At 71.4% G+C, this 57,156-nt stretch carries 53 protein-coding genes and 1 tRNA gene (2 of these 54 running past the window's edge); 15 read left to right on the top strand and 39 right to left on the bottom strand.

Annotated elements, in window-relative coordinates:
- Positions 1-408 carry the 3' portion of an aminoglycoside phosphotransferase family protein gene (locus GH740_RS08265; RefSeq protein ID WP_367641145.1) on the top strand. It extends 489 nt beyond the left edge of the window, so only the last 408 of its 897 coding nucleotides appear in the window; its start codon lies beyond the left edge, outside the window; the stop codon is at positions 406-408.
- 19 nt (positions 409-427) lie between these two features.
- On the opposite strand, the gene GH740_RS08270 is transcribed toward GH740_RS08265, so the two are convergent.
- Entirely contained in the window at positions 428-1,270 is an 843-nt protein-coding gene (locus GH740_RS08270; RefSeq protein ID WP_153745650.1) for a hypothetical protein, read from the bottom strand.
- A gap of 92 nt (positions 1,271-1,362) precedes the next feature.
- Here GH740_RS08270 and GH740_RS08275 point away from each other — a divergent pair, with 92 nt between their 5' ends.
- On the top strand, positions 1,363-1,788 hold the full coding sequence (locus tag GH740_RS08275; protein WP_153745651.1) for a VOC family protein: 426 nt from the start codon (positions 1,363-1,365) through the stop codon (positions 1,786-1,788).
- Here GH740_RS08275 and ispG read toward each other — a convergent pair whose 3' ends face one another.
- Complete coding sequence (gene ispG, locus GH740_RS08280) at positions 1,789-2,922, bottom strand: flavodoxin-dependent (E)-4-hydroxy-3-methylbut-2-enyl-diphosphate synthase (protein ID WP_153745785.1); 1,134 nt, start codon at positions 2,920-2,922, stop codon at positions 1,789-1,791.
- A 229-nt stretch (positions 2,923-3,151) separates the two neighbouring features.
- Between ispG and GH740_RS08285 the strand changes: the two genes are divergently transcribed.
- Entirely contained in the window at positions 3,152-5,062 is a 1,911-nt protein-coding gene (locus GH740_RS08285; RefSeq protein ID WP_153745652.1) for an anthranilate synthase family protein, read from the top strand.
- Here GH740_RS08285 and GH740_RS08290 read toward each other — a convergent pair.
- Complete coding sequence (locus tag GH740_RS08290; protein ID WP_367641148.1) at positions 5,043-6,317, bottom strand: RIP metalloprotease; 1,275 nt, start codon at positions 6,315-6,317, stop codon at positions 5,043-5,045. The genes GH740_RS08285 and GH740_RS08290 overlap by 20 nt on opposite strands.
- 125 nt (positions 6,318-6,442) lie before the next feature.
- Between GH740_RS08290 and GH740_RS08295 the strand changes: the two genes are divergently transcribed.
- The 3 genes from GH740_RS08295 to GH740_RS08305 all read left to right on the top strand — a co-directional run bounded on the left by GH740_RS08295 (position 6,443) and on the right by GH740_RS08305 (position 9,534).
- Positions 6,443-7,036, top strand: coding sequence for a hypothetical protein (locus GH740_RS08295; protein ID WP_153745654.1), 594 nt, complete (start codon positions 6,443-6,445; stop codon positions 7,034-7,036).
- Positions 7,037-7,170: 134 nt separating this feature from the next.
- A complete protein-coding gene (locus GH740_RS08300) occupies positions 7,171-7,827 on the top strand; it encodes a DUF1775 domain-containing protein (protein ID WP_153745655.1) in 657 nt (218 codons plus the stop codon).
- Positions 7,828-7,890: 63 nt separating this feature from the next.
- Positions 7,891-9,534, top strand: coding sequence for a Mur ligase family protein (locus tag GH740_RS08305; protein WP_153745656.1), 1,644 nt, complete (start codon positions 7,891-7,893; stop codon positions 9,532-9,534).
- A gap of 249 nt (positions 9,535-9,783) precedes the next feature.
- Here the strand turns inward: GH740_RS08305 and dxr are convergent, their stop codons facing one another.
- Together dxr and GH740_RS08315 are read right to left on the bottom strand one after the other, a co-directional pair.
- The gene (gene dxr, locus GH740_RS08310; RefSeq protein ID WP_153745657.1) at positions 9,784-10,866 is read right to left on the bottom strand and encodes a 1-deoxy-D-xylulose-5-phosphate reductoisomerase; all 1,083 of its coding nucleotides are present in this window, start codon (positions 10,864-10,866) and stop codon (positions 9,784-9,786) included.
- A 17-nt stretch (positions 10,867-10,883) separates the two neighbouring features.
- Complete coding sequence (locus GH740_RS08315; RefSeq protein WP_367641151.1) at positions 10,884-11,831, bottom strand: FKBP-type peptidyl-prolyl cis-trans isomerase; 948 nt, start codon at positions 11,829-11,831, stop codon at positions 10,884-10,886.
- A gap of 101 nt (positions 11,832-11,932) precedes the next feature.
- Between GH740_RS08315 and GH740_RS08320 the strand changes: the two genes are divergently transcribed.
- A complete protein-coding gene (locus GH740_RS08320) occupies positions 11,933-12,757 on the top strand; it encodes a 1-acyl-sn-glycerol-3-phosphate acyltransferase (RefSeq protein ID WP_153745659.1) in 825 nt (274 codons plus the stop codon).
- Here the strand turns inward: GH740_RS08320 and GH740_RS08325 are convergent.
- Entirely contained in the window at positions 12,726-13,220 is a 495-nt protein-coding gene (locus GH740_RS08325) for an OsmC family protein (RefSeq protein ID WP_153745660.1), read from the bottom strand. The two genes, GH740_RS08320 and GH740_RS08325, sit on opposite strands and share 32 nt — an antisense overlap.
- A 110-nt stretch (positions 13,221-13,330) precedes the next feature.
- Here GH740_RS08325 and GH740_RS08330 point away from each other — a divergent pair, with 110 nt between their 5' ends.
- Positions 13,331-14,320: an asparaginase gene (locus tag GH740_RS08330; protein WP_367641154.1), complete on the top strand. Its 990-nt coding sequence runs from the start codon at positions 13,331-13,333 to the stop codon at positions 14,318-14,320.
- A 55-nt stretch (positions 14,321-14,375) separates the two neighbouring features.
- Positions 14,376-15,491 (top strand): alanine dehydrogenase, encoded by a 1,116-nt coding sequence (ald, locus tag GH740_RS08335; RefSeq protein ID WP_153745661.1) that lies wholly within the window; start codon positions 14,376-14,378, stop codon positions 15,489-15,491.
- On the opposite strand, the gene GH740_RS08340 is transcribed toward ald, so the two are convergent.
- From GH740_RS08340 to paaA, 11 genes are all read right to left on the bottom strand, one after another.
- Entirely contained in the window at positions 15,492-18,365 is a 2,874-nt protein-coding gene (locus GH740_RS08340; RefSeq protein ID WP_153745662.1) for an FtsK/SpoIIIE domain-containing protein, read from the bottom strand. It abuts the gene before it with no gap.
- Positions 18,366-18,431: 66 nt separating this feature from the next.
- Positions 18,432-19,346: a PP2C family serine/threonine-protein phosphatase gene (locus GH740_RS08345; RefSeq protein WP_367641156.1), complete on the bottom strand. Its 915-nt coding sequence runs from the start codon at positions 19,344-19,346 to the stop codon at positions 18,432-18,434.
- Positions 19,347-19,404: 58 nt separating this feature from the next.
- On the bottom strand, positions 19,405-21,429 hold the full coding sequence (locus tag GH740_RS08350; RefSeq protein ID WP_153745788.1) for an ABC transporter ATP-binding protein: 2,025 nt from the start codon (positions 21,427-21,429) through the stop codon (positions 19,405-19,407).
- 11 nt (positions 21,430-21,440) lie between these two features.
- Positions 21,441-23,174, bottom strand: coding sequence for an ABC transporter ATP-binding protein (locus GH740_RS08355; RefSeq protein ID WP_367641158.1), 1,734 nt, complete (start codon positions 23,172-23,174; stop codon positions 21,441-21,443).
- Between the two features lie 2 nt (positions 23,175-23,176).
- Complete coding sequence (locus GH740_RS08360) at positions 23,177-23,812, bottom strand: TetR/AcrR family transcriptional regulator (protein ID WP_153745664.1); 636 nt, start codon at positions 23,810-23,812, stop codon at positions 23,177-23,179.
- A gap of 65 nt (positions 23,813-23,877) precedes the next feature.
- Positions 23,878-24,648, bottom strand: a complete 771-nt coding sequence (locus GH740_RS08365) for an enoyl-CoA hydratase/isomerase family protein (RefSeq protein WP_367641255.1) — start codon at positions 24,646-24,648, stop codon at positions 23,878-23,880.
- Between the two features lie 8 nt (positions 24,649-24,656).
- Positions 24,657-25,838, bottom strand: coding sequence for a 1,2-phenylacetyl-CoA epoxidase subunit PaaE (gene paaE / locus GH740_RS08370; protein WP_153745665.1), 1,182 nt, complete (start codon positions 25,836-25,838; stop codon positions 24,657-24,659).
- Positions 25,838-26,371, bottom strand: a complete 534-nt coding sequence (paaD, locus tag GH740_RS08375; protein WP_153745666.1) for a 1,2-phenylacetyl-CoA epoxidase subunit PaaD — start codon at positions 26,369-26,371, stop codon at positions 25,838-25,840. Before paaD ends, paaE begins: the two co-directional genes overlap by 1 nt.
- Entirely contained in the window at positions 26,365-27,180 is an 816-nt protein-coding gene (gene paaC / locus GH740_RS08380; protein WP_153745667.1) for a 1,2-phenylacetyl-CoA epoxidase subunit PaaC, read from the bottom strand. The genes paaD and paaC overlap by 7 nt, the downstream gene beginning before the upstream one ends.
- Positions 27,177-27,482 (bottom strand): 1,2-phenylacetyl-CoA epoxidase subunit PaaB, encoded by a 306-nt coding sequence (paaB, locus tag GH740_RS08385; RefSeq protein WP_153745668.1) that lies wholly within the window; start codon positions 27,480-27,482, stop codon positions 27,177-27,179. The genes paaC and paaB overlap by 4 nt, the downstream gene beginning before the upstream one ends.
- A 40-nt stretch (positions 27,483-27,522) precedes the next feature.
- On the bottom strand, positions 27,523-28,473 hold the full coding sequence (paaA, locus tag GH740_RS08390) for a 1,2-phenylacetyl-CoA epoxidase subunit PaaA (protein WP_153745669.1): 951 nt from the start codon (positions 28,471-28,473) through the stop codon (positions 27,523-27,525).
- 86 nt (positions 28,474-28,559) lie between these two features.
- On the opposite strand from paaA, the gene paaI reads away from it, so the two are divergent.
- Together paaI and paaK are read left to right on the top strand one after the other, a co-directional pair.
- Complete coding sequence (gene paaI, locus GH740_RS08395; RefSeq protein ID WP_153745670.1) at positions 28,560-28,979, top strand: hydroxyphenylacetyl-CoA thioesterase PaaI; 420 nt, start codon at positions 28,560-28,562, stop codon at positions 28,977-28,979.
- Positions 28,972-30,261: a phenylacetate--CoA ligase PaaK gene (gene paaK / locus GH740_RS08400; RefSeq protein ID WP_367641163.1), complete on the top strand. Its 1,290-nt coding sequence runs from the start codon at positions 28,972-28,974 to the stop codon at positions 30,259-30,261. The genes paaI and paaK overlap by 8 nt, the downstream gene beginning before the upstream one ends.
- A 10-nt stretch (positions 30,262-30,271) precedes the next feature.
- Here paaK and paaZ read toward each other — a convergent pair whose 3' ends face one another.
- The 3 genes from paaZ to GH740_RS08415 are packed head-to-tail and all read right to left on the bottom strand — an operon-like array spanning position 30,272 to position 33,911.
- On the bottom strand, positions 30,272-32,311 hold the full coding sequence (gene paaZ / locus GH740_RS08405; protein ID WP_153745671.1) for a phenylacetic acid degradation bifunctional protein PaaZ: 2,040 nt from the start codon (positions 32,309-32,311) through the stop codon (positions 30,272-30,274).
- Positions 32,308-33,159: a 3-hydroxyacyl-CoA dehydrogenase family protein gene (locus tag GH740_RS08410; RefSeq protein ID WP_153745672.1), complete on the bottom strand. Its 852-nt coding sequence runs from the start codon at positions 33,157-33,159 to the stop codon at positions 32,308-32,310. The genes paaZ and GH740_RS08410 overlap by 4 nt, the downstream gene beginning before the upstream one ends.
- On the bottom strand, positions 33,156-33,911 hold the full coding sequence (locus GH740_RS08415) for an enoyl-CoA hydratase/isomerase family protein (protein WP_367641165.1): 756 nt from the start codon (positions 33,909-33,911) through the stop codon (positions 33,156-33,158). Before GH740_RS08415 ends, GH740_RS08410 begins: the two co-directional genes overlap by 4 nt.
- Before the next feature lie 238 nt (positions 33,912-34,149).
- Between GH740_RS08415 and GH740_RS08420 the strand changes: the two genes are divergently transcribed.
- On the top strand, positions 34,150-34,743 hold the full coding sequence (locus GH740_RS08420) for a TetR/AcrR family transcriptional regulator (protein WP_367641167.1): 594 nt from the start codon (positions 34,150-34,152) through the stop codon (positions 34,741-34,743).
- 19 nt (positions 34,744-34,762) lie between these two features.
- Here the strand turns inward: GH740_RS08420 and GH740_RS08425 are convergent, their stop codons facing one another.
- Complete coding sequence (locus GH740_RS08425) at positions 34,763-35,728, bottom strand: aldo/keto reductase (RefSeq protein ID WP_153745792.1); 966 nt, start codon at positions 35,726-35,728, stop codon at positions 34,763-34,765.
- 158 nt (positions 35,729-35,886) lie between these two features.
- Between GH740_RS08425 and GH740_RS08430 the strand changes: the two genes are divergently transcribed.
- A complete protein-coding gene (locus tag GH740_RS08430) occupies positions 35,887-36,411 on the top strand; it encodes a DUF4870 domain-containing protein (protein WP_153745674.1) in 525 nt (174 codons plus the stop codon).
- Positions 36,412-36,457: 46 nt separating this feature from the next.
- Here the strand turns inward: GH740_RS08430 and GH740_RS08435 are convergent, their stop codons facing one another.
- The 13 genes from GH740_RS08435 to prmC all read right to left on the bottom strand — a co-directional run bounded on the left by GH740_RS08435 (position 36,458) and on the right by prmC (position 47,512).
- Positions 36,458-37,207 (bottom strand): YaaA family protein, encoded by a 750-nt coding sequence (locus tag GH740_RS08435; RefSeq protein WP_153745675.1) that lies wholly within the window; start codon positions 37,205-37,207, stop codon positions 36,458-36,460.
- A 12-nt stretch (positions 37,208-37,219) separates the two neighbouring features.
- Positions 37,220-37,477, bottom strand: coding sequence for a F0F1 ATP synthase subunit epsilon (locus GH740_RS08440; protein ID WP_153745676.1), 258 nt, complete (start codon positions 37,475-37,477; stop codon positions 37,220-37,222).
- 2 nt (positions 37,478-37,479) lie between these two features.
- Positions 37,480-38,928: a F0F1 ATP synthase subunit beta gene (gene atpD, locus GH740_RS08445; RefSeq protein ID WP_153745677.1), complete on the bottom strand. Its 1,449-nt coding sequence runs from the start codon at positions 38,926-38,928 to the stop codon at positions 37,480-37,482.
- A gap of 23 nt (positions 38,929-38,951) precedes the next feature.
- Positions 38,952-39,851: a F0F1 ATP synthase subunit gamma gene (locus tag GH740_RS08450; RefSeq protein ID WP_153745678.1), complete on the bottom strand. Its 900-nt coding sequence runs from the start codon at positions 39,849-39,851 to the stop codon at positions 38,952-38,954.
- A 19-nt stretch (positions 39,852-39,870) separates the two neighbouring features.
- Positions 39,871-41,511, bottom strand: a complete 1,641-nt coding sequence (gene atpA, locus GH740_RS08455) for a F0F1 ATP synthase subunit alpha (RefSeq protein ID WP_153745679.1) — start codon at positions 41,509-41,511, stop codon at positions 39,871-39,873.
- Positions 41,512-41,574: 63 nt separating this feature from the next.
- Positions 41,575-42,363, bottom strand: coding sequence for a F0F1 ATP synthase subunit delta (locus tag GH740_RS08460; protein ID WP_153745680.1), 789 nt, complete (start codon positions 42,361-42,363; stop codon positions 41,575-41,577).
- Positions 42,363-42,917 carry a F0F1 ATP synthase subunit B gene (locus tag GH740_RS08465; RefSeq protein ID WP_153745681.1) on the bottom strand — a complete coding sequence of 185 codons (555 nt, stop codon included), beginning with the start codon at positions 42,915-42,917 and terminating at the stop codon, positions 42,363-42,365. Before GH740_RS08465 ends, GH740_RS08460 begins: the two co-directional genes overlap by 1 nt.
- A 26-nt stretch (positions 42,918-42,943) precedes the next feature.
- Complete coding sequence (gene atpE, locus GH740_RS08470; protein ID WP_367641171.1) at positions 42,944-43,180, bottom strand: ATP synthase F0 subunit C; 237 nt, start codon at positions 43,178-43,180, stop codon at positions 42,944-42,946.
- Between the two features lie 44 nt (positions 43,181-43,224).
- On the bottom strand, positions 43,225-44,037 hold the full coding sequence (atpB, locus tag GH740_RS08475; protein WP_153745794.1) for a F0F1 ATP synthase subunit A: 813 nt from the start codon (positions 44,035-44,037) through the stop codon (positions 43,225-43,227).
- Positions 44,038-44,158: 121 nt separating this feature from the next.
- Positions 44,159-44,674 (bottom strand): hypothetical protein, encoded by a 516-nt coding sequence (locus GH740_RS08480; RefSeq protein ID WP_153745682.1) that lies wholly within the window; start codon positions 44,672-44,674, stop codon positions 44,159-44,161.
- Positions 44,671-45,855 carry an MraY family glycosyltransferase gene (locus tag GH740_RS08485; RefSeq protein WP_367641174.1) on the bottom strand — a complete coding sequence of 395 codons (1,185 nt, stop codon included), beginning with the start codon at positions 45,853-45,855 and terminating at the stop codon, positions 44,671-44,673. Before GH740_RS08485 ends, GH740_RS08480 begins: the two co-directional genes overlap by 4 nt.
- The gene (locus GH740_RS08490; RefSeq protein ID WP_153745683.1) at positions 45,852-46,553 is read right to left on the bottom strand and encodes an L-threonylcarbamoyladenylate synthase; all 702 of its coding nucleotides are present in this window, start codon (positions 46,551-46,553) and stop codon (positions 45,852-45,854) included. Before GH740_RS08490 ends, GH740_RS08485 begins: the two co-directional genes overlap by 4 nt.
- 83 nt (positions 46,554-46,636) lie before the next feature.
- A complete protein-coding gene (gene prmC, locus GH740_RS08495) occupies positions 46,637-47,512 on the bottom strand; it encodes a peptide chain release factor N(5)-glutamine methyltransferase (RefSeq protein WP_153745684.1) in 876 nt (291 codons plus the stop codon).
- Between the two features lie 329 nt (positions 47,513-47,841).
- Between prmC and GH740_RS08500 the strand changes: the two genes are divergently transcribed.
- Positions 47,842-47,914 (top strand) — tRNA-Arg (locus GH740_RS08500).
- A 3-nt stretch (positions 47,915-47,917) separates the two neighbouring features.
- Here the strand turns inward: GH740_RS08500 and poxB are convergent.
- Positions 47,918-49,651 carry a ubiquinone-dependent pyruvate dehydrogenase gene (gene poxB / locus GH740_RS08505; RefSeq protein ID WP_153745685.1) on the bottom strand — a complete coding sequence of 578 codons (1,734 nt, stop codon included), beginning with the start codon at positions 49,649-49,651 and terminating at the stop codon, positions 47,918-47,920.
- A 142-nt stretch (positions 49,652-49,793) separates the two neighbouring features.
- Here poxB and GH740_RS08510 point away from each other — a divergent pair, with 142 nt between their 5' ends.
- A complete protein-coding gene (locus GH740_RS08510; protein WP_153745686.1) occupies positions 49,794-50,078 on the top strand; it encodes a Fe-S cluster assembly protein HesB in 285 nt (94 codons plus the stop codon).
- 44 nt (positions 50,079-50,122) lie between these two features.
- Here GH740_RS08510 and GH740_RS08515 read toward each other — a convergent pair whose 3' ends face one another.
- From GH740_RS08515 to GH740_RS08530, 4 genes are all read right to left on the bottom strand, one after another.
- On the bottom strand, positions 50,123-53,641 hold the full coding sequence (locus tag GH740_RS08515; protein ID WP_153745687.1) for an error-prone DNA polymerase: 3,519 nt from the start codon (positions 53,639-53,641) through the stop codon (positions 50,123-50,125).
- A gap of 66 nt (positions 53,642-53,707) precedes the next feature.
- Positions 53,708-55,252 (bottom strand): DNA polymerase Y family protein, encoded by a 1,545-nt coding sequence (locus GH740_RS08520; protein ID WP_153745688.1) that lies wholly within the window; start codon positions 55,250-55,252, stop codon positions 53,708-53,710.
- A gap of 1 nt (position 55,253) precedes the next feature.
- The gene (locus tag GH740_RS08525) at positions 55,254-55,967 is read right to left on the bottom strand and encodes a hypothetical protein (RefSeq protein WP_367641177.1); all 714 of its coding nucleotides are present in this window, start codon (positions 55,965-55,967) and stop codon (positions 55,254-55,256) included.
- A gap of 130 nt (positions 55,968-56,097) precedes the next feature.
- Positions 56,098-57,156: the 3' portion of a bifunctional polysaccharide deacetylase/glycosyltransferase family 2 protein gene (locus GH740_RS08530; protein ID WP_367641179.1), read on the bottom strand. The gene runs 1,095 nt beyond the window's last position; only the last 1,059 of its 2,154 coding nucleotides appear in the window; its start codon lies off the right edge, out of view; the stop codon is at positions 56,098-56,100.

Genomic DNA, 57,156 nt, shown 5'->3' on the forward strand with positions numbered 1-57,156 from the left:
GGATCGTTCGCCCGGGCCGGCCAGCTGCGCGCCGCGTTCGACCCGGATGCCGCGGCCCACGCATACGCGGGGCCGGCGAGGTGGCTCCACGGGGACCCGCATCCGCTGAACATGCTGTGCGTCGACGCGCGCCTCACTGCGCTGATCGACTTCGGCGACGTCACGGCCGGCGATCCCGCCACCGACTTGGCGACCGGGTGGCTCACTTTCACCCCTACCGGGCGCGGCGCCTTCGTCGACCGGTACACGACGCTGACCGGGGCGAATGCCGCGACGTGGCGCCGTGCGCGCGCGTGGGCCGCGGGTATGGCGTCGGCGGTGCTGGGGGCGAGCGACGATCATCCCGCTCTGGCTGCCGTCGGCCGGCACGCGGTGGAGCAGATACTCGGAGATCGCAGTTTTGTATGAATGTCGGACGTGGGTTGGATCACGGCACGACCGTCGTTGTCATGATCAGCAGCTGCGGGTCGGACACGTCGAGCGTCACCGTGATCGACGCGAACTCCGACAGCGACCTCACATGCGTGCCGCCGCAGGGAATCGACGCGGTGCCCTCAGCGAGGTCGCATTCCCACCGACGACGATCCACGATCGTCGGACCGTCCACGACGATCCGGCTCGCAACGCGCGACGCCACCCACGCCGCCAGCTGCGCGTTGATCCGATCCCGGCGATCAGCGACGGACGCCAGGAAGCCCTCGGTGTCGAAACCCGCCTTGCGCAGGCTCTTGCCCAGCCGATACCCGTCCACCGAGCCGTCCGGGTGGATGCTGCTGGATTGGCTGGCCCGACTCTCGAAGTCGGGCGTGCCCAGCGCATCCGTTCCCGGGTCCTTGCGCCAGAGGTCGGCCAGCGCCAGATCCAGCGCGAGCGACGCCAGGTGGCACGCGGTGTGCCCGCGACTCAGCGCCGCCCGCCGCGCGGCATCCACCTCCGCCGACACCGACGCGCCCGCAGCGATAGCAGCCGGCACCGGGCCCTCGACGCGGTGGCCGACGAGCCACGTCCAGCCCTCGGTGCCGCGCTTGACCGGGATGTCTTCACCGACGAACAGCGCACCGTCGGCGTCGAGCGCCGCCATCACGGCCTCGACCACCGGCACCACGACGCCGTCCGCACGCAAGACACCGGAGTCCCCCGGCTGGTCGGGCCACGTGTGATCGACAGGGTGGAACGGCGTGGCATCCAGGATCACCACGTCACCCACCTGGACGACGGTCGCCTCCGCAGTCACCGCCCCCTGCGGGAACGTCACCACTGTCGCGGACATGCGCCTCCTTCGCTCGGCGGAACGAAGACTATCAACGCGCGCGATGTCCCCAGCCCGCGCTACCGTGATCCACCACGACATCGGGAGGCCCCATGGCGACGCTCGGCAACATCACGTTCTACGCGGACGACCCGCGCCGCCTCTCGCACTTCTGGGCCGACGTATTCGGCTATCCGCACGTCGACTGGGACGAGCCGCTGCGCTCCCGGCTGCTGGCATCCGGGTTGACCGAGGCGGACCTCGGCACCCGCGGCCTCGCCGAGGATCCGGACGGGAAGGGACCGCGGCTGTTCTTCCACCACGCCGACGGCGCAAAGCGCACCCGCAACCGGGTCCATCTCGACCTGCGCCCGCCCGATGGCGACGGCTCGCGCCGCGAGCGCCTGGACGCGGAGAAGGACAGGCTCGTCGCCCTCGGCGCGACGGTGGTCCGATTCATCGACCAGCAGTGGGGGCCGTGGCCGGAGCAGTACTACCAGCTGCAGGATCCGGAAGGGAACGAATTCTGCCTGGAGTGATCAGGCGGTGACCACCTGCGCGGGGCCGACCGCGGCATCCGGTCCCAGTTCGGCGGCGATCCGGTTCGCCTCCGCGATCAGGGTCTGAACGATCTCGGCCTCGGGCACGGTCTTGATCACCTGCCCCTTCACGAAGATCTGCCCCTTGCCGTTGCCGGATGCCACACCCAGATCGGCCTCGCGCGCCTCCCCCGGTCCGTTCACGACGCACCCCATCACCGCGACGCGCAGCGGCACGGTGAGGTCCTTCAGCCCCTCGGTGACAGCGTCGGCAAGCGTGTAGACGTCAACCTGCGCGCGCCCGCACGACGGGCACGACACTATCTCGAGGGTGCGTTCGCGCAGTCCCAGCGACTGCAGGATCTGCAGCCCCACCTTGACCTCGTCCACCGGCGGCGCCGACAGCGACACCCGGATCGTGTCGCCGATCCCTTCGCCCAGCAGGATCCCGAACGCCGTCGCCGACTTGATGGTGCCCTGGAACGCCGGTCCGGCCTCGGTGACCCCAAGGTGCAGCGGCCAGTCGCCGCGCTGCGCGAGCAGGCGGTATGCCTTGACCATGACGACCGGATCGTGGTGCTTGACGGAGATCTTGAAGTCGTGGAAGTCGTGCTCCTCGAACAGGGACGCCTCCCACACGGCGCTGTCCACGAGCGCCTCCGGCGTCGCCGTGCCGTACTTCTCCAGCAGCCGCTTGTCCAGCGAACCCGCATTCACCCCGATCCGCAGCGAGACGCCGGCATCCTTCGCCGCCCTCGCAATCTCGCCGACCTTGTCGTCGAACTGCCGGATGTTCCCCGGGTTGACCCGCACGGCGCCGCATCCGGCGTCGATGGCGGCGAACACGTACTTCGGCTGGAAGTGGATGTCGGCGATCACCGGGATCTGGCTCTTGCGCGCGATGATCGGCAGCGCGTCAGCATCGTCCTGGCTCGGCACAGCGACCCGCACTATCTCGCACCCGGCCGCCGTCAGCTCGGCGATCTGCTGCAGGGTCCCGTTTATGTCGGTGGTGGGCGTCGTCGTCATCGACTGCACGCTCACCGGTGCGTCACCGCCGACCAGGACCTTGCCCACCCGGATCTGGCGGCTGCGGCGCCGTGGAGCGAGCACCTGCCGGGCCGGTGCGGGCATCCCGAGATTCACTGCTGGCACGCGCTCAGCCTACGGCCCGAGCCTCCGGTGGCGCTGGGAGCCGCACGTCACACGGCCGGGCGGCCCCGGGCCGTGTGATAGTTTCAGCGCATGATCGCGAACCGTGCCTGGTGGCCCGCCTCCTGAGGCGGTGTGTTCGCGTGACCCACAGACCGCCCGCGTGGCGGTCTTTCCTGTCGAGGCCGCCCGACGATTCGAAAGGCCGGCGATGACACCGAGCCCCGCCTCCGCCGCCCTCGACGCGCTCCGCCGCGGCGATCGCCCGTTCGCGCTGCTCGCGCGGGACGGCGCCACCGTCGAGGTGCTCACCGGGCGCGTGGTCGACGTCGATCTGCTCGCCGACATCCCGCTCACCGACCGTGACGGCCGCTCGCAGGAAGTGCTCGCCCTCGTACCGTTCCGGCAGGTGCGCGAACGCGGCTTCACGTGCCACGACGACGGGGTCCCGCTGCGCTGCCTCGTCGTCGAGGAGCGCACGGCCGTCCCGCTGGCGGAGGCGCTGGCGGCCCTGCCGGCGACATCGGTGCCGCTCGCGGATGCCGGGTTCGACATCCCGGACGAGGAATACGCGCAGATAGTGCGCACCGTGATCGCCGACGAGATAGGCCGCGGGGAGGGCGCGAACTTCGTCATCCGCCGCGACTTCACCGCGACCGTCGACGCCGACCCCACCACGGCCGCACTCACCTGGTTCGGCGCGCTGCTCGAACACGAGCGCGGCGCGTACTGGACGTTCCTCGTGTCCACCCCCGGCCACGTCTGCGTGGGGGCGAGCCCCGAGGCCCACGTGATAGCCCACGACGGCGTCGTGACGATGAACCCCATCTCGGGCACGTTCCGCCATCCCGCCGGTGGGGCGACCGTCGAGACCCTCAGCACTTTCCTGCAGTCCACGAAGGAGACCGAGGAACTCTTCATGGTCGTGGACGAGGAGCTCAAGATGATGAGCGCCGTCTGCGCCGACGGCGGCCGGATCACCGGCCCGCACCTGAAGGAGATGTCGCGGCTCACGCACACCGAGTACGTGCTGCGCGGCCGCAGCGGGATGGACCCGCGCGACATCCTGCGCGAGACGATGTTCGCCCCCACCGTCACCGGCTCGCCGATGCAGAACGCGTGCGCCGTGATCACGCGCCACGAGCGGACGCCGCGCGGCTACTACTCCGGCGTCGCGGCGCTGTTCACGCCCCGCGAGACGCTCACCGTCGGCGAGCCCACCCACGATCTGGACGCGCCGATCCTCATCCGCACCGCATATCTCGTGGACGGACGGCTGCGCGTCCCGGTGGGCGCGACGCTCGTGCGCCACTCCGACCCTTACGGCGAGGTGAGCGAGACGCACGGCAAGGCTGCCGGCGTCCTCGGGGCCATCGGCGCGGTCCCCCGCGACCCGGCGATGGACCCGGATGAACCTGCGGCGATGCGGCCACTGGCCGACGACCCGGAGATCGCACGGCTCCTGGCATCCCGGAACGCCCGGCTCGCCTCGTTCTGGCTGAACCCGCAGGGGACACGGGCGGATGCTCCGTTCGGCGGTCGCACGGCGCTCGTCGTGGACGCGGAGGACCGGTTCACCACGATGCTCGCACACCAGCTGCATCACCTGGGACTGCACGTACGGATAGCGCCGTGGGATGCCGTCACCGACGAGGATCTGGACGCCGCGGACCTCGTCGTGGCCGGGCCCGGCCCCGGTGACCCGGGCGATGCCGCGAGCCCCCGGATTGAGCGGATGCGCGATGTCGTGTCACGGCGGCGGGCGGCGGGGGCGTCGCTGCTGGCGGTGTGCCTGAGCCACCAGATCCTCGCCGACACGCTCGGGATCCCCCTCGCCCCGCTCGCGCGGCCGCACCAGGGCCTGCAGAAGACCGTCGACGTGTTCGGTCAGGCGGCCTCGCTCGGCTTCTACAACACATTCACCGCGCGCGTCGTCCCCGGTACGCGACAGTACGGCGCCGTGGAGGTGGCGGCGGATGCCGAGACCGGCGACGTGTACGCGCTGCGCGGTCCCGGGTTCGCGTCGGTGCAGGGGCACCTCGAGTCGATCCTGTCCCGCGACGGACTGCACACCCTGGAGCGCCTCGCGGCGCATGCGCTGGCTACCGACCCAGCAACGTGATCGGGTTTATCACGTCGGCGAGGATCAGCACCGCGCCCATCGCTATCAGCAGCACCACGACCACGAACGTCACCGGCACGAGCCGGGTCGCGTCGACCGGCTTCGGCGGCGGACGGCGGAAGATCCTCGACCAGGCGCGCTTTACGCCATCCCACAGCGCGACCACGACATGACCGCCGTCCAGCGGCAGCAGCGGCACGAGGTTGAACACGAACAGCGACACGTTCAGCGATCCGAGGAGCACGAGCAGGAAGGCCACCCGGTCCAGGACCGGCGCCGCCGAGGACGCCGCCTCGCCGGCGAGCACGCCCACGCCGACCGGTGACAGCGGGCTGTTCGGGTCGCGCTGACCGCCGGTGACGGTGGACTGCACGACGCCGTAGAGCTTCTGCGGCAACTGCACGATGATCTCGGCGACCGCCCCCACGTTCTGGAACGCCGCGACGGGCCCCGACCACAGCGGCTGACGCACGTAGTCGACCCGGGAGGTGATGCCCGCGAACCCCACCTCGGCGCCGTCCACGGTGCGGGCCGCCGGTGTGAGCTGCAGCGTCAGCGCATGTCCGTCGCGGTCGACGACGACCGGGATGCTGCGACCTGCGGACCGCTGGATGACGGCCGACGCCTCGCCGAACGTGGAGGTCGCGGTGCCGTCGACGGACACTATCCGGTCGCCCGGCCGGACACCGGCCGTGCGCGCGGGCGACGCGGGGTCGGCGGCCGCGCAGGACGTCGCCCCCGCGGCGGGCACGCATGCGCTCACCTGGGCGATCGTGGTGGTGGCCGTCTGCACGCCGATCCCGCTGAACGCTATCGCGAACAGCACGATGGCCAGCAGCAGGTTCATCACCGGCCCGCCGAGCATCACTATCACGCGCTTGTACACCGGCAGCCGGTAGAACACCCGGGTATCGCCGTCGCCGTCGAGCGTTTCGTCGTTGGCGGCGCGGGCATCCTGCACCATCGTGGCGAAGAACCCGCCGCCGGCGCGGCCGCCGCGCGCGGCATCCCGGGGCGACGGAGGGTACATGCCGGCCATCGAGATGTAGCCGCCGAGCGGGATCGCCTTGATCCCGTATTCGGTCTCGCCCTTGCGCCGCGAGAACAGCGTCGGACCGAACCCGATCATGTACTGGCCGACCCGCACGCCGAACAGCTTCGCCGGCAGCAGATGGCCGATCTCGTGCAGGGCGATCGACACGGCCAGGCCCACCAGGACCAGGACGATGCCGATGACGAAGGCGAGGGCGGTCACGCCCCTCACGGTACCGGGACCGGCTTTGAGTCCGCCGTGCGGCGCCCCGCACGCAGGACTCCCCGTGCCGGCTTCGAGTCCGCCGTGCGGCGCCGCGGACGCGGGACTCGCCGTACGCTGGAGGGGTGGATCGCCAGGCCCTCCGTCGTGTCCGCGCCCTGCGCGGCGCCGTGGCATCGGTCGCGGCCACCCTGCTGGCGGCGACCGGGCACACGCTCGCGGGCGCCGGCGCCCCTTCGGCGCTGCTGATGGCGATCACGGCGGTGCTGGCGACGCCGCTGGCGGTGGCCCTCGTCGGCCGCCGGCCGTCCGTGCTGCGCACGAGCGCCGCGGTGGCGGCCGCGCAGGTCGTGTTCCACGTGCAGTTCGTGCTGTTCGCCGACCCGGGCGCGGTCGTCTACACGCCGACGGCCGGGATGGCCGGCCACGCCGCGCACATGACGATGACGAATGCGACATCCGCGATGCACTCCGCGGATTCGCCGATGATCCTCGCGCACATCGCGGTTGCACTGGTAACGGTCGTCGTGCTGCACCGCGGGGAGCGGATGCTGCAGGCGCTCGGTCGCGGCATCCGCCGCCTGCTGCCGCACATCGTCCTCACCGCCCCGCTGCCGGCGGTGCGCCGGAAGCGGGTCCCGCTTCTCGTCGTGACCCTGCGTCCCGACATGATTCTCGGATCGGGACTGTCACGACGCGGGCCTCCGCTGGCGGCGTGACCCATCGGTGCGGATGACCGCACACCCATCCCGCGGCACGGGCTCCCCGTCAGCGCGCCGACGCGCGCGCCGCCGCACATTCTCGCCCGGGAGGCCGGCCTGTCCGCCGCCCGGCGACTCGACGAAAGACATCCATGACACACGCATCTGCCCGCCTCGCCGCGGGCCTGGCCGCCGGCATCCTGCTCGCGGTCGCCGTTCCCCTGGCCGCATCCGCACACGTGGAGGTCGGCCCCGACACCGCCCCCGCGGGCGCCACCACGCCGCTGACGTTCTCGTTCCACCACGGCTGCAACGACTCGCCCACCACATCGCTGACCGTCACGATCCCCGACGGTGTGGGAAACGCCGCCCCGGTCTACGAGGGCGGGTGGACCATCCAGCGCACCCTCGGCGGCAACGGCGTCCCCACCGAGGTCACCTTCACGGCTGCGCATCCGATCGAGAGCGGCGTGGCTGCCTCGGTCTCGATGGACGTGCTGTTCGACACGTCGGCGGCCGGAAAGACCGTGACGTTCCCGGTCGTGCAGACCTGCGTCACCGGATCGACGGCGTGGACCCAGGTGCCCGCCGCGGGGCAGAGCGCCGAGGACCTCGACAATCCCGCGCCGGCGGTCGCGGTCGGTGCGGCCACCGGCGCGGCATCCGACCACCACGGCCCGCAGGCCGAGGCATCCCCCGCCGCCGACCCGGTCGCGCGCTGGCTCGGCGGCGGGGGCCTTGCCGCCGGGGTCGCAGCTCTCGCGATCGCCGTGGTGTCGATCCTTCGGCGGCGGCGCGCGCGGGCCTGACCGTTCGGGCGGGAGGTTGGCGCGGCGGCCGGGGGCACCGTGCAGTGAGATGATGGACCGGCCATGACCCGCGACGATTCCGCACCCGCCAACCTCCCGCCCGTCCTGCGGCCCGAGCATCCCCCCGTCCGTTCCCTCGCCGACCTCGCCGCGCGCGTGGACGGCCAGCTGCGCGGCCCCGACGCCACGCTGACCGGCATCACCCTGGCCACCGCGGACCTGCGGCCCGGGGAGGCGTTCGTCGCTATCCGCGGCGCGAATCGGCACGGCGCCGAGTTCGCGGCGGCCGCCGCCGAGAAGGGCGCGGTGGCCGTCATCACCGACGCGCACGGCGCCGGCATCGCGGCGGACTCGGGCCTGCCGGTGGTCGTGGTGGACGACCCGCGGGCGCGGCTCGGCGACCTGTCGGCGTGGGTGTACGGCACCGGCGCCGACGACCGGCTGCCGCTGCTGCTGGGCACGACCGGGACGAACGGCAAGACCAGCGTCTCGCATCTCCTGGAGGGCATCCTCGGCCAGCTCGGCATCGTCACCGGGCTCTCGTCCACCGCCGAACGCCACATCGCCGGAGAGGTCATCGTCTCGCGACTGACCACACCCGAGGCATCCGAGTTCCACGCGCTGCTGGCACTGATGCGCGAGCGCGGCGTGCAGGCGGTGGCCGTGGAGGTCAGCGCGCAGGCGCTGAGCCGGCACCGCGTCGACGGTCTCATGTTCGATGTCGCCGGTTTCACGAACCTGTCGCACGACCACCTCGACGACTACGCCGACATGGAGGAGTACTTCCAGGCGAAGGTGCCCCTGTTCACCGCCGCCCGCTCGCGTCGCGCCGTGGTCTGCCTGGACTCGACGGCCGGCGCGCGGATCGCCGGGCACTGCGAAGTGCCGTACACGACGATCATCACGCCCGCGATAGCGGCGGATCCGGATGCCGCCGCCGACTGGACGGTCGAGATCGTGCAGGAGCGTCCGGACGGGACGACGTTCACGCTGCGCGGCCCGGCCGGAGCGCTGACCACCGTGGTGCCCACGATCGGACGGCACATGGCGGCGAACGCGGGCCTGGCGATAGTCATGCTGCTCGAGGCGGGGTACGCGTGGGGCGACATCGTCGCGGCTCTGGACGGCGGGCGCATCGACGCGCACCTGCCGGGCCGCACCCAGCTCGTGTCCGGAACGGCCGGACCGGCCGTGTATGTCGACTTCGGCCATTCGCCGGACGCGTTCGAGAAGACGCTCGCGGCCGTGCGGCGGGTCACGCCCGGCCGGGTGCTCATGCTGTTCGGCGCGGACGGGGACCGCGACGCCACAAAGCGGTTCGACATGAGCCGCACCGCGGTTCAGGGCAGCGACATCCTCGTCATCACGGATCATCACCCCCGCTTCGAGGACCCGGATGCCATCCGGGCCACGCTCGTGGAGGGGGCGCGTCGCGCGCAGCCGGATGCCGAGATCCACGAGTTCTCGCCGCCCGAGCGTGCCATCCGGGAGGCGGTATCGCTCGTCGGCGACGGCGACGCTATCCTGTGGGCCGGTCCCGGCCACCAGGACTACCGCGACATCCGAGGTCGCCGCGCCCCGTACTCGGCGCGTGAGCTCGCCCGACGGGCCCTCCGCGACGCGGGCTGGCCGGTACCGGAGCCGTCCTGGCCGGTCCCCTACCCTGCGGATGCCACCCCGGCATCCGACCCCGAGCGCCCCGCGTAACCTCGCGCTCCCTCCCGCCCTCCCGCGAGGCATCCCCCAAATTCGCGAGGCATCCCCCAAATTCGCGAGGCATCCCCCAAATTCGCGAGACATCCCCGCACATCTCGAGGCTGCGTCGGGGAATTCGAGGCTGCCTCGCGGAGTTTAGGGCTGTCTCGCGGAGTTTAGGGCTGTCTCGCGGAGTTCGGGGCTGTCTCGCGGAGTTCGGGGATGCCTCGCGGAGTTCGGGGCTGCCTCGCGGGGCGAGGGCTAGGTGGCGGCGATGTGGCGGTCGGCCTCGCGGCGCGCCCAGCGCTCGGCCTCCGCGAGCGTTTCGCGGGTGAGCAAGCCGGGGGCTTCGTGCGATTCGACGACGCGGCGCACCGTGTCGACGATGCCGAGGAACGGCAGCCGATGCGCATGGAACGCCTCCACCGCCTGCTCGTTCGCCGCGTTGAACACGGCCGGGTAGGTGCCACCGGCGCCCCCCACGCGCTTGGCCAGCGCCACGGCGGGGAACGCGTCCTCGTCCAGCGGCTCGAACGTCCACGATGACGCCGTCGTCCAGTCCAGGGGCCGGCCCACGCCGGCCACCCGCCGCGGCCAGTCCAGGCCCAGCGAGATCGGCAGGCGCATGTCCGGCGGCGACGCCTGCGCAACGGTCGAGCCGTCCACGAACTCCACCATCGAGTGCACTATCGACTGCGGATGCACGACGACCTCGATGCGCTCGTACGGGACGTCGAACAGCAGGTGCGCCTCGATCACCTCGAGCCCCTTGTTCACGAGGGTTGCCGAGTTCGTGGTGACCACGCGGCCCATCCGCCAGGTCGGGTGCGCGAGCGCCTGCTCCGGCGTCACGCCCGCCAGCGCCGCGCGGCGCCGCCCGCGGAACGGGCCGCCGGACGCCGTGAGCACGAGCCGGCGCACCTCGCCCGGCCCGCCCGCGCGCAGCGCCTGCGCGATAGCGGAGTGCTCGGAGTCCACCGGCACTATCTGGCCGGGAGCGGCCAGCGCTGTGACCAGCTCACCGCCCACGATCAGCGACTCCTTGTTGGCCAGCGCCAGCGTGCGCCCGCACTCCAACGCGGCGAGCGTGGGTCCGAGGCCCACCGACCCGGTGATGCCGTTAAGGACCACGTCGGCATCGACGTCCCGCACCAGTTGCTCGGCCTCGATCTCGCCGAGCGCGGTGTGCTCGACGCCGAACTCGTCCGCCTGCGCTGCCAGCGCCGCGCTGTCCGTGCCCGCCGCGAGCCCCACGACCTCGAAGCGCCCCGGATGCGCGCGGATCACCGCCAGCGCCTGGGTGCCGATCGAGCCGGTCGAGCCGAGGATGAGGACGCGCCGCATCCCGCCAGCCTATTCAGCTACTGCGCGGTGTTGTGCTGGACGCCCAGGATGTCGACGACGAACACGAGGGTCTGACCCTTCAGGTCCTTCTCGTTGATCTTGCCCTCGCCGTACGCGACCGAGGGCGGCAGCACCGCGAGCACCTGCGATCCGACAGTCTCGCCGGTCACCGCGTCGCTGAAGCCCTTCACGACGCCTTGGCCGACCTGGAACGAGAACGGCTGGCCGCCCCAGCTCTTGTCGAACGTCTTGCCCGAGTTCCAGGAGACGCCCGAGTACTGCACGAGCACCGCGTCGCCCGCGGCGACCTTCTCGCCGTCGCCGCGCTTCAGGGTCTCCTTCTTGAACGCCGTCGGCATGTCGGTCTTCGGGAGCGTCACCGACGGCGTGCCGTCGGATGCGAGCTTCACGGCCGGGAATCCGTCCTGCGGCGCGACCGCCGTGCCCCACGCCGCGTTCGGGACGATGTCGAGCACGTCGACGATGTCCACGCTCGCCGGGTTCGTCTGGTCGCCGGGGATCGCCGCGACCACACGGGTGCCGACGCCGGCGCAGCCGAGCACCTGACCGAGGATGCTGTTCGCGGAGATCTGCTGCGGCAGCAGGCTCGACTCGCCCTGGCCGATCGCGCCGTTCTTCGCTCCGGTCTTCGCGTTGAACTCGGTCAGCGCGAACTTGACGAGGTCGCCGGCCCGCAGCTTCGCGCCGGTGCCCTCGGTGACGATGCTGCTCTCCAGGGTCTTGACCTCGAGCGGCTTGTCGAACTCGGCCTTGGCCTCCTTGCCGACGTCGCCGGTGACCTTGACGGCGTCGGATGCCGTGCCGGCGGCGACCTTTGCCGTGCACAGGTCGGCGGCCGCGGTCGTGGTCGGTGACGCCGAGGGCGCGGCCTGGCTCGAGCAGCCCGCCAGCGCCAGCACGGCGAGTGCGGCGGCGGACAGGGCGATGATGGGGCGGGTGCGCACGGAAGTCCTCAGGGTTCGGGAGCGGGCGGAACATCCATCCTCCCGCACTTTCTCAAGACGTTCCTGAGAGCGGGGCCGGACGCCGGGCGCGGCACGCCGACATGCCGTCAGCGGCATGGAGTCGGCTGTACCCTCGATGGGTGCCAGAACCGGAGACGCCCGCCCTCGACATCCCGGACGACGGCAAGGCGACGCCGAAGAAGCCCTCGGTGGCTTTCGCCTATGCGGTCGGCCGCTTCCTGCTCACGCCGCTGGCGCGCGTGCTGTACCGGCCGCGCATCACGGGGCGGGAGAACGTCCCACGGACGGGCCCCGTGATCTTCGCCAGCAATCACCTGTCGTTCATCGACTCGATAGCGATCCCGGTGTCCGCGCCCCGGAACGTGCGATTCCTCGCGAAGGCCACGTACTTCGAGGGCACCGGCGTCGGCAGCTGGCTCAGCCGCACGTTCTTCACCGCGCTGGGCGCGACGCCCGTGCGCCGCGGCGCTGGCCAGGCGGCGCTGGATGCACTCGAGCAGCAGAAGCTGCTGCTCGAGGCCGGCGAGGCCGTGGCGCTGTACCCGGAAGGGACCCGGTCGCTGGACGGCCGCCTGTACAAGGGCCGCACCGGGGTCGCGTTCCTGGCCCTGCAGACCGGCGCGCCGGTGGTGCCGGTGGGCCTGGTCGGCACCGCCGACGTGATGCCGGTCGGCGCGCGCTTCCCGCGACTGCACCCGCGCGTCTCGGTGCGGTTCGGGACGCCGATCGACGTCAGCGCGCACGGCCCGGCCACCTCCGGCCGGGCGCGCCGGACCGCCACCGACGCGATCATGGCCGCCATCCACGACCTGTCCGGTCAGGAGCTCGCGCACGCGTACAACGAGGCGCCCGCACTGAACCCCATCGAGCGGATCAGGCAGGCTCTCCCACACGAGCGCCGCTGACGGTCATCTCGGGCTCGACGCGCACCGGGAAGTTCACCGAGTTCGCGATGAAGCACCACTCGTGCGCCTGGTGGTGCGCCGCGGATGCCGCCTCGAGCATGGATGCCTCGGCCACCGTGACCCGGGGCCGCAGCACAACCTCCGTGAACGCACCGCCGCCCCGGCCGTCCTCGGTCAGCAGGCCGCTCGCGTCATCCGTGTACGCGACGACGACCACTCCGGCGGTGACGCACGCATGCAGGTACGACAGCAGGTGGCATTCGCTGAGGGCCGCCAGTAGCAGTTCCTCCGGGTTCCAGCGGGACGGATCGCCGCGGAACGGCTTGTCGGCGGACACCGGGAGATCCGGCTTGCCGTCCGAGGACAGCGTGACCAGCCGGTCATAGTCCTTGTATCCGGTCGTCCCGGTGCCGCGGTTGCCGGTCCATTCGGACCGCAGACGATAGTGGTGCTCGCCGATCATGTCCTCAGTCTGGCACGCGGTCCACTGCCGGGGCGGCGGGGCCCGGAGGCACCGTGCTGCCCGGCCATGCCGCGCCGGGCACGTGTCGGCACGGCGGTAGGCTGAGAGCCGTGCCGCAGACCTTCGCCGCCACCGCCGCCGTCGAGCTCGCCGTGATCGAGCGCAGCGGGTTCGTGGAGTCCCGGCACAGCGGCTCGGCGGTCGTCCTCGCCCCGGACGGGGAGGTGCTCCGCGAGTACGGCGATGCGAACGCCCTGATCCTCCCCCGCTCCACGCTCAAGCCGATCCAGGCGCTGGCCTGCCTCGGCGCCGGCGCGCCGCTGGTGGGCGCGCAGCTGGCCCTGGCCACCGCGAGCCACTCCGGGACGGACCGTCATGTGGCCGTCGTACGCGAGATCCTCGCCGCCGCCCACCTGACCGAGGACGACCTGGAGTGTCCGGCCGCGTGGCCCGGGGACACCGCCACCCGGGACGAGATGGTCCGCGACCACGCGACGCCCTCCCGGGTGCGGATGAACTGCTCAGGCAAGCACGCCGCGATGCTGCTGACGTGCCGCACATCCGGGTGGGACACCGCCGGCTACCTCGACCCGTCGCACCCGCTGCAGGTGCAGATCCGCGAGCTTGTGGAACGGCTCACCGGCATGCGGGTCGCCGCGACGGCGGTGGACGGCTGCGGCGCCCCCGTGTACGCGGTGACCCTCGCGGCGCTGGCGAAGGCGATGCACAGGATCGGGACGTCGTCGGCGAGCTCGCCGTTCGCCCTGCACCGCAATGCCGGAGCGCTGGTGGAGGCGGTGCGCGAGAACCCGTGGACGATCGCCGGCCCGGGATTGGCCGACACCATCGTCGCCGAGCGGCTCGGCGTGCTCTCCAAGGGCGGCGCCGAGGGCGTGCAGATCATGGTCGCCCCGAACGGCACGACCGTGGCGCTGAAGATGCTCGATGGGTCGTCGCGAGCGGCCGCCGTTGTCGCGATGCGGCTGCTTGAGCTGGCCGACGCTCTGCCTCCCGGCGACGTGGCCGCCGTTGTCTCACAGCTTCCTCTGGCCGTCACCGGCGGCGGACGGGACGTCGGGGCGATCCGCCCGGCGTTCTAACAGCGGCTCCGCGGGGAGCCCGAGCGAGCTCCCACGAGGAGCGGAAAGGAACCCGATGAGGATCAGTGTCCCCACCGAGGTCAAGAACAACGAGTACCGCGTGGCGCTCACCCCCTCCGGGGTGCACGACCTCGTCGCGTCGGGGCATGAGGTGTTCGTGCAGTCCGGCGCGGGCCTGGGCTCGTCGATGCCCGATGGCGAATACCGCGATGCGGGAGCGACGATGCTCGACGACGCGGCGGAGGTCTGGGCGCGCGCCGAGTTGCTGCTGAAGGTGAAAGAGCCGATCGCCTCCGAGTACGGCTACTTCCGCGACGACCTGGTCCTTTTCACGTACCTGCACCTCGCCGCCGACCGAGCCCTCACCGACCGCCTGCTGGCGGACGGGATGACGGCCATCGCGTACGAGACCGTGCAGCTTGCCGGCGGCGGCCTGCCCCTGCTGGCGCCGATGAGCGAGGTCGCCGGGCGTCTCGCGCCCATGGTGGGCGCGCACACGCTGATGCGGTCCTCCGGCGGCCGGGGCCTGCTGATGTCGGGGGTTCCCGGGACCCGCCCCACCCGCGTGACGATCATCGGCGGCGGCGTCGCCGGCGCGAACGCGGCCGTCGTGGCGGCGGGCATGGGCGCCGACGTGACGGTGTTCGACACGAAGCTGCCGCGCCTGCGCTACCTGGACGACCACTTCCAGGGCCGGGTGAAGACCGCCGCGTCCAACCCGCTGGATCTGGACCGCGCCGTCGTCGACTCGGACCTCGTGATCGGATCGGTGCTGATCCCCGGCGCGAAGGCGCCGAAGCTCGTCACGAATGACATGGTGGCCCGCATGCGCCCGGGCTCGGTGCTCGTCGACATCGCCGTCGACCAGGGCGGCTGCTTCGCCGACACCCACCCGACTACGCACGACGACCCGACGTTCACCGTGCACGACACCGTGTTCTACTGCGTCGCGAACATGCCCGGCGCCGTGCCCAACACGTCGACGTCAGCGCTGACGAACGCGACGCTCCCGTACGCGCGGCAGATAGCGCGCCTGGGCTGGAAGGACGCGCTGCGCGCCGATTCCGCGCTCGCCGCCGGGCTGAACACCGTCGCCGGTCAGGTCGCGAACACCGGGGTGGCCCTCGCGCACGGCATGACGCAGGTCCCGGTCGCGGACGCACTGGCCTGATCACCGCCGCGTCGCCCCGGCCACGCACACGCGGGCCGGGGTGCCGCCGGCGCGGATCAGCCACGCCCGGCCACGCCAGGTCAGGCAGTACGGCGGCAGCGCACGATCGCCGGTGAGCAGCCGATAGTCCGCCGCGCTGTCGGCGTCGATCAGCACGTCGTGGACGGCGCGCAGCGCCTGCCACAGCCGCCACGCGTGCTGCCACTGTTCGCCGTCGCCGACGACAACGGTCCCCACCGCCGGCAGCTCGCCCCGGTCGAATCGCGCGAGGACGTCAGCGACGCTCACCGCCTCGACGCCGGCGCGGGAGGCTACGGCGTGCACGCGGGCGCGCGCGTCACCGGACCGTGTCACCGCCGCCGTCACCCGGTCCCGCGGATCCCATCCCGGGACGCCGCGGCCGACATGCGGTCGCGGACCCGGCGGAAGCGCCAGCTGGACGAGAGCGCCGTCGATGACAGCGCGGCCAGCCGGCAGGCGGCCCGAGAAGTCCGCCGCCGCGCCTCCGGCCGCGAGGAACTCCGCCCGCGACGAGGGGGCGAGAAGCACGCGCCGCGGCACCAGATCGGCCAGCCGGGTCACTGTCCCGGTGAGCCGCTGGGCCGCCAGCACCACCTGGGCGCCGCCGGGCCCCGCCGCGTGGATGACGTTCTCCAGGCGCTCGGCGAGCGCCTGGCCGTAGTCCGCCGGGTACCGGGCCAGCAGCGCGTCGAGATCGTCGACGAGGACGACGGTGCCGCTCCGCGGCGGGCTGTCGACGAGGTCTGCCATGACATCCCACGCCTGCTCGGGATGCGGCGGGACCCACACACTGTGACGGGCCTGCGCTGCCACCGTCGCCAGCAGTGAGGTGCGGCCGGACCCGGCGCCGCCGAGCACGCACAGGCCACGCTCGGCGGGCGCCAGCATCGCGACGCGCCGGCGCTGCTGCTCGGGCTCGTCGGCGATGCCGAGCACGAAGCCGTCCTGGTCTGCGGCGACGAGGGCGTCGGCGAGGTCGAGATGCTCGGGCAGCGGCGGCAGCCACGGGCGCCGCGGGGCGGGACCGGTCGCAGACGCCGTCGTGCGGGCGATGAGCTCCGCGGACGACAGCGCGATGCGCACCGTGCGCGGCGCCGCGTCGGCCGCCCGGCGCACGAGCGCGATCCCCCGCGCCTCGGGCGCACCGGACAGGTGCCAGGCATCCTCCGTCCCCAGCAGCACGCGGCTGTCGGCGGGATCCGTCAGCCGCAGCCCGATGCGCAGCGGGCAGTTCGCCAGCAGCGACTCGCGGAACGCCCCGGCGCGCTGCGTGCCGAGGATCAGGTGCACGCCGAGCGCGCGGCCGCGGGCGGCGATGTCGGTGAACAGGTCCACGAGCTCGGGGTGGCTGGCGGTCAGGGCGGCGTACTCGTCCACGACCACGATGAGGCGCGGCATGCCCGTGCCGTCGATGTCGTGGGCGCCGGCACCGACGATCTCGCTCTCGCGGCGGCGCAGTTCCGCGCGCAGGCTCTGCAGCGCCCGCCGCGCGCCGCCGGCGTCGAGGTCGGTGATGACGCCGGTCACGTGCGGCATCCCGGCCAGAGCGTCGAAGGCGGTTCCGCCCTTGAAGTCGGCGAGCAGGAACGACACCTGCGCCGTGGAGCAGCGGGCGCACAGCGCGGTGATCCACGTGGTCAGCAGCGCGCTCTTCCCGGAGCCGGTGACGCCGGCGATCACCGCGTGCGGTCCGTCCGCGATCAGGTCGAGGACGAACGGGCGCCCGTGGTCGGTGCCGAGCGGCGCGGCCAAGCGCGCCGCGCCCTTCCCCGCGCCGACATCCGGGGGCTGGCCGTCGAGGAGGTCGGCCAGCGCGACGGGCGCGGCCGGGGCGGCCGGGACATACGTGTCCGCAGCACGGGTGGCGAGCAGCCGCGCGAGCTGCATCGCCTGGGCGGCCCCGACGGCCTCGACCCGGAGGTCTTCGTCGCGGCCGTCGCCGGCCAGACGGGCGCGGTCGAGTCGCGTCATGGTGAGGACGACGCCGCACCGCGGCGGCACGGGATCGCCTGGCCGGACCCGGGCGATGACGATGTCGGCGTCCTGCGGCGGCGCCTGCGCGGGCGCGCACACCGCGAGCACGCGACCGGTGCGGCTGGACGCGTGCGGCAGGGCGCGCAGCCAGGCCTCGCCGCCCGCGTCGTCGTCGACGTCGGCGATCCGCAGCCGGTCGGGCGGCAGGCACAGGCACAGCTGCAGCACGAGCGCGCGCACGACCGCACGCGCGGGCGCGTCCGGTCCGATCACGGCGATGCCGTCGGCGGCCGGGACCGTCCGCGGCGCGTCCTCGAGCACCGCCGCCGCGCCGCGGAGTGCGGCGGCATCCGCGTCGTCGCCCCCGCCGCCGACGCGGACGGCGCTGCGGCCGGCGCCGGTGCCGACCACGAGCTCGTCGCCGCGACCGGCCACCGGGCGCCACACCTCGTCCTGCCCCGTCTCCCTCTCCCGCAGCAGCCGCAGGACGTCGGGATGCCGTTGCCACCGGGCGCGCCGCTCGGCATCGTGCTGCGCGTCGACCGCGGCGCGCACGCGGCGCCGGGCGCGGGCGCCGTCCTGCTCCACCCGCCGGCGATCGCGTCGGGCCGTCCGCGCGGCGTCGGCGATCGAGCCGAGCGCTATCAGGGGGCCCAGCGCCGCGAACCACAGCATCGTGGCGGTGCCGGTCGTCAGCCACAGCCCGCCGGCGGCGAGCACGGGGATCGCGGAGGCGACGAGCGGGATGCCGCTGCGACGCAGACGCGCCGGTGGCTCCGGCAGTCGGAGCGCGTCGCCGGATCCGTCGTCGGGCGGACCGGGTCCGTCGTCCGACGGGCCGGCACGGTCGAGGGCGAGGGCGAGGGCGGAGAAGACCATGGCCCCAGTCAACGCCGCACCGACGGACGGTGGCACCGCTGCGGCGGATCTGTGGAGCGGCGGCGCTCAGTTCCGGTCTGGGGAGGCGGCGCCGCCGTGCGCGTCCGTGCCGACGTCGTCGCCGTCCGGCGCGGTGTCGTCCGGGTCGTCAGCGTCGTCGTCGCCCGCGGCGTCGACGTCCTCCTCGACGACCGCGGTGTCCTCCACGTCGCCCTCGCGGTGCACAGCGACGTCCACGACGATGATCGAGATGTTGTCGCGCCCGCCGTTCTCCAGCGCCGCGTCGAGCATCGCCGTGACGGCGTCCCCGGCGACCGGATGCTCCCCGAGGAAGTGCTGCAGGCCGTAGTCGGTGAGCTCTTTCGTCAGCCCGTCCGAGCACACCACGAAACGGTCGCCGTCAACCAGGTCGAGCCGCACGTAGTCCGGCTTGACGCTGTCGGACGGTCCGACGGCGCGCGTGATGACGTTGCCGTATGGGTGGTTCTCGGCCTCCTCGGGGCTCAGCCGCCCCGCCGCGATGAGCTCCTGCACGACCGAGTGGTCCGTCGTGATCTGCACTATCTGGCCGTCCCGCAGCAGGTACACGCGCGAGTCGCCGATGTTCAGCGTCACCCAGTGCGGATCCGCGTCGTCCTCGAAGTACACCCCGGTGACCGTGGTGCCGGTGCCCTCGTCGGTCGTCTCCGGATGGGCGGCGATGTCCTTGATGGCGCGCCCGAGCGCCTTCTCGATCGCCTTGGTGGTGACGGCGCCGGATTCGGCGACCGGACGCAGCCGATCGACGGCGCTCGTGGACGCAATCTCGCCCCCGATATGACCGCCCATGCCGTCGGCGACCACGAACAGCGGGTACTCCGCGAGCACCGCGTCCTGGTTCACCTCGCGCCGGCGTCCGACGTCGGTGACCGCAGCCCAGGCGAGATCGACGGTTCCATCGGCGAGCGTGATCTTTCGCCGTCCTGTGCGCACGTCGGGCACGCCGAGCCTCCCTGGGGGTGGGGATATGCCGCCGATGGTGGCCGGCGACGTTCACATACTAGTTGACGCCCTCCGCGGCATCCGGGACTTCCCGCTCCCCGACGGCATCCGCCGCAGCGGGCACGCCGCCCGCCATCGCCGGCACCGGCGGGGCCCCGCTGTCCAGCACGGGCGCCTCGAACTGCGCGTTGTACAGCCGCCAGTACGCGCCCTGGGCTGCCAGCAGCTCATCGTGGGTACCCTGCTCGACGATCGATCCGGACTCCATCACGAGGATGAGGTCGGCGTCCCGGATCGTGGACAGCCGGTGCGCTATCACGAACGACGTGCGGTCCGTGCGCAGCCGCGACATGGCCCGCTGGATGAGCAGCTCGGTGCGGGTGTCGACGGAGCTGGTGGCCTCGTCCAGGATCAGGATGCGCGGATCGGCCAGGAACGCGCGGGCTATCGTCACCAGCTGCCGTTCCCCGGCCGACAGGTTCGTGGCCTCGTCGTCCAGCAGGGTGTCGTAGCCGTCGGGCAGCGCGTGCACGAAGCGGTCCACGTAGGCCGCGGTCGCGGCATCCATGATCTCCTCCTCGGATGCCTCGGGCCGGCCGTACGCGATGTTCTCCCGGATCGTCCCGGAGAACAGCCACGTGTCCTGCAGCACCATGCCGGTGCGCGCGCGCAGGTCGGCGCGCGTCATCTGCCGGGTGTCCACGCCGTCCAGCAGGATGCGACCGGAGTCGACGTCGTAGAACCGCATGATGAGATTCACGAGCGTGGTCTTGCCGGCCCCGGTCGGCCCGACGATGGCGACCGTGCTGCCGGGCGTCGCCGCCAGGCTCAGGTCGCCGATCAGCGGCGTGTCCGGCAGGTAGCGGAACGCGACGTCCTCGAACGCGAGCTCGCTGGCGTCGGCGGGGACGCTCAGCGCGGGATCCGCGTCCGGGCTCTCCTCGGCCTCGTCGAGGAGCTCGAACACGCGCTCGGCGCTGGCCACGCCCGACTGCAGCAGGTTCGCCATCGAGCCGAGCTGGCCGAGCGGCTGGGTGAACTGGCGCGAGTACTGGATGAACGCCTGCACGCCGCCGATCGAGATCGACCCGTTCGCTATCTGCAGACCGCCGGCGACCGCTATGGCGACGTAGACGAGGTTTCCCACCCACATCATCGCCGGCATGATGATCCCGGACACGAACTGCGCCCCGAAGCTGGCGCGGTACACGGTGTCGTTCTCGTCGCGGAACGCCGTCTCGACGTCACGCTGGTGCCCGTACACCTTCACTATCGCGTGCCCGGAGAACGTCTCCTCGACGCGGGCGTTCAGCACCCCGGTCGCCGCCCACTGGGCGACGAAGAGCTTCTGCGAGCGGCGGGCCACCAGTACCGTGATGACGATCGTCAGCGGGATCGTGACGAGGGCGATCACAGCCAACAGCGGCGAGATCGAGAACATCATGATCAGCACGCCGAGGACCGTCAGCAGCGAGATGACGACCTGCGACATGCTCTGCTGCAGCGTCTGGCCGATGTTGTCGACGTCGTTCGTGACCCGGCTGAGCAACTCGCCGCGCTGCGACCGGTCGTAGTACGACAGCGGCAGCCGGTGCAGCTTGTCCTCCACGAGCATCCGGATCCGGTGCATGGCCCGCTGCACGACGATATTCAGGATCCGGCCCTGCAGCCACATGAACAGCGCCGAGACGATGTAGACCGTGAGCACCACCGCGATCAGCCAGCCCAGCCGGCCGACGTCGATGCCCTGCCCGGGCGTGAAGTCCATCCCCCGCAGCATGTCGGCGACCTGACCGTTGCCGGATGCCTGGATCTGCGCAATCACCTGCGCCTTCGTGACACCGGACGGCATGTCCTTCGAGATGAAGCCGGCGACCACGACGTTGGTGGCCTCGCCGAGCAGCTTCGGGCCGACGACGCTCAAGGCGACGCTGATGACGCCGAACAGGACCACGACGGCGATCCAGAGCGCGTCCGGGCGCAGCATCCCGAGCAGGCGCTTCGCGCTGGGCCCGAAATTCTGCGCCTTCGCGGCAGGCGCGCCCATGCCGCCCATGGGGCCGCGGCCGTGGCCTGCGCGCATTCCGCCGCCGCTCATGCCGCCTCCTTCGCCGAGAGCTGCGAATCCACGATCTCCCGGTACGTCTCGTTGGTCGCCACGAGCTCGTCGTGGGTTCCGCGGCCGACGATCCGGCCGTGGTCGAGCACGAGGATCTGGTCGGCGTGCTGGATCGTGGACACCCGCTGTGCGACGATCACGCGCGTCGCGTCCGGGATGCGCTCGGCCAGCGCGTGCCGCAGGGCGGCGTCGGTGCGCAGGTCGAGTGCGGAGAACGAGTCGTCGAAGATGTACACCTCGGGGCGGTGCACGAGGGCGCGGGCTATCGAGAGCCGCTGCCGCTGGCCGCCGGACACGTTCGTGCCGCCCTGCGCTATCGGCGCGCCCAGCTGCTCGGGCATGGCCTCGACGAACTCTGTGGCCTGCGCTATCTCGAGGGCCTCCCACAGCTGCTCGTCGGTGGCCTGCTCGTCGCCGTACCGCAGGTTCGAGGCGATCGTCCCGGAGAAGAGGAAGGCGCGCTGCTGGACGAGCCCGGTGCGCCGCCACAGCTCATCCGGGTCGTACGCGCGCACGTCGACGCCGTCGACGGTGACCTGCCCGCCGGTCACGTCGAACAGCCGGGCGATCAGGCCCACCAGCGTGGTCTTCCCGGAGCCGGTGGATCCGATGATCGCGGTGGTGGTGCCGGGCTCGACCGTGAACGAGATGTCGTGCAGCACGGCGTCGTCGGCCCCGGGGTACGCGAAGTCCACGTGGTCGAACACGACGCGACCGACCGGTGCGGGGACCTCGGCGGCGGTGTCCGGCGCCGTGACGCTGGGCTCGGTGTCCAGCACCTCGCCGATGCGGGTCGCGCAGACGGCGGCGCGCGGGATCATCACGAACATGAATGTCGCCATCATCACGCCCATCAGGATCTGCATCATGTAGGTCAGGAACGCGAACAGCGTGCCGATCTGGGCGTCGCCGGCCTGCACCTGGAACGCTCCGAACCAGATCACCGCGGCGCCGGAGACGTTCAGCACGACCATCACGGCCGGGAACATGATCGCCATCAGATTGCCGGCGCGCACCCCCGACTCCATGACGTCGGCGCTGCCCTTCTCGAACCGGGCCCGCTCCTCCCGTTCGCGCACGAACGCCCGCACGACTCGGATGCCGGTCAGCTGCTCGCGCATGATCTGGTTGACCCGGTCGATGCGTCGCTGCATCGCACGGAACGCCGGAACCATCCGCACCACGATCAGTGAGACGATCACGAGCAGGACGGGAACGGACACGCCCATCAGCCAGGACAGCCCGACATCCTGCCGGATCGCGAAGATCACGCCGCCGATGGCGAGGATCGGAGCGGAGACCATCAGGGTCGCGGACATCTGCACGAGCATCTGCACCTGCTGCACGTCGTTCGTGTTGCGGGTGATAAGCGACGGGGCGCCGTACTGGCCCACTTCGCGCTGCGAGAACGACACGACCCTGTGGAACAGGTCGTTGCGGACGTCGCGGCCCATGCCCATCGCGAGCCGGGATCCGAAGTACACGGCGACCACCGCGCACACTATCTGGCCGAGGCTTATCACCAGCATGATCCCGCCGGTGCGCCAGATGAAGTCGATGTCCCCCTTCAGCACCCCGTCGTCGATGATGTCGGCCTGCAGAGTGGGCAGCCACAGCGACGCGAGCGACTGGGCTATCTGGAACACGAGGACGCCGAGGATCAGCGGCCACCCGGGTCGCAGGTACCGGAGGAGGAGTCTGCCGAGCACGGTCAGTCCTTTCCGCGGGGAACGCCCGCGATGCCGTAGAGGATGACGTGGACGAGTTCATCGTCGGACAGGCCGGCGTCCTCGTCGAACCGGGCGGCGTTCGCCGCCATCCCGGCGATCCGCATGATCGACCCGAGCCGCTCGACGGGAATCGCGAGCTGGTCGGCCTCGGGGGCGAACACCGCGGCGACGGCGTCCCGGTACACGTGGTCGCGGGGGCCGGACAGAATCTGCCGGATCTCGTCGCGCGGCACCAGCGACAGCATCCGCATCATCCGGCTGGTCCAGGTGCGCGTGCCGCTCACGAGCGCCGCCACCTTGTCCGGCAGCGGCAGCGACGGGTCCACGAGCCCGGCGACCATGCGCGCCCGGCCCTGGGCGAAGAACGCCTCGACGGCCGCCCGCATGAGCGACTCCTTGTCGCCGAACGCGCGGAAGATGGTGCCTTCGGCAATGCCGAGGTGCTCGGCCAGCTGCCGGGTGGTCAGCGCCGCACCGTGCTCGAGGAACAGCGGCACCGCCTGCTCGGCGATCATCGCGCGGCGCTGCTCGGGCGCCATCGGCTCCGCGCGGGTGCGCGGCTCGACGACGTCGGGGGCGGCGGCGCGTGCGGGGGCGGTCAGATCTGCGTTGGACACGCAGACGACACTAGTGAGTGAGCACTCACTCCGCAACGCTGAGGCGTGCGCTCACAGCGAACCTGTCAGTGGCCGCGGAACACCGGGGGGCGCTTGTCCTGGAACGCGGCGAAGCCCTCCCGGTAGTCGTCGGTGGCGGAGAGCCGGGTCTGCGCGACGGTCTCGGCGGCCAGCGTCTCCCACAGGTTCATCCGCTCGTCGCGCAGCCGCCGCACTATGGCCTTGCTGGCCAGGAACGCCGCCGTCGCCCCGGTGGCCGCCCGCCGTGCCGCGCCGACGGTGGCATCCCGCACCTCGTCCGCGGGCAGCACCCGGGAGAAAAGGCCCGCGGCGACAGCCTCCTCCCCCGTCATCATCCGGCCGGTGTAGACGAGGTCCAGGGTCCGGTGCGCCCCCAGGCGCTCGGTGAACAGCGCATGGGCGCCGGAGTCCAGTGCTGCGCCCAGCGCCGCGAACGGCGAGCCGATCTTCGCGGTGTCGGCCGCGTACACCACGTCCGTCGCTATCAGCAGCCCCAGCCCGACGCCCAGGCACGCACCGTGCGCGGCCGCGAACGTGGGCGCGGGAAACGACGCCATCCGGTGCATCAGCGGCGTGAGAAGGCCCTCGAGATAGCCGGGCACATCATCCATGGCCGGGTCGACGCCGGAGATGTCGCGGCCCGCGCAGAACGCGCGTCCCTCCCCGCGCAGGACGAGCGCGCGCACGCCGGCGTGCTCGGCCTCGACGTACGCGCGGTCGAGCTCGCGCAGCCCGTCCTCGTCCAGCGCGTTCAGGCGGGCGGGGGCGTTCAGCACTATCTCGGCGACATCGTCGTGCACGTCAAGGTCGATCACGGTTGTCCTCACACGTCGTAGTCGACGACCACCGCCGGTGTCGTCGGATGGGATTGGCAGGTCAGGATGTAGCCGCGTTCGAGCTCGTCCGGCTCCAGCGCGTAGTTCTCCGTCATCCGCACGTCGCCCTCGACCAGCCGCGCGCGGCACGTGCCGCAGACGCCGCCCGCGCAGGCGAACGGGACGTCGGATCTGACCCGCAGCGCCGCGTTCAGGATCGTTTCGTGGGCGCTGGCGGGGCTGTCGACGGTGGCGGACTGGCCCTCGAGCGTGAACCGGATGCGGTGCACCGGCTCGTTCTCCCGCACGATGACCGGACGGCCGGCGTCCGGGCCCGCCTGCCCCGGCTCGCCGGTCGTGAAGAGCTCGTGACGGATGTGGCTGCGGTCCACGCCGAGCTCGGTGAGAGTGTCGCGGCACAGCTGCACGAGCTCGAACGGCCCGCACAGGAACCATTCATCGACGGTCGCCGGAGGCACCAGCACGTCCAGCATCGTGTGCAGCTTCTCCGCGTCGATCCGGCCCGACAGCAGCGGAGCGGTGCGCTGCTCGCGGGAGAGCACGTGGTGCAGCGCGAGCCGGGACGGGTAGCGGTCCTTCAGATCGGCGAGGTCGTCCAAGAACATCACGTCGGTGCGCGACCGGTTCGTGTACACGAGCGTGAAGCGTGATGTGTCGCTGCGCGCGAGCACCGCGGTGGCGAGCGCCATCAGCGGCGTGATGCCGCTGCCGGCGGCGATCCCGACGAGGTGACGGCCCTCGAGGTCGGGCAGCCGGGTCGTGAAGTTGCCCTGCGGGCTCATCACGTCCAGCGTGTCACCCGGGTGCAGCTCGGTCTGCGCCCACGTCGAGAACCGGCCGCCGAGGTCGCGTTTGATAGCGACGCTGAGAGTGCCCGACGACGGCGGCCGGCACAGCGAGTAGGACCGGCGCAGTTCCTGTCCGTCCAGCCGGGCGCGCAGGGCGACATGCTGGCCGGCGAGGTAGTCGTAGTCGGCGCGCAGGTCCTCCGGCACCGCGAACGTGACCTCGACGGCGTCGTCGGTCAGGGGTCGCACCTCGGCCACGGTGAGGGTGTGGAATCGGGCCCGATGCCGCGGCGCGGGCCCGCCGACGGCGCCCGCGAGGAACACGTCGGCGAGGCGCTCCGCTTCGGCGGTGCCGGATTCCCGGCTGGGGGCGGCATCCATCAGTGCACCTTGAAGTGGTCGAACGGCTCCAGGCACGCCCGGCACTCGTACAGCGCCTTGCACGACGTGGACCCGAAGTGCGACACCTCGCGCGTGTTCAGAGAGCCGCAGTGCGGGCAGCGCACGGAGATGCCGAGCCGGACCGGACCGGCGGCGCGCCGGCCGGTGGGCGGCGCTATCCCGAACCGCTCGAGCTTGCGCTTGCCGGCCTCGCTCATCCAGTCCGTGGTCCACGCGGGTGCCAGCACCGTGCGCACCTCGACGTCGGCGAAGCCGGCATGGGTGAGCGCGAGGATCACGTCGTCGCGGATGGCGTCCATCGCAGGGCATCCCGAGTATGTGGGCGTGATCGTCACGACGGCGCGGTCGCCGTTGGCCTGCACGTCGCGCAGCACGCCGAGGTCGGCGATGGTGAGCACGGGGATCTCGGGATCGCAGACGGCGGATGCCGCGGCCCATGCGCGCTCGTGCGCGGACGCCGGATCGGGGTGTGTCGCCTGGTTCGCCCGCTCGGCGAGCTGCCGCGTCACCATGTCGCCCCCGGATGCTGCCGCGCGAGCACCTGCATTTCGGCGAGCAGATAGCCGAGGGTCGCGAAGTGCGCCCCGCGGCGCCCGCCGCCGGATGCCGTGAAGCGGGTCGGGGCCTGCAGGCCGGCCTCGGCGAACACGGCGTCCACGACCTCGTCGAACGCGGGGCGCAGGCTCGACGGACGCACCGCGATGCCCTCGAGCCTGTCGATGAGCGGCTCGTCGCGGAACAGTTCGTCGACGTACGGCCAGACGTCGTCGACGGCGGCGACCATGCGGCGCCGCGACTCGTCGGTGCCGCCGGCCAGCCGCAGCGTCCACTGGATGGCGTGGTCGCGGTGGTACTCGACCTCCTTGACCGCCTTGCCCGCGACCGCCGCAAGCACCGGGTCCGCGGAGGTCTGCAGCGCCTGGTAAAGCGCGAGCTGGTAGACGGATGCCGCGAGGGCCCGCGCGATGGTGTGCGCGAAATCGCCGTTGGGCTGCTCGAACAGCCACGCGCTGCGGAAGGCGGGCTCGTCGCGGAAGTACGCGAGGTCGTCCTCGGAGCGCCCGTCGGCGGTGCCCGCGTAGCGCAGCAGGCTGCGCGCGTGGCCGAGCTGGTCCAGCGCGATGTTCGCGAGCGCGACATCCTCCTCGAGCTCCGGGGCGCGCGCTATCCAGCCGCCCAGCTGCTGCGCGAGGACGAGCGCGTCGTCGCCGAGCCACAGCGCGTATTCGGCGATGTCGGCGGTTGCGACGCGGCCCTGCTCGCCGCTGAGCTCGGCGGCAAGCTCGACCTCGTCGACGGAGATGTGCACGGCACGGGTCATAGGTGCGGCACCCCCTCGGACGCCGTGTAGTACGTGGCGTGCCGGTAGTTCTTCCCGGCGGGGCTCTCGAAGTAGGCGCCCTTCGAGTCCGGGTCGCTCGTGGTGATCGCGTCGGACGGGACGACCCAGATCGAGACGCCCTCGCCGCGCCGCGTGTACAGGTCGCGGGCGTTGCGGACCGCCATCGCGCCGTCGGGCGCGTGCAGCGATCCCACGTGCACGTGGGACAGGCCGCGGCCCGCCCGCACGAACACCTCCCAGAGCGGCCAGCTCTCGCGGTCGTCGGCACCGGTGACGGTCATCGCGCCGCCCCTTCCCCGGCTCGCTTGTCACGCGGCATGCTCACGCCACCTCCTGCTCGCGCAGCTGCTGCTTGCGGGCGTATTCGGCGGCGGCATCCCGCACCCACGCGCCGTCCTCGTGCGCGTCGCGGCGGTTCTGGATGCGCACGGCGTTCATCGGCCCCCGGCCGGCGAGCACCTCCATGAACTCATCCCAGTCGATCGGGCTGGTGTGCCACTGCTGCGCGGCCTCGTCCCACCGCAGCTCGGGGTCCGGGAGCGTCACGCCGAGGATCTCGGCCTGCGGCACCAGCATCCCGATGAAGCGCTGGCGCAGGTCGTCGTTGCTGAAGCGCTTGATCTTCCAGGCCATCGACCGCGCCGAGTTCGGCGACTCGTCGTCGGGCGGCCCGAACATCATCAGACTCGGCCAGTACCAGCGGTCCACGGCGTCCTGCGCCATCGACCGCTGCGCCTCGGTGCCCTGCATAAGGGCCAGCAGGATCTCGAACCCCTGCCGCTGGTGGAACGACTCCTCCTTGCAGATGCGCACCATGGCGCGGCCGTACGGTCCGTACGAGCAGCGGCACAGCGGCACCTGGTTCACTATCGCGGCGCCGTCCACGAGCCAGCCGATGGCGCCCATGTCGGCCCACGTGGGGGTGGGGTAGTTGAAGATCGACGAGTACCGCGCCTTGCCGTCGATGAGCTGCTCGGTCATCTCGTCGCGCGTGATGCCGAGGGTCTGCGTGGCCGAGTACAGGTACAGGCCATGGCCGGCCTCGTCCTGCACCTTGGCCATCAGGATCGCCTTGCGCTTCAGGCTCGGAGCGCGGGTGATCCAGTTGCCCTCGGGCTGCATGCCGATGATCTCGGAGTGCGCGTGCTGCGACATCTGCCGGATCAGCGTCTTGCGGTACGCCTCGGGCATCCAGTCCCGCGGCTCGATGCGCGCCTCCGCGGCGATGAGCTCGTCGAACGTCGTCTGCTCGTCGGGGATAACGGTGGTCATCGTCGACTCCTCGGGTAATTACCTACCGCTCGTTCAGTAATTATGACATACTCGTCGCGGCGCGAGGATGCGCCGGAGGAGGGACGATGACGGATGCTGTGATCCGGCCCATGATCCGCAAGGACCGCGCCGCGTCGGCCCTCGGGCTGCAGGTGCTGGTGGACGAGCCGGGGCGGGCGGTCGTCTCGATGATCGTGCGGGCGGACATGCTCAACGGCTTCGACATCACCCACGGCGGTTTCGTGTTCGCCCTGGCCGACACGGCGTTCGCGATAGCGTGCAACGAGGACGAGCGCGTGACCGTGGCCGCCGGGGCGGACATCACGTTCCTGAAGGCCACCCGGGAGGGCCAGACGCTCACCGCGACGGCGGTGCGCCGCGTCGTCAGCGGCCGCAACGGCTTGTACGACGTCACCGTGGCCGATGAGACGGGGGACGTCGTCGCCGAGTTCCGCGGGCGCTCGCTGACCACCAACCGCATGTTCGAGGAGGCCGACGGTGCCTGACCGGCCCGGCCTGGATCCCGAGGAGCTGCTGTCGGTCGACGAGTTGCGCGCCCTGCAGCTGGAGCGACTGCAGTGGACCGTGCACCACGCGTACGCGAACGTGCCGCTGTACCGGCGGAAGTTCGACGACGCCGGGGTGGCGCCGGGCGACATCCGGTCGCTGGACGACGTGCGGCGGCTGCCGTTCACGACGAAGGAAGACCTGCGCGCCACGTACCCGTTCGGGATGTTCGCGGTCCCGATGGACCGGGTGCGGCGCATCCACGCGTCATCCGGGACGACCGGCCGGCCCACCGTGGTCGGCTACACCGAGGGCGACCTGCAGCGGTGGGCGCAGCTGGTGGCCCGCTCGCTGCGCGCGGCCGGCGTGCGGCCGGGCATGAAGGTGCACAACGCGTACGGGTACGGTCTTTTCACGGGCGGGCTCGGACTGCACGACGGCGCGGCGCTGCTCGGTGCGACGGTGATCCCGGTGTCCGGCGGCCAGACCGCCCGGCAGGTGCAGCTGATCCGCGACTTCGAGCCGGATGTCATCACCTGCACGCCGAGCTATCTGCTGACAATCGCGGATGCGATGGAGCAGGCGGGCATCGATCCGCGGTCCACGTCGCTGAAGATCGGGGTGCTCGGCGCCGAGCCGTGGACGAACGAGCTGCGCGGCGAGATCGAGCGGCGGATGGGCATCGATGCCGTCGACATCTACGGCCTCAGCGAGGTGATGGGGCCGGGCGTCGCGAACGAATGCGTGGAGACCAAGGACGGCCCGCACGTGTGGGAGGACCACTTCCTGCCCGAGACGATCGACGGCGGCTCCGGCGAGTCGGTGGCCGACGGGGAGCTCGGCGAGCTCGTGTTCACGTCCCTCACGAAGGAGGCGTTCCCCGTCATCCGGTATCGCACCCACGACCTCACCCGGCTGCTGCCGGGCACGGCACGGCCGGGGATGCGGCGGATTCAGAAGATCACCGGGCGCGACGACGACATGATCATCCTGCGCGGCGTGAACCTCTTCCCCACGCAGATCGAGGAGCTCGTGCTGGGCATCGAGGCGCTCACGCCGCATTTCGTGCTCGAGCTGACCAAGAGCGGGCGGCTGGACGCCATGACCGTGCGCATCGAGCGCGACCCGGCCCTGCCGCTGGCCACCTGCGTGGCGGCCAGCGAGGTGCTCAGGCAGCGGGTGAAGGCGCAGATCGGCACGACGATCGAGGTTCGGCTCGAGGAGCCCGGCACGCTGCCCCGCAGCGAGGGCAAGTACAAGCGCGTCTACGACCTGCGGTAGCGCGCGGCGCCTATTCCTTCGCGACGAGCGTGAGCACGTCGTACGACGCGACGAGCTCGTCGCTCTGGTTGCGGATCACGGCATCCCAGCGCACCTCGCCGTACTCGTCCGTCTCGCGCGGGGTGATCTGCTTCGCCGTGAGCTCGACCCGGATGCTGTCACCGGGCGAGACCGGCGTCCCGAACCGCAGGTCCTCCAGGCCGTAGTTGGCCAACACGGGGCCCGGGTCGGGGTCCACGAACAGGCCGGCCGCGAACGACACCAGCAGGTACCCGTGCGCGACCCGCCCCGGGAAGAACGGGTTCGCGGCCGCGGCATCCTCGTCCATGTGCGCGTAGAACGTGTCGCCGGTGAAGTGCGCGAACGTCTCGATGTCGTCGAGCGTGACCTCCCGGGGCGCCGACGCAATCCGGTCGCCGACGCGCAGCCGCGACAGCGGCTTGCGGAACGGGTGCTCGCCTTCCGCGACGGGGGCACCGGGATGCCACACCCCGGTGATGGCGGTGAGCATCGCGGGCGAGCCCTGCACCGCGGTGCGCTGCATGAAGTGCAGCACCGCGCGCACGCCGCCGAGCTCCTCACCGCCGCCGGCGCGCCCGGGACCGCCGTGCACGAGATGCGGCACCGGGGACCCGTGGCCGGTCGACGTGCGGGCATCCGCGGTGTCGAGGAACAGCACGCGCCCGTTGTACGGCGCTATCCGCGTCATGAGCTCGGCCGCGACCTCCGGGTCGTCGGTGGCGACGCTCGTCACGAGCGAGCCGCCGCCGCGGTTGACAAGGTCGGCCGCCTCGGCGACCGTCGAGTACCCGATCAGGGCCGACACCGGCCCGAACGCCTCCACCTCGTGCACGACATCTGGTGCGTCCGCGTCGAAGCCGACGAGCATCGGCGCGACGAACGCACCGTCCCCCGCCGGGCCCGTCGTGCCGTCGGCGCGGACGACGTCGGGCGCGTCCGCAGACCCGACGAGCATCCGCCCGCCGGCGTCGGTGAGGGTGCGCAGGCCGCGCAGCACCTCGTCGCGCTGGGCGCGGGAGACGACCGGCCCCATCGTCACCGCATCGGCGTGCGGGTCGCCGATCACGACCTTCTCGGCGATCTTCTGCCGCAGCGCGTCGGCGACGGCATCCATCATCCCCGCCGGGACTATCGCGCGGCGGATCGCCGTGCACTTCTGCCCCGCCTTGGCCGTCAGCTCGACCATCAGCTGCCGCACGAAAGCGTCGAACACTGGCGTGCCGGGGGCGGCATCCGGCCCCAGCACGGAGGCATTGATCGAGTCGGTCTCGCTCGTGAACCGCACTCCGCCGGGCGTCTGCGCCTGCAGGGCCGCGGCGGTGGAGGCGGAGCCGGTGAACGCGACGGCATCCCCGAGCCGGAGCAGGTCGAACACTCCCGGCACCGCGCCGGAGACCAGCTGCAGCGTGCCGTCGGGGACGAGGCCGGACTCGACGAGGATGCGCACCCACGCCTCGGTGAGGTGCGCGGTGGGCGTGGCGGGCTTGATCAGCGACGGCACGCCGGCCAGGAACGCGGGGGCGAACTTCTCCAGCGGCCCCCACGTCGGGAAGTTGAAGGCGTTGATCTGCACGGCGACACCCGGCAGGCGTGTGTACACGTGGCGGCCGAGGAAAGTGCCGTCCTTCGACAGCTGCTCGGTCGGGCCGTCCAGGTACACGTGCGCGTTCGGCAGTTCGCGGCGGCCCTTCGAGCTGTACGTGAAAAGCACTCCGATGCCGCCGTCGACGTCGATCATCGAGTCGCGCGCGGTCGCCCCGGAGCCCTTCGCCGCCTCGTACAGCTCGCCCTTGCGGGCTGTCAGCGCCTGCGCGAACTGCTTGAGCAGCAGCGCCCGCTGGTGGAACGTGAGAGCGCCCAGGCTGCGCTGGCCCACGGCGCGGGCGTACTGCAGGGCGCCGTCGAGGTCGACGCCGGCGGTGCTCACCCGGGTGATCTCGGCGCCGGTCGAGGCATCCCGCACGACCGTCGCGCCGGTGCCGTCGGCGGGCGTCCACCACTGCCCCTGCAGGTAGCTTGCGAGGATCATCGTTCGCTCCATTCGTAGAATCCATGCCCGGACTTGCGGCCGAGGCGGCCTTCGGCGACCATGCGGCGCAGCAGCTCGGGTGGTGCGAACCGCTCCCCCAGCTGCGCGTGCAGCTCTTCGGCGATCCCGAGGCGCACGTCGAGCCCGACGACGTCGGTGGTGCGCAGCGGCCCCATCGGATGGCCGTACCCCAGCTCCATGGCGGTGTCGATGTCGGCGGCGGTCGCGACGCCCTCCTCAACCATGCGGATCGCCTCCAGCCCCAGTGCGACGCCCAGCCGGCTGGAGGCGAAGCCGGGCGCATCGCGCACCACCACGGGGGTCTTGCCGAGGTCGTCGACCCAGCCGCGCACCGCGGCAGTGACGGCGGGATCGGTGGCGGAGCCCGCCACGATCTCCACGAGCCGCGACGAGGGCACCGGGTTGAAGAAGTGCATGCCGCAGAAGCGCTCCGGGCGGGCGACGGACGCGGCGAGCGCGTCGATCGAGATGGACGACGTGTTGGATGCGAGCACGGCATCGTCCGCCATCACGGCCCCCGCCCGCGCGAACGCCTCGGCCTTCAGTGCCCGGTCCTCCGGCACGGCCTCGATCACGAGCGTGCAGTCGGCGAGCGGCGCCGCCTCGGTCGTCATGGCGAGGGATGCCGCGACGTCGGCGGGGTCGCGGTCGAGGGTCCCGCGTCGAGCGGAGCGGTCGAGCAGGTCGCGGATGCGCACGGCCGCGGCATCCACGGCCTGCGCATCGCGCTCGACCACCACGACCGGCGCGCCCGCGCACAGGAACGCGTGCGCGATGCCGGCGCCCATGCGCCCGCCGCCGATCACACCCACACGTGCGGGGATCATCGCTTATGCCGTTCCAGGAATGCGGTCATCCGTCGTCTCTTCTCGGGGCTCTCGAACAGCTCCGCCTGCAGCTCGAGGTCGATCGCGGGGTGGTTCGAGGTGTGCAGGGCGGTCTTCGTGTGCCGGACGGCCAAGGGGTCGTTCGCGGCGATGCGGTCGGCCAGGGCATGCGCGGCATCCATCAGCTGGTCGGCGGGGTGCACCGAGGAGAGCAGACCCCAGTCCAGCGCCTCGTCGGCGGTGAGGACCCGGCCGGTGTACAGCAACTCGGCGGCGCGCGCCTCGCCGACGAGCTCGGGCAGGCGCCATGTGGCACCGGCGGCGGCGATGATGCCGAGGCCGGTCTCGGGGTTGCCGATCTTGGCGGCCGGGGTGCCGATGCGCAGGTCCGCGGCGAACGCGAGCTCGGCGCCGCCGCCGAGGGCCCAGCCGTCGACAGCGGCGATCACGGGCATCGGCAGGGCGCGGATCCGCTGGAACACGCGCGTGTTGATGCCGGCGCGGGCGTCGGCGGCGCGGCGCTCGAGCATCTGCCGGATGTCGGCGCCCGACGCGAACACGCCGCCGGCCCCGGCGAGAATGAGGATGCGGGGGGATGCCTCGAGCTCTGCGCACAGCGTGTGCAGACGGTCGACGAGGTCCTGGTCGATGGCGTTGCGCACGTCGGGACGGTTCAGCGTGCCGACGACGCGGTCGTCGCGGCGCTCGATCAGCAGCGGTTCGTCAGGGGTGCGTGTCGCGTCGTTGCCCACACGAATACCTTACCGATCGTTCAGGAATTCTCCCACCTCGCCCTTCGCGTTCGCCGTCCGCAGATGCCGCATCGCGCCCCCGATGCGGCAGGACGGGACCGCAACCCCGGACATCCACCGCACACCCCGCGAATCCCCGTCCCGAGATGCCGCTTCGGGCGCGGGATGCGACATCACGGGACCGCGATCCGCGGCGGGCGCGACGCGGGCGGGCGATGCGCCGTGCCAGACTGGCACCGTGAGCGAGCAGGCGCGGCGCGGCCGCCCCGGGTACGACCGGGACCAGATCCTCGCCGTCGCCGTTGCCGTGTTCAACGAGCAGGGGTACGACGCGGCCAGCGTCGCGCAGCTGGCCGAGCGGCTCGGCGTGTCGAAGTCGGCGCTGTACCACCACTTCGACTCGAAGGAGGAGTTGCTCGCGGTCGCGCTGGACCAGGCGCTCGGCGGACTCGAGGCGGTGCTGCACACCACCGAGGCCACCAGCGGCTCCGCGGCCGACCGACTCGGTGCGGTCCTGCGCGGCGCGGTGCGCGTGCTCGTGGCACGGCTGCCATTCGTGACGCTGCTGCTGCGGGTGCGCGGCAACAGCGACGTGGAGCGGGCGGCCCTGAAGCGCCGACGCGCGTTCGACCAGAACGTGACCGGCTTGGTCCGCGCGGCGCAGGCCGAGGGATCCGTGCGCGCCGACATCGACGCGTCGGTGGCCACGCGCCTCGTGTTCGGCATGGTGAACTCGCTCGTCGAGTGGTACCGGCCCAACGGATCCGAGAGCGCCGACCAGCTGGCGTCGGATGTCTACGCGGTCGTCCTGGACGGCCTGCGCACCCGCTGAGCCAGCCGCACCCGCTGAATCAGAGCTGGATGTGCGGCGGCGGGAACAGCGCGTCGATCTCGGTGAGATCCTCCGCGGTCGGCGTCCACGCGCTTCCCGCGGCGGCGTTCGCGCGGACCTGCGCGGGAGTGGTGGCCCCCGAGATCACGCTGGACAGGCCAGGCCGGGACAGCAGCCAGCCGAACGTCGCCTCCAGCATCGTGATCCCGCGCGCGTCGCAGAACGCCTGGTAGCCCTCCAGCGCGTCCCACGGCGCGTCCTTCCAGATGTGCGCGCGCTGGCGCATGATCCGGCTCTGGGCGGGCCCGCCCTCGCGCGTGAACTTCCCGGTCAGCAGCCCGTTCTGCAGCGGGAACCACGGGAAGAAGCCGAGCCCGTAGCGGTGCGCGGCCGGCAGCACCTCCTGCTCCGCCTCCCGGTGCAGCAGGCTCAACTCGTTCTGCGCCGAGATGAACGGGATGTCGCGGCGCTCGCGCGCCACGAAATGCGCCTCGGCGATCTGCCATCCGGAGAAGTTCGAGTGGCCGATGTACCGCACCTTGCCCTCGCGCACCAGATCGGCCAGCGCCTCCAGCGTCTCGTCGATGGGGGTGCCCTCATCCGGCGTGTGCAGCTGGTACAGGTCGATCCAGTCGGTCTGCAGCCGGCGCAGGGATGCCTCGACCGCCCGCCGCACATACGTGCGCGACCCGTGCGATCCGGGGTATCCGAACGGGGCCTGGGAGTGCCCGTACTTCGTGGCGATCACGACCTCGTCACGCCGGCCGCGCAGCGCCTGACCCATCAGCGTCTCGGACAGTCCCTGCTCCTTGCCGTACATCTCGGCGGTGTCCAGGAACGTCACGCCGGCCTCGATGGCGGCGTCGATCACGGCGGTGGTGCCCTCGAGTGTCTCGGACACGGTGCCGGAACGTCCGAAGTTGTTGCAGCCGAGTCCGACCGCGCTCACAATCAGTCCTGAGGCGCCCACGCGGCGCTGCTGCATATCCGTCACCCTTCCACGTTAGGGCCTTCCGACGACGCCCCGCGCGGACCGTTGCACCGGGGACTCCCCCCGGCTAAGTTCAGGATCGGCGCACCGACGATGGCCGCGCCGACAACCAGGCATCCCTCACCGATGAGGATCTGAGGAAAGGCACAACGATGAGTGACGCGAACATCCCCGAACAGCCGATGAACCCGCCCCAGCCCGAGTCCGCCGGGTCGGCTCCCCCGCCGCCGGCCCAGCCGTACGGCCAGCCCGCCCCGGCATACGGCCAGCCGGCACCGGGCGCACAGCCGCAGTACGCCGCGCCGGCCGCGCCGCTGTCGGCGGAGTCCGACAAACAGGCCGCGATGTGGGCTCACATCGGCGGCATCATCGGGTTCCTGCCCTCCCTGATCATCTGGCTCGTGCTGAAGGACCGGGGCCCGCGCACGAACGTGGAGGCCAAGGAGGCGCTCAACTGGCAGATCACGTTCACGATCGGCTACGTCGTGCTGTGGATCGTCGTGTCGATCCTCAGCGGCATCCTGTTCCTCACCCCGGCGTGGCCGATCACCGGCATCCTCTGGCTGCTGCCGTTCGCATGGTGGGTGCTCAACGTGGTGTGGTCGATCATGGGCGGGGTGAGGGTGAACGCCGGCGGCAGCTACCGCTACCCGTTCAGCCTGCGCCTGATCAAGTAGTCGTTCACGGGTGCGGGACCGGGCGCGCCCCGGTCCCGCACCTGTGTCATACGACGAGGTCGAGCTCGCCGCGCGCGCCATCGCGCAGCCTCAGCCCGGCGGCATCCGCCCAGCGACGCAGTGCCGCGAGCGACCCGATCCGGGGGCGCTGCTCGGCGAGCCGGCGCACCAGGGCGCCCTTCGCGTGCTTGTTGAAGTGGTTCAGCGCCCGCACGGCGCCGCCGTCGGCCACGGTCACCACGCGCAAATACACCGACGGGATGCCGGCGGGCACCGGCCCGAGCGCCGAGTACGCCTCACTGCGCAGGTCGAGCACGAACCGGGGCGCGGCCCGCGCGAGCGCGGCGGTGACGGCATCCGCCCACACGCGCCGCAGCGGCGGGATCCCGGGGAGCACGGTCCCGGCAGCCAGACGGTAGGCGGGGATCGGGTCCAGTGCGGCCACCGGCCCGAGCGGCGCGGAGTGGATGACGACATGCGCGCCGAGCCAGCGCCGGGCGGGGGCGGTCAGGGTCGCGGCATCCAGCGCGTCGAACAGGACGCCGGTGTAGCGGTCCACCGCAGGCATCGTCGGCGCCGTGCAGAACGCGGCGTTGTGCGCTATCTCTGCGCGCTGCCGGTCGGACAGCTTGAGGACGCGGGCGGCGGCGTCCTCGTCGGCCGCGAGCGATACGAGCGCGGCGACGACCGCCTGCCGCGCCGGGGCGAGCTCGGGGTACGCGAGCCGGGGGATGTCCAGAATCGAGCGCCGCCCTCCGGGACGCTTGGTCTCGGAGGGCGGCAGCAGGATCAGCATGGGCGCGGGTCGTCAGACAAGCGCGGCCTCACCGGCCACGATGGTGACCCGATCGTTCTCCACGGAGACGAAGCCATCCGCCGCGTCGGCGGTGATCTTCTCCCCGGTGGGCAGCGTGATGCGCACCTGGCCGGAGGCGAGGATCGCCAGCAGCGGCTCGTGGCCGGCCATGAAGCCGATCTCGCCCTCGACGGTCTTGGCGACCACGAGGGTCGCCTCGCCCGACCAGACCTCCGCCTCGGCGGAGACGAGAGTGACCTGCAGCGGCATGATCAGCCGTTCTCCTTCTGGATCTGCGCCCACTTGGCCTCGACATCAGCGATGCCGCCGACGTTGAAGAACGCCTGCTCGGCCACGTGGTCGAACTCGCCCTTCACGATCGCGTCGAACGACTCGATCGTCTCCTTGATCGGCACCGTCGAACCCTCGACACCGGTGAACTTCTTCGCCATGTACGTGTTCTGCGACAGGAACTGCTGGATGCGACGGGCGCGGGCCACGACGATCTTGTCCTCTTCGCTCAGCTCGTCGACACCGAGGATGGCGATGATCTCCTGCAGCTCCTTGTTCTTCTGCAGGATCTGCTTCACGCTTGTCGCGACGCGGTAGTGGTCCTCGCCGATGTAGCGGGGGTCCAGGATCCGGCTCGTCGAGGTGAGCGGGTCCACGGCCGGGTACAGGCCCTTGGATGCAATCTCACGGCTCAGCTCGGTCGTGGCGTCCAGGTGCGCGAACGTGGTGGCCGGCGCCGGGTCGGTGTAGTCGTCGGCGGGCACGTAGATGGCCTGCAGCGAGGTGATCGAGTGGCCGCGCGTGGACGTGATGCGCTCCTGCAGGACCCCCATCTCGTCGGCGAGGTTCGGCTGGTAGCCCACCGCGGACGGCATCCGGCCGAGCAGCGTCGACACTTCGGAGCCGGCCTGCGTGAATCGGAAGATGTTGTCGATGAACAGCAGCACGTCCTGCTTCTGCACGTCGCGGAAGTACTCCGCCATGGTCAGTGCCGACAGTGCCACGCGCAGACGCGTCCCCGGCGGCTCGTCCATCTGGCCGAACACCAGGGCGGTCTTGTCGAAGACCCCCGCCTCCTCCATCTCGTGGATGAGGTCGTTGCCCTCACGGGTGCGCTCGCCGACGCCGGCGAACACGGACACGCCGCCGTGGTCCTGCGCGACGCGCTGGATCATCTCCTGGATGAGGACGGTCTTGCCCACGCCCGCGCCGCCGAACAGGCCGATCTTGCCGCCGAGCACGTACGGGGTGAGCAGGTCGATGACCTTGATGCCGGTCTCGAACATCTGTGTCTTGGACTCGAGCTGGTCGAAGCTCGGCGCCTTGCGGTGGATGCCCCAGCGCTCGGTGACCTCGATCGTCTCGCCCGGCGCGGCGTTGAGCACGTCGCCGGTCACGTTGAACACGCGGCCCTTGGTGACGTCGCCGACGGGAACGGAGATCGGGCCGCCGGTGTCGCGCACCTCCTGGCCGCGGACCATGCCGTCGGTGGGCTTCAGCGAGATGGCGCGCACCAGGTCGTCGCCCAGGTGCTGCGCGACTTCGAGCGTGATCTCGCTCGCGCTGTCGCCGATCGTGATCGTGGTCTTGAGCGCGTTGTAGATGTCCGGGATCGCATCGTGCGGGAACTCGATGTCGACCACGGGGCCGGTGACGCGCGCAACGCGGCCGACGACCTGCGTCGCGGTGTCCTGTGCGGTGAGGCTCATGGCTTCTTCTCTTTCGATGGGGTCTACTTGCCGGACGCCAGGGCGTCCGCGCCGCCGACGATCTCGGCGATCTGCTGCGTGATCTCCGCCTGACGCGCGTTGTTGCGCAGGCGGGTGTAGTCGGTGATGAGCTTGTCGGCGTTGTCGCTGGCGGACTTCATCGCCTTCTGCGTCGCGGCGTGCTTGGCGGCCGACGACTGCAGCAGCGCGTTGAAGACGCGGCTCTGGATGTACACCGGCAGAAGCGCGTCCAGGACGCTCTCGGCATCCGGCTCGAACTCGTACAGCGGGAACACCGACGCCTTGCTGTCGTCCGCGGCGGCCTCGACGACCTCCAGCGGCAGCAGGCGCACCGTCTCGGGGCTCTGCGTCATCATGCTGACGAAGCGGTTGTACACGAGGTGGATCTCGTCGACGCCGCCATCCTCGCCGCCGCGCTCGAATGCGTCGAGCAGGGTCGCCGAGATATCCTCGGCCCAGGCGAAGCGGGGCGTATCGGTCTCGCCGACCCACTCCGCCTCACCGGTGATGCGGCGGAACTGGAAGTACCCGACGGCCTTGCGGCCGACCAGGTAGAACACCGGCTCCTTCCCCTCCTCGCGCAGCAGCTGTGCCAGCTCGAGTCCCTCCCGCAGGATCTGCGAGTTGAACGCGCCGGCCAGGCCACGGTCGGAGGAGAAGATGACGACCGCCGACCGACGCACCTGCTCGCGCTCGCGCGTGAGCGGGTGGTCGACCTGCGAGTACGTCGCGACGGCGGAGACCGCCCGCGTCACCGCGCTGGCGAAGGGGGATGCCGCGCGCACGCGCGCCATCGCCTTCTGAATGCGCGAAGCCGCGATGAGCTCCATCGCCTTCGTGATCTTCTTGGTCGTCTGAGCAGAAGCGATCTTCTGCTTGTAGACCCGGAGTTGTGCACCCATAGTGACGTCCTTCGGAGCCTCAGCCCCGACGGCCCTTGACGATCTTCTCCTGGTTCACGTCCGCGACGTCGGCCGCCTCGTGCTCCTCGCTGCCGGGCGCCGTGAGCGACTGGCCGGAGCCGTGCTGGAACTGCGGGATGAACGCGTCGACGGCCTTCTCCAGAGCGGCGACGGTGTCGTCGTCGAGCACATTGGTCTCGCGCAGTGCGTCCAGCACCACGGTGTTGCGGCGGACGTAGTCGATCAGCTCGCGCTCGAACCGCAGCACATCCTCGACCTCGATCGAGTCCAGCTTGCCGTTGGTGCCGGCCCAGATCGAGACGACCTGCTCCTCCACCGGGTACGGCGAGTACTGCGGCTGCTTGAGCAGCTCGGTCAGGCGCGCACCACGCGCCAGCTGGCGGCGGGAGGCGGCATCCAGGTCGGACGCGAACATCGCGAACGCCTCGAGCGAGCGGTACTGGGCCAGCTCGAGCTTGAGCGTGCCGGAGACCTTCTTGATCGACTTCACCTGGGCGTCGCCGCCGACGCGGGACACCGAGATGCCGACGTCCACGGCAGGACGCTGGTTCGCGTTGAACAGGTCGGACTGCAGGAAGATCTGGCCGTCGGTGATCGAGATCACATTGGTTGGGATGTACGCCGACACGTCGTTGGCCTTCGTCTCGATGATCGGCAGTCCGGTCATCGACCCGGCGCCCAGCTCGTCCGACAGCTTCGCGCACCGCTCCAGCAGACGCGAGTGCAGGTAGAAGACGTCACCCGGGTAGGCCTCGCGCCCCGGCGGGCGGCGCAGCAGCAGCGACACCGCACGGTACGCCTCGGCCTGCTTCGACAGGTCGTCGAACACGATGAGCACGTGCTTGCCCTCGTACATCCAGTGCTGGCCGATGGCCGAGCCTGTGTACGGCGCCAGGTACTTGAAACCGGCGGGGTCGGATGCCGGGGCCGCCACGATAGTGGTGTATGCCATCGCGCCGGCGTCCTCCAGCGCGCCCTTCACGGAGGCGATGGTCGAGCCCTTCTGCCCGATGGCGACGTAGATGCAGCGGACCTGCTTCTGCTCGTCGCCGGACTCCCAGTTCGACTTCTGGTTGATGATCGTGTCGATCGCGATAGCGGTCTTGCCGGTCTGGCGGTCGCCGATGATGAGCTGACGCTGGCCGCGGCCGACGGGGATCATCGCGTCGATGGCCTTGATGCCGGTCTGCAGCGGCTCGTGCACGCTCTTGCGCTGCATGACGCCGGGCGCCTGCAGCTCGAGGGCGCGGCGTCCGTCGGTGGCGATCTCGCCGAGGCCGTCGATCGGAGTGCCGAGCGGGTCGACGACACGGCCGAGATATCCGTCGCCGACGGCGACCGAGAGCACCTCGCCGGTACGGGTGACCTGCTGACCGGCCTCGATGCCGGCGAAGTCGCCGAGCACGACGACGCCGATCTTGCGCTCGTCGAGGTTCAGGGCCAGGCCCTGGGTGCCGTCGGCGAACGTGACCAGTTCGTTGGCCATGACACCGGGCAGGCCCTCGACGTGGGCGATGCCGTCGGCCGTGTCCACGACCGTGCCGACCTCGGTGGCCGCTGCTCCCGTGGGCTCGTAGGCCGCGACGAAGTCCTTCAGCGCGTCACGGATGACGTCGGGGCTGATGGAGAGTTCTGCCATTGTCTTCCTTTTGTTCGAGGGGCCTCGGCCCCGAAGTCGCCGTCCTGGGACGGGAAGTCTGTGTCAGCCTGCGAGCCGGTGCCGCAGGTCGGACAGGCGCGACGCGACCGTCGCATCGATCACGTCGTCGGCGATCTGCACCCGCAGACCTCCGACCAGCGTTGGATCGACGACCGTGTTCACCGAGACGTCGGCGTCGTACTTCGCCTTCAGCATTGCCGCGATCCGGTCGATCTGCGCGGCCCCCAGCGGTACTGCGCTGGTCACCGTCGCGACGGCACGGCCGCGCGCGGACGCGACGATCCGCTCGGCGCGGGCCAGCAGCTCGCGCACGCGGCGCTCCCGCGGACGCTGCACCACGCTCGACGCTATGAGCGTCGTGGCGGCGCTGGCGCGCGAGGAGAGGAGGGTCGCTACGAGGCGTCCCTTCTCGTCCGGGTCGCCCAGCCGGCTGCCCAGCGCGAGCTCGAGCTGCGGGTCGCCGGCGACGATGCGCGCGAACCGGAACAGCTCGCCCTCGACATCCGCCGACGTGTCGGCTGCGGCGGCGGCGCGGATAGCGAGCTCTTCGACGGCGTCGACCAGGTCGGACGCGCTGGACCAGCGCTCGCGCGCGACGGTGTCCAGCAGCGCCCGGGAGGTCTGCCCCAGGCTCTGGAACACCGACGCCACCACGGTCGCCCGCGCGTGGTCGCTCGCACCCCAGTCGGCCAGCGCGCCGCTCAGCTGCGGCGTGTCGGCCAAGGCGCGTCCCGCGGCGAACAGCTCGCCGGCAACGCCCAGGTCGACATCGGACGCGGCATCCAGTGCCGCCGTCGATGCCGCAAGGGCCTGAGTGGTCGCGCTGCCCATTACTGCGCTGCCTTCGCTTCGGACGCCTCGAGGTCCGCGAGGAACCGGTCGACGACGGCCTGCGCCTTGGCGTCGTCGGAGAGGGTCTCCCCGATCACACCGCCGGCGAGGTCCAGTGCCAGCGAGCCGACCTCGCCGCGCAGGGACACCAGGGCGCTCTGACGCTCGGCCTCGATCTGCGCGTGGGCCGCGGAGGTCACCCGGCCGGCCTCGGCGGTCGCGGCATCCTTCGCCTCGGCGACGATCTTCTTGGCGTCCTCACGGGCGGCCTCACGGATCTCACCGGCCTCCTTGCGGGCGGAGGCGAGCTGGGCCGTGTACTGCTCCAGCGCGACCTCGGCCTGACGCTGGGCTTCATCGGCCTTCTCGATGTTGCCTTCGATCGCCGCGGCGCGCTGGTCGAGCATGTCCTGCATGCGGGGAAGCACGAGCTTCCAGAACACGAACAGGATCACGAGGAAGCACAGCGTGCCCCACACGAGGTCATAGATCTCGGGAACCAGCGGGTTCGGGGCAGCCTCTTCCGCGGCGAGAGTGACAAGAGCCGGAAGCATCCTGTCTCCTTACGTGAGAGGGGCCGTCAGAAGCCGAAGATGAAGCCGGTGGCGATACCGATGAACGCGAGGGCCTCGGTGAACGCGATACCGATCCACATGAGGACCTGCAGGCGGCCGGCCAGCTCGGGCTGACGCGCGACGCCCTCGATCGTCTTGCCGACGACCAGGCCGATGCCGATGGCCGGGCCGATGGCGGCGAGGCCGTAGCCGACGGTGGCGATCGAGCCGTTCACTGCGGCCAGAACCGTAGTAGCTTCCACGGGGTTTTTCCTTTCGTTGGGTGGGGCGGCGTGTGCCGGCCCGCTCAGTGCTCGTCCGCGATCGCGAGCTGAATGTAGACCGCGGTGAGGATTGCGAAGATGTACGCCTGCAGGACCGCCACCAGGATCTCGAAGACCGTGAAGGCGAAGCCGAAGGCGAGAGTGCCGGCGCCGAGCAGGCTCCACCAGCTGCCGGCGGTGAAGAAGAAGAACCAGGTCGCCGAGAAGAACAGCACCAGCATCAGGTGGCCGACCATCATGTTCATCAGGAGACGCAGCGTCAGCGTGACCGGGCGGATGATGAACGTCGACAGGAACTCGAGCAGCGCGACGAACCACTGCAGGAACACCGGGATGCCGGAGGGGAACAGCGAGTTGCGCACGAAGCCGGAGGGGCTCTTCTTCACACCCGCGTAGACGAACGTCGCGTACGAGACGATCGCCAGCAGCAGCGGCACCGCGATGATACTGGTGCCCGCTATCTGCAGGCCGGGGATGATGCCGGTGATGTTCATGAACAGCACCATGAAGAAGATCGTGGTCAGGATCGGCAGGAAGCGGTTGCCGTCCTTGCGGCCCAGCAGGTCGTGGGCGATGCCGTTGCGCACGAAATCCAGGCCCATCTCCACGACGCTCTGGAAGCGTCCGGGGACGATCTGCATGCGGCGGGTGCCGAGCCAGAAGATGAGGATCAGGGCCACGGTGGCGATGATCTGGATCAGGTGGATGCGGGTCAGCGCGAACGGAGTACCCTCGAACAGCACGACCGGGGGGAAGAACTCGAAGATCGACGGCGGATGGAAACCGCCGTCATTCTCCGCGGTTTTCGCAATGAGGGTCGCAGCTAGGGTGAACAGCGCTGGCTCCAACTTCGGGGCACCGGTCGAGACCGTTGCGACGATGATCGATGAGGGTGCACCTGCACGACGGCTCAGACGTCAGACGTGAGCGGGCGGGTGCACTCCTACCCTATCAAACTCAGAGGGACGGCGAGTCCGGTTCGTCCGATGCCGTGCCCGATTCGGGCCGATCGTCGGGGTCGACGGTGGGCAGCGGGGTCGAGACGGTGGGCACGCGCATGCGGGTCAGGACCACGACGTCGGTGACGAGGGATGCCGCGATTCCGGCCACTATCGCGACGAAGAACACGGTGGGCTCGATCCACGGCTGCCCGCGCAGCACCAGCAGCACGACGATGAACACGACGAACTTCAGCAGCCATCCGCCGAGCACGACGCCGAAGAAGATCGGCACGTACAGCGCGTCGCCGAACCAGCGGTTCGCGACGAGGATGCTGGTGGCCGTGATGGCCAGGAACAGCGCGGCGAGGAGGATGCCGGCCAGCGCGCTGAACAGGCCGTCGGCGCCCGCGACAAGCCATCCCACGACCGCCCCGACGACGGCGAGGGCGGCCGTGACTACCGCTGACCAGACGAGCGTTGTGCGCAGGACCGGGGTGCTGGTGATGGGGCTCTGGCCCTGGGGGCTGCTCATGTGTGCTCCTGAGGGACGGGTGGCCGCGCCGGATCGGGCGCGGCGGCGGATCCCGGCGCGCGGTGCCGGCCGGGGGTGAACGTGACGACGAGGCAGGCGGCGATCCCGAGGATGCCGAAGCCGACGCCGATCCAGTACTGGCCGGGCCATCCATGCCCCACGCCGATGTACATCAGCAGCATGGACAGGCCGATCACGGCCGTCCACGCGTAGAAGATGTACACGGATCCTTGTGACGAGTGGCCCATGTCCAGCATCCGGTGGTGCAGGTGCTTGCGATCCGGGGAGAACGGGGACTTGCCGGCCTGCATGCGGCGGATGACGGCGGAGCCGAAGTCCAGCAGCGGCAGGATCACGACGGCGACCGGCAGCAGGATGGGGATGAACGCGCCCAGCAGCTGGGAGCGGCCGAACTCGTCGGGGTCGAGTGTGGCGGGGTCGAACTGCCCGGTGATGGCTATCGCGCCGGTGGCCATCAGCAGCCCGAGCACGAGCGCGCCGGAGTCGCCCATGAACAGCTTCGCGGGATGCCAGTTCATCGGCAGGAATCCCAGGCAGATCCCTACGAGCATCGCGGCGATGAAGGACGCGAGGTTGAAGTAGCTGGACGCGCCGGAGTCGCGGACGATGAAGTACGAGTAGACGAAGAAGATGGCGTTCGCTATCAGGCAGACCCCGGCGACCAGGCCGTCCAGGCCGTCGATGAAGTTGACGGCGTTCATCACGATGACGATCGCGAACACCGTGAGCGTGAAGCTGACGGCCGCGGACGGCACAGTCATCCCGCCGATCGGGAGGGAGTAGATCTGAAGCTGTCCGAACCAGGCGATGATGCCGGCGGCGAGGAACTGGGCGGCGAGCTTGATCATCCAGTCCAGGTCCCACAGGTCGTCGGCGACGCCGACGAGGACAGTGAGCGCGACGGCGGCGAGGATCGCCCACACCTGCCGGGGGTTGGCCCAGAAGATCTGGAAATACGGGGTGAACGCCGAGACCGCGAACGCGGCGACGGCTCCGAGGAACATCGCCACCCCGCCCAGGCGCGGAGTGGGCGTGCGGTGGACGTCGCGCTCGCGGATAGCGGGGTACAGCTTGTACCTCAGGCCGATGCGCCACACCGCCCACGAGAGGATCAGCGTCACCGTGGCGGTGAAGAGGATGGTGAAGATGTACTGCTTCACCCGTCGTCACCGGTCGAGTCGGGCTCGAGGGTCGGGTCGGGCTCGAGCAGGTCGCCGAGGACGGTGCGCAGCCGTTCGCGGTCGATGGCGCCCTCGCGCAGCACCCGCACTATGGGCTCCGCCGTGCCGACGAGACTCGTGGCATCCACGATCGTGGACGACACCCCGGTGCGGCTGAATCCGGCATCCAGGTATACCGCGACGCTGTCGCCGAGCATGGCCTGCGCGTCACCGGCGGCGATGGCGGCGGCCTTGCCGGTGAGGTTGGCGCTGGACACCGCGAGCGGACCGGTCTCCTCGAGGAGTTCCAGCGCGAGGTGGTGGTCGGGCATGCGCACGGCGACAGTGCCGTGCGTGTCGCCGAGGTCCCAGGACAGGGACGGCTGGGCGGGCAGGACGATCGTCAGCCCGCCGGGCCAGAACGCGTCGACGAGGCGCTCGACGGGTTCGGGCACCTCGGACACGAGCGCCTGCATCATCGCGCGTCCTGCGACCAGGACCGGCGGCGGCGACTGGCGGCCGCGGCCCTTCGCGGCCAGCAGGCCCGCGACGGCGTCGGGATTGAACGCATCGGCGGCCACGCCGTAGACGGTGTCGGTGGGCATGACGACGAGTTCGCCGCGGCTGATGGCCTGGCGTGCCTGACGCATGCCGGCGAGCAGCTGCGCCGGATCGTCGCAGTCGAAGAGGGGTGACATGACCCGTCCAGTGTAGCGACGCGGGCCACCGCCGATCCTGCGGGGCGGATCGCGGTCGCGGGCTCGCGCTCGGGCGCGCGCGGTCAGGGCCGGATCGCGGCGGTCGCCCGGTCGCGGGTGGTCAGATCTTGATGAGTGGATGCCGCACGCCAGCCCTTGCCGGTGAGGATTGCGCGGACGGTCTCGCCCTGCCACTCGCCGTGCTCGATGACGATCATGCCGCCGGGCCGCGCGAGCCGCAGGCCGACGACGCTGAGCACGCGCACAGCGTCGAGCCCGTCCACGCCGGAGTACAGTGCCTGCGGCGGGTCGAAGAGGCGCACCTCCGGATCGCGCGGGATGGCGTCCTCGGGCACGTACGGAGGGTTGGATGCCACGACGTCGAACGTGCCGTCGAGCTCGCCGAGGCTGGCCTGCATGTCGCCGGCGATCAGGTGCACGCGGCCGTCGCCATAGCGGTCGATGTTGCGGCGGGTCCACGCGGCGGCATCCGTGCTCTGCTCGACGGCCCAGACCTCGGCGTGCGGCACCTCTGTCGCCAGGGCGAGCGCTATGGCGCCGCTGCCGGTGCCCAGGTCGATGGCGCGGGGGTGCGGCGAGGGCACCGCGGCGAGCGCGTCGATAGCGAGCTGTGCGACCACCTCGGTCTCCGGGCGCGGGACGAACACGCCCGGACCGACGGCCAGCTCGAGGTGCCGGAACGGTGCGACGCCGGTGAGGTGCTGCAGCGGTTCGCGCCGGGCGCGCCGGGAGACCAGGTCGTCCAGCGCCGTGGCCTGGGTGGCGGTCAGCTCGTCGCCGCGGATCGCGGCGGCCTGCGAGCCGCCGCGGCTCGTGCCCAGCACGTGTGCGACGAGCAGTTCCGCGTCGACCTCCGGATCGGGCACCCCCGCCTCGGCGAGGCGCCGGGCGACGACGCGGATGACGCTGGAGACGCGCGGCGCGGCGGAGGGATCCATGGGAGCATCCAGCCTATCCGCGCGCGGCACGGTGTCGACGCGGGTGGCTGGCGACGCATGATGTCCCAGTACAAACGGTGTTCCGGCCCGGCATCCCGCATCTTCTGGGACGCGGTCGCCTCCGCACATTCCGGACCCCACCGAAGCTCGGTCGGCGGTGTCGCACAACATGCGGCTTCCGACTCCGACATCCCCCACGTTCTGCGACACCATCAGCGGGATGTCACACAACATGCGGCCTTGGGGCGCAACACCCCGCATTTTCTGCGACATGAGCGCGGCCGAACGGCACCAGCAGGGACGACGCGACCCCGTAAGCTGGATGCCACGCCCCCGTAGCTCAGTGGATAGAGCGGCGGACTCCTAAGCCGCGCGTCGGAGGTTCGATTCCTCTCGGGGGCACCGCTACCCGAAAATGCGGCGCACGATGTTGACGTCGGCGAGGTCCAGCAGTTCGTCGCCGCGGCCGCTCATCACGGTGCGCAGCGCCCACAGCGTGAACCCCTTCGCCTGCGCGGCGGTGATCGCCGGCGGGATCGACAGCTCGTCGCGGGCGACCACGACGTCCACGAGCGCGGCGCCGGGGACGGCGAAAGCGCGGCGCAACGCATCCTCGAGCGCATCCGGGTCCTCGACGCGGATGCCGGTGATCCCGACGGAGGTCGCGACGTCGGCGAAGTTCGGATTGCGCAGGTCCGTGCCGAAGCTCACGATGCCGGCTGCTTTCATCTCGAGTTCGACGAAGTTCAGCGATGAGTTGTTGAACACGACGATCTTCACCGGCAGGTCGTTCTGCGTGACGGAGATGAGATCCCCCATCAGCATCGCCAGTCCCCCGTCGCCGGCCAGCGCGATGACCTGACGACCGGGCGCGGCACCGGCCGCGCCCAGCGCCTGCGGCATCGCGTTCGCCATCGAACCGTGCGCGAACGAGCCGAGCAGCATCCGCCGACCGGTCATCCTCACGTAACGGGACGCCCACACCGTCGGGGTTCCGACGTCGGCGGTGATGACAGCATCCCGGTCGGCGAGCTCGTCCACGAGCCGCGCGACGTACTGCGGGTGCATCGGCCGGCGCCCGTCGTTGTCGGCGAGTTCGTCGAGCTCGCGGCGCGTCTTCGCGTAGTGCCGGAGCGCGTCCTTCAGGTGCTTCCCACCGCGCTCGCCGTTCAGCAGCGGAAGCAGCGCGGATGCCGTGGACCGCACGTCGCCGACGAGGCCGACGTCGATCGGCGTGCGTCGCCCGAGCTGCTCGCCGCGGATGTCAACCTGCACGATCCGGGCCTTCTCGGGGTAGAACTGGCGGTACGGGAAGTCGGTGCCGAGCATCAGCAGCGCATCGCTCTTGGCCATCGCCCGGTACCCGGACGCGAACCCGAGCAGCCCCGTCATCCCCACGTCGTACGGGTTGTCGTGCTCGATGTACGGTTTGCCGCGCAGCGCGTGGACGATGGGCGCCTGCAGCCGTTCGGCCAGTGCGAGCACCTCGGCGTGCGCGCCGGCCACGCCCGCACCGGCCAGGATCGTCACCCGTTTGGCGGCGTTGAGGATGTCGGCGGCCGCGCGCATCCCATCCGTGTCCGGCACGACGCGGGACACCGTCGCACGGATCGGCGCGGACGGGCGCCGCTCGGGCGCGTCCTGGAAGAACACGTCCCCGGGGACCACGACCACGGCCACGCCGCGTCGCTCCACGGCTGTGCGGATCGCCGCCTCGAGGACCCAGGGCAGCTGCGAGGCGTCGCTGACGAGTTCGCTGTAGACGCTGCACTCGCGGAAAAGGTCCTGCGGATGGGTCTCCTGGAAGTACCCGCTGCCGATCTCCGCCAGCGGGATGTGCGACGCGATCGCGAGGACGGGCACGCGGCTGCGGTGCGCGTCGAACAGCCCGTTGATGAAATGCAGGTTGCCCGGTCCGCAGCTGCCGGCGACCACGGCGAGCCCGCCGGTCAGCTCGGCTTCCGCGCCGGCGGCGAACGCGGCGGATTCCTCGTGCCGCATGTGCATCCACCGCAGCGTCCCGTCCCGGCGCAGCGCGTCCGTGAAGGCGTTCAGCGAGTCGCCGGGAAGCCCCCAGATGCGTCGGACCCCGGCGGCCTTGAGTGTGTCGACGAACAGTTCCGCGACGTTTCCGGACATGGCGTCAGGCTATGCCCGCACCGCGGCCGGCACGAGGGGTTGCGCCCCCGTGTGAATCCCCTCCGAATGCCGCCGCAGGCTTGCGCCCGCGTCCAGATCTCGGAATCGTGGCCGACTCAGGTCCGCTACGGAAGGAGAGCCCATGCTCACACTCACCGAGAACGCCGCCACAGCGGTGAAGACCATCGTCTCGCACGGGGCGGATGCCGACACCGCCGGCCTGCGCATCCACGGCGCCGATAACCCCGTCGCGGGGTTCGCCCTGACGGTCGCCGGGAGCCCGGATGCCGCGGACGCCGTGGTCGAGGCGGAAGGCGCCCGCGTCTTCCTGGACCCGGCGGCCACCCTGGCGCTGGACGATCAGGTCCTGGACGCGCAGGTGGACGACGACGGCGCAGTGCACTTCGCCCTGGCGATGCAGCGCTGAGAGGCCCGTCGAGGGGACCCCGGCCCCGGCCGGGGTCCCGGTCGTCAGCGGAAGTCGCGGGACCGGTGGACGACGCCCACGCGCAGATCCTCTAACGCGTCCGCGACGAGGTTCGTGACCCCCTCGACGGAGCGCTCCACGATCCCCCGCACGATCATCGCGGGGGCGTCCCGCGCGACCCGCCGATACCGGCCCCACACCCCCATCGAGCAGATCACGTTGACGATGCCGTGCTCGTCCTCGAGGTTCATGAACGTGATGCCCGATGCCGTTGCCGGCCGCTGCCGGTGGGTGACGAGCCCCGCCACCTCGACGCGTCGGCCGGTCTCGTGCTGCCGCAGCTCGGTCGAGGTGAGCACGCCCCGTGCCTCCAGTTGCGCGCGGAAGTGGGTCATCGGATGATCGTCGGTGGACACGCCGGTCGCCCACAGATCGGCGGCCAGCCGTTCGTAGCCGGTGGGGTCGGTGAACAGCGGAGGCTGCACCGACACCATCGAATCGGGCAGGAACTCAGACTTATCCTGCGCGGCCGATCCCGCCAGCCAGATCGCCTCGCGCCGGCTCAGCCCGAGGCACTCGAACGCCCCGGCGGTGGCCAGCGCCTCCAGCTGCGCGGTGGTCACTCCGACCCGCCGCACCAGGTCGCGCATGTCGCGGTACCGGCCGTGCGCGGTCCGCTCGTCGACGATCCGCTCGGCCAGGCCCGACCCGATCCCCTTCACCGCCGCCAGGCCCAGCCGCACCGCGAACGCGCCGTCGCGCCGGTGTGCCGCGGACTCGTCAGGCGCGTCCATGTCGAAATCCCCGACCGGCGGCTGGTGGCGCTGCAGACAGGCATCCATTCCTGTGGGGCCTGTGGGGCTGCGCGGGATGTCGGGGGGTGATGCTTCCCGCGACGGCCTGCGGCCGTCGCCCGCCAGACCCGAGCCAGCATCACCCCCCGACATCCCGCTCCGCCCCCGCCCCCCCAGGCCCGAGCCCGCCTCCAGGATCGGCTGCGCATCGGACAGGTGCAGATCGGGGCGGCGGACCTCGACGCCGTGCCGGCGGGCGTCGGCGACGAGGGTGGCCGGCGAGTAGAACCCCATCGGCTGCGCGCGCAGCAGCCCCGCCAGGAACGCCGCGGGGTAGTGCAGCTTCAACCAGCTGCTCGCGTACACCAGCAGCGCGAACGACAGCGAGTGCGACTCGGCGAATCCGAAGTTCGCGAACGCCTGGATCTTCTCGTAGATGGCGTCCGCGGCATCCCCGGTCAACCCATTGCGGGCCATGCCGTCGTACAGCTTCTTTCTGAGCGACTCGATGCGCTCGATGCCGCGCTTGGAGCCCATCGCGCGGCGCAGCAGGTCGGCGTCGTCACCGCTGAGCCCGCCGATGGCCATGCCCATCTGCATGAGCTGCTCCTGGAACACGGGGATGCCGAGCGTGCGCGCCAGTACCGGCTCGAGCTTAGGGTGCGGGTAGGTGACCGGCTCACGGCCGAGCTTGCGCCGCACATACGGGTGCACCGCGCCGCCCTGAATGGGGCCAGGACGGATGAGCGCTATCTCGATCACGAGGTCGTAGAACCGGCGCGGCTGGAGCCGCGGCAGCAGCCCCATCTGCGCGCGGGACTCGACCTGGAACACCCCGATCGAATCGGCCCGGCACAGCATGTCGTAGACGGCGGGCTCCTCCTTCGGGATCGTGGACAGCTCCCACTCCTCCCCCGTGGCCCCGCGGACGATGCCGAAGCAGTGCTGCAGGGCCGCCAGCATCCCGAGCCCCAGCAGGTCGAACTTGACCAGCCCCATCCAGGCCGCGTCGTCCTTGTCCCACTGGATCACGGTGCGGTCCTGCATGCGCGCGTGCTCGATCGGCACGACCTCGCCGACCGGACGCTCGGTGAGCACCATGCCGCCGGAGTGGATGCCCAGGTGCCGGGGTGCCTTCAGCAGCTCCTCGGCGTACGCCACCACCTGGTCCGGGATGCCGTGGCCGTCGTCGGTGGACAGCGAGGCGCCCCAGCGCTCCACCTGCTTCGACCAGGCGTCCTGCTGGCCGGGCGAGTGGCCGAGGGCCTTCGCCATGTCGCGGACGGCGTTCTTCGGCCGGTACTGGATGACGTTGCACACCTGCGCGGCCCGGTCGCGGCCGTACTGTCCGTACACCCACTGGATGATCTCCTCGCGCCGGTCGGCGTCGAAGTCGACGTCGATGTCGGGCTCCTCCTCGCGCATGCTGGACAGGAACCGCTCGAACGGCAGGTCGTACGCGATGGCGTCGACGGCCGTGATGTCCAGCAGGTAGCAGACGGCGCTGTTGGCGGCCGACCCGCGCCCCTGGCAGAGGATGCCGCGGCGCCGGGCCTCCTGGACGATGCCGTGCACGATGAGGAAGTAGCCGGGGAAGTCCTTCTGCTCGATGACGTCAAGCTCGTGCGCGATCCGCTCCCGATCCTTCTGCGTCAGATCCGGGTATTTGCGGGGCACGGCGTCCCACACCAGCCGGCGCAGCCACGACATCGGAGTGTGCCCGTCCGGTACCGGCAGCTTCGGCAGCGCGGGCTTTGCCGATCGCAGCGGGAACGCGAGCTCGTCGGCGAGCGCGACGGTGCGCTGCACCGCCCCGGGGTAGCGGACGAACCGGCGGCGCATTTCGGCGCCGCTGCGCAGGTGCGCCCCGGCGTGCACGGGCAGCCAGCCGTCCAGCTCGTCCAGGCTCCGGTTCGCGCGCACGGCGGCCACCGCGGCCGCCAGGTGCCGTCGGTCGGGGCTCGCGTAGTGCACGTTGTTCGTGGCCACCGTGGGCAGTCCGCGTTGCGCCGCCAGCCGCGCCAGCACGTCGTTCACGGTCGAGTCGCGCGGGTCGCCGTGATCGATGAGCTCGACGTGCACGGCATCCCGCCCGAAGACGGCGACGAGCCGGTCGAGCTCGTGGGCCGCGGCATCCGCCCCGCCGGTCAGGCCGGTGTCGGCCAGTGCCCGGCGCACCGCGCCCTTGCGGCATCCGGTGAGGATCGCCCACTGACCGCCGGCCTGGGCGCCCAGCTCGTCGAGGTCGTACACCGGCCGTCCCTTCTCGGCGCCGCGCAGCTGCGCGTGCGTGATCGCCGCGGCGAGTCGGTGGTACCCCTCCTGCCCGCGGGCGAGCACGACCAGGTGGGCCCCGGCGGGGTCGGGCTCGCCGCGCTGCGGCTTCGGCAGCTGCAGGGACAGCTCCGCGCCGTACACCGTCTTCACCTGCCGCCCCTGCGCGGCCTCCGCGAACCGGACGATGCCGTAGAACCCGTCGTGGTCGGTGATGGCGAGGGCGTGCAGGCCGAGCCGTTCGGCCTCTTCGACGAGGTCCTCTGGTGAGGACGCGCCGTCCAGGAACGAGAACGACGTGTGCGCGTGCAGTTCGGCGTACGGCACTGCGTCGGCGGGGCGCTCGATCGGCGGCGGCACGTACGGCCCACGCTTGTGCGACCAGGCGGGGCTGTCGCCGCCGTCGGCGCCGGCGGGGACCGGGCGCGGTCGGCGCCGGTCGCTGAGCACGCGCTCGAGCTCGGACCACGGGATGGAGGGGTTGTCGAAGCCCATCAGCCGGCCCCCGTCGTCTCGCGGCGCCCGCCCGGGCCCGTCGTCTCGCGGCGCCCGCTCAGGGGGTCAGTCATAGCGCGCCTCCGCGCTCCAGCGGCCGTCCTCGCACAGGAGCAGCCACGCACTCTGCTCGGCGTCGACCACCTGGAACCGGTGCGCACGGCGCGCCCGCGCGGCATCCCACCCCCGCTCGTCGACGGTCCACGGCCCCGCCCACGACACGATGTCACGACGGCGGCCGGACTCCGTCAGCTGCGCGGGCGCGGCGCTGAGGTCTCCACGGTCGTCGACCTCGACGCACACACCGCCCGCGGCCGTGACGTCCACGGGCTGCGGCTGCGGGAACACCGTCGCCGGCAGCGGAGGCGGCAGGCTCCCCGGCCAGGGCCGCGCGCGTGCCGCGGTCGCCGTCGCCCGGTCGCCCCAGGGCACGAGCACCTGCCGTTCGGCGAGCCACCGTCCCCCGCCGACCACCGGGGTCACCACCGACCGATGCCCGAGCATCGCCTGCACGCGGGAAAGCACATGATGCACCCTCTCGTCCGGTCCGGCCCCGAAGATCGCGGGCTGATGGTGGGATGCCGCGTCCACCGCCTCCGGATGCAGCCGCACGAGGGCCACGCCGCTGCGCAGCACGCGGTTCTGCGCGTCCTCGGCCAGCTGCCAGCGCACCCGGTCGACGACGGCGGCCGCGTCGAACGACCCGGGATGCAGCCAGACCCGTTCGCTGCGCTCGCCGCGGTCGCCGGTGAGCTCGACGCGCAGCTCGGTGCACACCAGATCGACCGCGCCCAGCCCCGAGACGAACTCGCCCGCGACGATGCGCATGCCGAACGCGACCTGCTCGACGACCTCCAGCGGCGGCTCGAACGGTATCTCCCGGTCGAGCTCGGGCGGCGGGGTGCGCGGGACGACCGGCTGCGAGTCGGCGCCGGCGGCCAGCGCGTGCAGACGCCGCCCGCGGGGACCGAAGCGGTCCTGCACCCGAACCGGATCCAGCGCCGCGAACCCGCCCAGCGTGTGCACACCGAGCCTGCTCAGCAGATGGGCGAGCTCCGGGTCCTCCAACGCGGCGATCGGCAGCGGCGCGAGGAATGCGGCGGCAGCGCCCGCGGGCACGACCCGGACCGGATCGTCGGCGCGCGCGGCCCGCGCGGCCCGCTCGGCGGTGAACGGGCCGTCGGCGACCCCGGCGCGCACCCCGGGCAGGTCCTCGTCCTCGGCGAGCGCGTCCAGGATCGCGCAGGCGGCGGCGTTCTCGCCGCCGTGGTAGCGGGCGGGTCCGCGGGCGCGCAACGCACACAGGCCCGGGCGGATGATCTGCACGCCCGGCGCATGCCGCTCCACGGCGGCGACCACCGGGGAGAACACCCGCTGGTCACGGGCCGGATCATCCGGGACCACCTCCAGTCGCGGGCAGCGCGCCTGCGCGTCGCGGCGGCGCTGACCACGGCGCACCCCGTCGGCGCGGGCGGCGTCCGAGCAGGCCACGACCGTGTTCGCGTGCACGATCGCAATCGGCATCGCCTCCTGCCGCGTCGATGTCTCCCGCAGCAGCGCGGTCACCGGCCAGTCCGGGAACCACAGCACGAGACTGCGCACGGCGTCCATCTCACCCCACCGCCCGCATCCGCTCTCGACGTCCTGCGACCGGCGCCGCCTCGGCGAGCCCGACCGGATCCACCGCCACACCGCCGGTGTCGTCGGGGAGCAGCATCCGCGCCCGCCGCGGCAGCGGCCGGTAGCGGCTGGTCACGCTGACGGTGAGGGTGCGTCCGGTGAGGTAGCCGTGCCCGTCACCCACGCCCGACCATTCCGGCGTGTCGATGCCCAGGGACGCCTCCGCCTGCGGCCACACGCCCTGCACGAGCAGCACCGTGCCCTTCTCACGCAGCCGGGCCGACAGCCGTGCTGTCTCGGCGTCGCCCACCCGCCCGCCCGGGCGCACTGCCACCACCGGCAGCACATCCGCCACGGTGGCGGTCACCGCGAGCCAGCGCGCGCCGGGATCGGGGATCAGCACGAGCCGGGACAGGTCGACCCCCAGCTGCTCGGCCGCCTCGGCGCCGAGCTCGGGCATCCCCACCACGGCGCACCACGACCCCTCCTGCGAGGGTCGGGCCAGCAGCGCGAGCAGCAGCGACGCCGACGGCGCGACGCTGTACGCGGCTCCCGGCCGCAGACCGCCGCCGGGCAGCAGCGCGGCCAGGGCCGGGAGCGTCGGCAGCACGGGCGCGTCCAGCCGCCGCCCCTGCATCTGCTCCAGCCGAGCCCGCAGACGCGACACCTCCGCCGTCGCGGCCTGTGCCCCCATGGTCGCCCTCACTTCTTCATGCTAGAACGAATGTTCTAGATGATCAATCATGAGAGCGACGATAAGCACCCCTTCCGACATCCCAGAGCACTGATCCGTCGACTATGTTCGAGACTCGCGGTTCACCACCGCCCGCACGGTGTCAGGAGCTGTCGGCGCGGGCGGCCGGCACGTGCAGGCTCCCGTAGCGCTCCATCCGATGCCAGCGCAGCCGAGTCCCCGCCACCGCGGTGAACACGGACTGGATCACCACGAGGTACATCAGCTGCCGGTACACGAACTGCTGCAGCGGCAGCGCCCACAGCGCACGCATCGGCTCGCGGTCCAGCGCCAGAGCATACGCCGCCATCACCATCTGCAGCGCCAGGAAGCCGAGCCACAGCGCGACGATCCACAGCGGGTCGAGGAAGATCAGCCCGTAGATCGCGAACAGGTCCACGACCGGAGCGAACAGCGGCAGCAGCACCTGCAGCACCAGCAGGTATCCCAGCCCCCGCCGACCCAGCTTGCCCGCGCGTCCACGCTGCACCATCGCGCCGCGGTGCTTCCACATCGCCTGCAGGGTCCCGTAGCACCAGCGGTACCGCTGTCGCCACAGAGCACCCAGGCTCTCCGGCGCCTCCGTCCACGCACGCGCGTCGTCCTGGTAGACGACGCGCCACTGCGCGCGGGCGAGCGCCATGGTCAGGTCGGTGTCCTCGGCGAGGGTGTCATCGCTCACGCCGCCCACCTGCTGCAGGGCGGTGCGTCGGAAGGCCCCGATCGCCCCCGGGACGGTGGGCATGCACTGGGCGATGTCGAACATGCGCCGATCGAGGTTGAAGCCGACCACGTACTCGATGTGCTGCCACGCGCCGAGGACTCCGCGACGGTTCGCGACCTTCGTGTTGCCGGACACGGCTCCGACCGCGGGATCGGCGAACGGGCGGATGAGTCGGGCGATCGTTTCCGGCTCGAACACCGTGTCGCCGTCGACCATCACGATCAGCGCGTGGGACGCCGCCCGCAGTCCGGTGTTCAGCGCGGCGGGCTTGCCCGCGTTGGGCTGACGGATCACGCGCACCTGCGGCAGTCCGAGAGCGGTCGCACGGGCGGCGGTATCGTCGGTCGACCCGTCGTCCACGACGATGATCTCCACCGGATGCGTCGATGCGGCGATCGAGCGCACCGCCGCCTCGATCCCGGCGGATTCGTTGTACGC

The sequence above is a fragment of the Microbacterium sp. SYP-A9085 genome (genome assembly GCF_009649635.1).
Taxonomy (GTDB): Bacteria; Actinomycetota; Actinomycetes; order Actinomycetales; family Microbacteriaceae; genus Microbacterium.

Excerpts from the sequence above, each read along its gene's own strand:
- paaZ (WP_153745671.1), bottom strand. The coding sequence starts at position 32,311 with ATGATCCTCGCAAGCTACCTGCAGGGGCAGTGGTGGACGCCCGCCGAC.
- GH740_RS08305 (WP_153745656.1), top strand. The coding sequence starts at position 7,891 with ATGACCCGCGACGATTCCGCACCCGCCAACCTCCCGCCCGTCCTGCGG.
- prmC (WP_153745684.1), bottom strand. The coding sequence starts at position 47,512 with ATGGATCCCTCCGCCGCGCCGCGCGTCTCCAGCGTCATCCGCGTCGTC.
- paaB (WP_153745668.1), bottom strand. The coding sequence starts at position 27,482 with ATGACCGTCACCGGTGCCGACGACCGCGAGAGCTGGCCGCTCTGGGAG.
- GH740_RS08450 (WP_153745678.1), bottom strand. The coding sequence starts at position 39,851 with ATGGGTGCACAACTCCGGGTCTACAAGCAGAAGATCGCTTCTGCTCAG.
- GH740_RS08350 (WP_153745788.1), bottom strand. The coding sequence starts at position 21,429 with ATGCGCGCAGGCCACGGCCGCGGCCCCATGGGCGGCATGGGCGCGCCT.
- GH740_RS08275 (WP_153745651.1), top strand. The coding sequence starts at position 1,363 with ATGGCGACGCTCGGCAACATCACGTTCTACGCGGACGACCCGCGCCGC.
- GH740_RS08510 (WP_153745686.1), top strand. The coding sequence starts at position 49,794 with ATGCTCACACTCACCGAGAACGCCGCCACAGCGGTGAAGACCATCGTC.
- ald (WP_153745661.1), top strand. The coding sequence starts at position 14,376 with ATGAGGATCAGTGTCCCCACCGAGGTCAAGAACAACGAGTACCGCGTG.
- GH740_RS08300 (WP_153745655.1), top strand. The coding sequence starts at position 7,171 with ATGACACACGCATCTGCCCGCCTCGCCGCGGGCCTGGCCGCCGGCATC.
- GH740_RS08435 (WP_153745675.1), bottom strand. The coding sequence starts at position 37,207 with ATGCTGATCCTGCTGCCGCCCTCCGAGACCAAGCGTCCCGGAGGGCGG.
- GH740_RS08440 (WP_153745676.1), bottom strand. The coding sequence starts at position 37,477 with ATGCCGCTGCAGGTCACTCTCGTCTCCGCCGAGGCGGAGGTCTGGTCG.
- GH740_RS08490 (WP_153745683.1), bottom strand. The coding sequence starts at position 46,553 with ATGTCACCCCTCTTCGACTGCGACGATCCGGCGCAGCTGCTCGCCGGC.
- GH740_RS08480 (WP_153745682.1), bottom strand. The coding sequence starts at position 44,674 with ATGAGCAGCCCCCAGGGCCAGAGCCCCATCACCAGCACCCCGGTCCTG.
- atpA (WP_153745679.1), bottom strand. The coding sequence starts at position 41,511 with ATGGCAGAACTCTCCATCAGCCCCGACGTCATCCGTGACGCGCTGAAG.
- GH740_RS08460 (WP_153745680.1), bottom strand. The coding sequence starts at position 42,363 with ATGGGCAGCGCGACCACTCAGGCCCTTGCGGCATCGACGGCGGCACTG.
- GH740_RS08515 (WP_153745687.1), bottom strand. The coding sequence starts at position 53,641 with ATGGGCTTCGACAACCCCTCCATCCCGTGGTCCGAGCTCGAGCGCGTG.
- GH740_RS08340 (WP_153745662.1), bottom strand. The coding sequence starts at position 18,365 with ATGGTCTTCTCCGCCCTCGCCCTCGCCCTCGACCGTGCCGGCCCGTCG.
- GH740_RS08430 (WP_153745674.1), top strand. The coding sequence starts at position 35,887 with ATGAGTGACGCGAACATCCCCGAACAGCCGATGAACCCGCCCCAGCCC.
- paaD (WP_153745666.1), bottom strand. The coding sequence starts at position 26,371 with ATGGTGACGCGGCAGCTCGCCGAGCGGGCGAACCAGGCGACACACCCC.
- ispG (WP_153745785.1), bottom strand. The coding sequence starts at position 2,922 with ATGCCCGCACCGGCCCGGCAGGTGCTCGCTCCACGGCGCCGCAGCCGC.
- paaC (WP_153745667.1), bottom strand. The coding sequence starts at position 27,180 with ATGACCCGTGCCGTGCACATCTCCGTCGACGAGGTCGAGCTTGCCGCC.
- GH740_RS08320 (WP_153745659.1), top strand. The coding sequence starts at position 11,933 with ATGCCGTCAGCGGCATGGAGTCGGCTGTACCCTCGATGGGTGCCAGAA.
- GH740_RS08425 (WP_153745792.1), bottom strand. The coding sequence starts at position 35,728 with ATGCAGCAGCGCCGCGTGGGCGCCTCAGGACTGATTGTGAGCGCGGTC.
- GH740_RS08325 (WP_153745660.1), bottom strand. The coding sequence starts at position 13,220 with ATGATCGGCGAGCACCACTATCGTCTGCGGTCCGAATGGACCGGCAAC.
- GH740_RS08465 (WP_153745681.1), bottom strand. The coding sequence starts at position 42,917 with ATGCTTCCGGCTCTTGTCACTCTCGCCGCGGAAGAGGCTGCCCCGAAC.
- GH740_RS08270 (WP_153745650.1), bottom strand. The coding sequence starts at position 1,270 with ATGTCCGCGACAGTGGTGACGTTCCCGCAGGGGGCGGTGACTGCGGAG.
- GH740_RS08410 (WP_153745672.1), bottom strand. The coding sequence starts at position 33,159 with ATGATCCCCGCACGTGTGGGTGTGATCGGCGGCGGGCGCATGGGCGCC.
- paaE (WP_153745665.1), bottom strand. The coding sequence starts at position 25,838 with ATGGATGCCGCCCCCAGCCGGGAATCCGGCACCGCCGAAGCGGAGCGC.
- paaI (WP_153745670.1), top strand. The coding sequence starts at position 28,560 with ATGACGGATGCTGTGATCCGGCCCATGATCCGCAAGGACCGCGCCGCG.
- GH740_RS08520 (WP_153745688.1), bottom strand. The coding sequence starts at position 55,252 with ATGGACGCCGTGCGCAGTCTCGTGCTGTGGTTCCCGGACTGGCCGGTG.
- dxr (WP_153745657.1), bottom strand. The coding sequence starts at position 10,866 with ATGCGGCGCGTCCTCATCCTCGGCTCGACCGGCTCGATCGGCACCCAG.
- poxB (WP_153745685.1), bottom strand. The coding sequence starts at position 49,651 with ATGTCCGGAAACGTCGCGGAACTGTTCGTCGACACACTCAAGGCCGCC.
- GH740_RS08285 (WP_153745652.1), top strand. The coding sequence starts at position 3,152 with ATGACACCGAGCCCCGCCTCCGCCGCCCTCGACGCGCTCCGCCGCGGC.
- atpD (WP_153745677.1), bottom strand. The coding sequence starts at position 38,928 with ATGAGCCTCACCGCACAGGACACCGCGACGCAGGTCGTCGGCCGCGTT.
- paaA (WP_153745669.1), bottom strand. The coding sequence starts at position 28,473 with ATGACCACCGTTATCCCCGACGAGCAGACGACGTTCGACGAGCTCATC.